We start from the raw sequence: 56,348 nt of genomic DNA, 5'->3' as shown, positions 1-56,348 counted from the left end.
CGCCGGTGCGGTAGTGGGCGAGGGTGTCGCGGACCCAGCCGGTCAGCATCCGGATGGACGCTGCGTCGTGTCGGGACAGCGCGACCACCGGGGAGCCTTGGCGGGCTTCGTGGCCCTCGCGGGCCATGCGCTCGACGTCCACGCCCACGTATTGGCCCAGGTCGGTCTTGTTGATCACGAGCAGGTCGGCGCGGGCGATGCCGGGGCCGCCCTTGCGTACGACGTCACCGCCGCCGGCGACGTCCAGGACGAACAGTTGGGCGTCCACCAGGGCCGGGGAGAAGGTCGCGGTGAGGTTGTCGCCGCCGGACTCGATGATGACCAGGTCCAGCGGGCCGAAGTCGGCCTCCATGTCCTCGGCCGCCAGCAGGTTGGCGGTCACGTCGTCGCGGATCGCGGTGTGCGGGCACGCGCCCGTCTCCACCGGGCGGATCCGTTCGGGGTCCAGCACCCCGGCGCTCTTGAGGAAGCGTGCGTCCTCGTCGGTGTAGATGTCGTTCGTGATGACACCCAGGCGCAGTTCGCCGGAGAGTGCCTGGCACAGTGTCGCGATGAGCGAGCTCTTGCCGGTGCCGACGGGACCGGCTACGCCCAGACGCATGGCGCGGGTGGGGGCGGTGGTGTTCTCAGGCACTGAAGAGTCTTTCTGTGGTGGTGTCGTGGGTCTCGGCCCAGCGCTCGATGAGAGGGGCGCCGTGGGCCGGGATCTGTTCGGGGGTGTGCAGGTGGGCGACCTGGGCGGCCATCTCGTCGATGTCGGGCAACAGGTCCTTCACCCACGCGGCGATGAGCAGCGGGTCCTGCGGCTCGAGTTTGAGCAGGGCCGCCGTTACGGTCTGGACGTCGTCGTACCCGACCAGGCGGGCCACGTCGGCGGGGGCCATCGCGGCGCGGTGGGCGAGCAGGCCCAGCACGACCGGGCGCGACCAGGTGCGTGCGCGGGCGTCGAAGGGGCCGGGCCAGAGCGTCTGCAGGACGCGCAGATACCCGCGCCCCAGGCGCCGCCCGTTGGCTCTCAGCGCCTGGCTGGGGGTCCGGGCGGCCCAGGCGGCCTCGACCTCGGCGAGGTCGCCGCCGGCCGCTGCCACGGCACGGGCAACGACGGCGGTCCCCGCCTCGACACGGATGACCGTACGGAGGCGGGCACGCAGGTAGGCGGGAACCTGGGCTGCTGTCGTGCCGGCCCGCAGGGCGGGCTCCAGACCGGCGGACTGCGTGTGTCCCCCGGACGGGAGCCGGGCGTCGCCCAGGAGGGCGAGCAGGAGCGAGGAGGTGCTCACCGGGTGCCTCAGAACATCAGGTAACGCTGGGTGAGCGGCAGGTTCTTCGGCGGATTCGGCTGGTCGAGATACCAGAAACCAGCACGGTTCCTGTGCTTGGCGAGGCTGTGATTCTGCGTCGTGGCGAGACCCGGGATCTCCACCGCGATCTTGAATGTGCTCGGGTCGATGTCGATGCCGAATCGCCCGCTGTTGAAGACCATGTCCGCCTTGTTGACGTCCTTGACGGGCTTGGCGCCCTTCAATTCACGCCGCAGACCAAGAGTGGCCTTCAATGAGTCCTTGAACACGCCCTGGTCCCTCACCGTTCCGTACGGGTCGATGCCGGAGGGCGGGTTGAGGACCTTGTCCGAGACGAACGAGTAGGATAGCCGGGAGGCGAGCGCGTCGGCCATCGCCGGGCGCAGGAACGTCGGTTGCGGCGTCGACACCGAACCGTTGGGGTCGCCCAGGTTGCCGAGCACCATGGCGCCGCCCTTGATGACCATTTCGGGCCGGACGGCGAAGAACCGCGGGTCCCACAGCACCAGGTCGGCCAGCTTGCCCACCTTCACCGAACCGACGTACTCGTCGATGCCGTGGGCGATGGCGGGGTTGATCGTGTACTTGGCCACGTAGCGCAGTGCACGAGCGTTGTCGCCGGCTCCCCGCTCGGTCCGGTAGAAGAAGTTCGCGTCCCCGTTGAAGGTCTTGTGGCTCCACTCCTTCATGACGTGGGCGACCTGCCAGGTGCGGGTCACGACCTCACCGATGCGGCCCATGGCCTGGGCGTCGGAGGAGGTGATGGACATCGCGCCCATGTCGTGCAGCACGTCCTCGGCGAACATGGTCGTGGAGCGGACGCGGGAGTCGGCGAACGCCTGGTCGTTCTTGTTGCTGAGGTCGAGGTGGTGGGCGGAGGCCAGCATGTCGATGTGCTCGGCCACGGTGTTCCCGGTGTACGGCAGCGTCGGGTTCGTAGAGGCGGGCAGAACGTTCTCCTCGGCGGCCACCTTCAGGATGTCGGGGGCGTGCCCGCCGCCGGCGCCCTCGGCGTGGAAGACGTGAACGCCGCGGCCGCCGATGGCATCGAGGGTGGTCTCGACGAAGCCGGCCTCATTGAGGGAGTCGGCGTGCAGGGTGACCTGTAGGCCCCACTCCTCTCCGGCTTTCAGTGCAGCGTCCAGAGCCGCCGGAGTGGCTCCCCAGTCCTCGTGGATCTTGTAACCGCCGGCGCCCGCCAGCGCCTGCTCGTCCAAGCCGTCCTTGCTGACAGTGTTGCCCTTGCCCAGCAGCATCACGTTGACCGGCAGGTCGTCGAAGCTGCGGTGCAGGTTCACCAGGTGCTGCGGACCGGGGGTCACGGTGGTCGCCTTGGACCCCTCGGAGGGGCCCACACCGCCGCCGATCAGGGTGGTGGTCCCGGTGGCCACGGCCTCCATGACGGCCGAGGGGGAGATGTAGTGCACATGAGTGTCGACAGCGCCGGCAGTGAGGATCTTGCCCTCGCCGGAGATCACGTCCGTGGAGGGACCGATCTCCAGCCCGCGTGTGACCCCGTCCATGACATCGCTGTTGCCGGCCTTGCCGATCGCGACGACCCTGCCGCCCTTGATTCCGACGTCGGCACGCACCACGGCGTTGCTGTTTCCCCGCTCCTGGGCGGGAGCGACATCGAGGATGATGACGTTGGTGATCACGGTGTCGGGGGCGCCCTGCGCACTGGTGGTGGTGCCCTGCAGCATCGACTCGCGGATGGTCTTGCCGCCGCCGAAGATCGCCTCGTCACCACCGAAGGTCAGGTCTTCGGTGATCTCGATCCAGAGGTTGGTGTCGCCCAGACGGACCTGGTCGCCCACGGTCGGGCCATAGGACTTCGCGTACTGCTCGCGGGTGATGTTCGCCATTGCTTTCCTCCAACTGGGTTTACGAGGGCCCTGTCAGCCAAGATCGGCGTCGCCGGCCTGCTTGTCCCTGCGCAGGCCCGGAACATGTCGCCTCCCGCCGATCGGAACGACCTCGATCGCGTCGCTGGGCGCGTTCTCGGGGCTGAACCGCATGGAGTCCCCCGGAGCGATATCGAGGCGGTAGCCCCAGGGGGCCACTCCTGGCGTCTTCGACCGCTTGTGCGCCAACTTGCGGGCCTCGGCGATCTGTTCAGACCGCACGCGCTCGGGGTCGGTCAGGGCGACCTCGGCAGCGGTGGCGGCGTCCAGGTCTGTGAAGAACAGCAGGTCCTCGTTGACGTCGGCCAGGTGGATGTGCGAACCGATCTGGATGTCGCGGTCACCGACGTTGACCACGTAGACAGTGGCCTTGCCCTCTTCGGAGTTGAGGACGTGCTCCGCGGTCGGGTCTTTGACCCACACTCCGCCCACCTTGTACCGCGAGAAGCCGTGGACCTGGCCCGGATCCAGATCGGAGGGCGGCAGGAGTTCGGGAGGAGCAGCGCAGTCAGGCCGCACGTCCGGACACACGATCGGCGTGGGCTTCGCTGCCAGCGGCTGGAAGTAGGGCATGGGTTCGTCCTCAGCGGATCGGGGCGGCCATCGGGGTGATCTTCGGGGCACGGATCGGGTCGTAGAGGGTGACGAGCTTGCGGCCGTCGGGGAAGGTCGCCTCGATCTGGAGGATGTCGAGCATCTCGGCGACGCCCTCCATAACGTCGTCCGTCGTGAGGACGCTCTCGCCCTCGCCCCGGGTGTCGCCCTTCCGCTGCTCCAGGGGAACGCCGGCGTCGCTCATCATCTGGTCGACGGTGTAGTTGCCCGCCCGGGCCTCCTCGATGACCCAACAGCTGAGGTAAGCCACGGCCTCGGGGTAGTTCAGCTTGATGCCGCGCTCTTTGCGGTAGCTGGCGAGCATCCCCGCCACGCTCAACAGCAGCTTTTCCTGCTCTGACGGAATCAGGTGCATCCGTGCTCCTCGGTAGTGGTGATGGTCTCCGGCTTCTGGTGACCCCAGCTCAAGGAAGGCAGCCAGGACACCTCCGGGCCGACGCCCGTAAGGCGAGCAGGCACACTTGTATTCGGGGAGTGAAATGCCTACCGCCTTTCCCGGATCCAGCGATGAATGTGAGCCCGCAGCGAGAGGCGGGACAATCGGATCCACCAACTGAGCCATGCTGCGCCGTAGGTGATCATCCTGCGGCTGGCCGGGATGCTGCCGCACAATCGCCCCGGGACCCCCGAACGGATGCCGACGCGAGCGTTTGAACGAAGCTGGCGGCCACGAGAAGGGGTGCTGGTTCGATGACCTTGCACTCGGCGGTGCCGCCCCTGACCAGGATCGCGCAGGTGATCGCTCTGGTCGTGGCGGCGGTCGGCAGCCTCGGGGCGCCACTGGTCACCAGCGTGGCGACCTCGTTCCACGTCTCGCTCAGCAGCGCGCAGTGGACGCTGACCGTCGCGCTGCTCAGCGGCGCCGTCGCCACGCCGGTCCTGGGCCGGCTCGGAGCCGGCCCGCACCGGCGGGCCACGATCCTCGCCACGCTGGTGGTCGTCGTCGCCGGCAGCGCGCTCACCGTGCTGCCGCTGCCGTTCGCGTGGCTGCTGGCCGGCAGGGTGGCCCAGGGCGTCGGGCTCGGGCTGACGGCGCTGATGATGGGCGTGGCCCGGGACCACCTCCCCGAGGAGCGCAGCGCCGCCGTGATCGCCCTGATCTCGGTGGTCTCGATCATCGGGGCCGGCGTCGGCTACCCGCTGGCCGCACTGCTCGCCGAGCTCGGCGGCCTGCGGGCCGCCTACGGCCTCGGCCTGGTCGTCACCGCCGCCGCCCTCCTGACCGCGTGGCGCTCCGTGCCCGAAGGGCCAAAAGGCCGCTCCGCCCACGTGGACGTGGCAGGCGCGGTCGTCCTGGCCGCCGCGCTGCTCCTGGTGCTGTTCCTCGCCGGCGAACGGAATCTGTGGAGCCGGCACCTCGCCGTGGCGGTGGGCCTCGCCGTGGCAGCGGTGGTGCTGCTCTGCGTCTGGGCCGTCATCGAGCTGCGCAGCACGACGCCCCTGGTCGATGTGCGGGCGGTACGGCACCCGGCGGTCGCGGGGGCGAACCTCGCCATGTTCGTCGGCGGGATCGGCATGTACCTCCTGCTCACGCTCATCACCCGGTACGCGCAGACGCCGCACGGCGCCGGCTACGGCTTCGGGCTGACGACCTTCGTCGCCGGGCTGGTCCTCATCCCGTTCTCGGTGCTGGGGTTCGTCGCCGGCAAGCTCACGCCGCGGGTCCGGACGCGGATCGCCGACCCCCTGCTCCTGGCCGGCAGCGCCGTCGTGGTCGGCGGCGGGTTCGCCCTGTTCGCGGCGGCCCGGTCGGACCTGGCCGAACTGTTCGCGGCGATGGGCGTGCTCGGCTTCGGCGTCGGCGGCTTCTCGGCCGCGATGCCCGGCGTCATCCTGGCCGTCACCCCCAAGAGCGAGACGTCGAGTGCCATGAGCTTCAACTACGTCGTCCGCAGCGTCGGGTACTCCCTGGGCAGTGCCATCGGCGGACTGAGCCTCGCCGCGGGCACCGGCCCCGGCCACCTCTTCCCCGACGACAGCGCCTACACCACCGCGGCGCTGGTCGGTGTCGGCGCCATGGCGATCACGACGCTGACAGGCCTCGCTCTCGCCCGCCGACGCTCGTCCGAGACCAACCCGTAAGAGCTCGCGCCAATAGGCGGTGTGGGGATCCTGGGGGCAGCAAGGCGGGCACCGGTCCCGACGAACATGGAGTCGCGACACTCTGTGACCACTGGAGAGACCGTGCCCGTCCTGCCGTCACGGCCGTCAGTCCGCCGCCTTGGGCCGCCAACCGGAGGCCCAATCATCGAGCGGGGCGAGAGATTCCTGAAGGGTCCTGCCCTGTTCAGTGAGCAGGTACCCCTCGCCGGTGTTTTCGACGAGGTCGGCCTGTCCAAGCTCACGAAGCCTGTCTGCCAGGACGCTTGACGAGACGCCGCCGCATCGTTGCTGGAGCTGGCGGAAGGTCGGAGATGAGCCGTCCCGTAGCTCCCATAGGACCCGCAGCGCCCAGCGTCGACCCAAGAGGTCCAGGAGCGCCATGATCGGGCGCCCAGTATGCGAGCCGCGAACCCGACGGCCTGGGAGTGGTGTTGGTCGTGTCATCTGCTTCCCTTTCCAAAGCGCCAATGTTAACGTCTCCGCTATGCCTCTGAAATCGAAGCAGCCGCGCATCGAACCGCTCTCGCCGCCCTATGGCGAGGGAGCCAGCGAGGCTCTTGAGCTCCTGGGGCATTCACCCATCCAGCTGTTCCGGGTGTGGGCCCGGCGGCCCGAGCTCGCCCGCTCCATCGCGGGCTGGGGAAGCTACTACCTCTCTCGGCGCTCCGCTCTCACTCTGCGCCAGCGCGAGCTGGTCATCGACCGGACCACCGCGCTGTGTGGCGCCGACTACGAGTGGGCCGTGCACATAGCGGGCTTCGCCGAGAAGGCGGGACTCGACGCGGCGCAGCTCAGGTCCCTCGCGGATGGGAGGCCGACGGACGACTGCTGGCACACCACCGATCGTGCCGTGCTCGAAGCGGTCGACGAACTCCATGCGACCTTTGACCTGTCCGACGACACCTGGGCGAACCTGGTCGCTGTCGCCGATGAAGATGCCGCACTCGATCTGGTCCTGGTCTGCGGTTGGTACCACGCCATTTCGTTCGCCGTCAGGGTGCTCCGCCTGCCCCTTGAGCCCGGCACCGAGCCGATCTCCGCACACTGATCTCAGTCAGATGCACTCATCCGAACACTGGAGGTTCCATGCCCAAGGGCTACTGGGTCAGCGTCTACCGCACCATTTCAGACCCTGAGAAGCTGGCTGCTTACAACAAGCTGGCCCGTCAGGCCGTCCAGCCCTGGGGCGGCCGGACCCTCGTCCGTGGCGGTCGGGTCGTGGCGTATGACGCCGGAATCGCCGAGCGCACCGTCCTGGTCGAGTTCGACAGCTTCGAGCAGGCTGTCGCGGCGCGCGAGAGTGCTGCCTACCAGGAGGCGCTGGTCGCCCTCTCCGATGGCGTCGAGCGCGACTTCCGCATCGTCGAAGGCATCGACTGACCGAGGTCCAGTCGGATCTTCACCGAAGTGCTCGTGCTCCCCGTGTTGGCCGGCTGGTACCGCACATGAGCTACCCGGCCGATGGACTCCTCCTGGAAGAGGAACTCCGGGGCGCCCGCTTCCCGGCCGGTGACCCCGCTCCGCACGCATCCGGCCGTTGGACAGCATTGCGGGACAGCCTTTCGGACGGGCTGGAAACAGGGATCTCGAGGAAGGGAATTCATGCGTGCCATGCGATTCGGGAGGTTCGGTGGCCCGGAGGTCCTGGAGGAGGCTGATGTGCCGGATCCGATGGCGGGGCCGGGCGAGAGTGTGGTCCAGGTGGAGGCCGCGGGTGTCAATTTCGGCGACATCAAGCAGATCGCGGGCGAGCACACCAACGGTCCGTACGCCCCCCAAGGCCCACTGCCCCGTATTCCCGGCATGGAAGTCGTCGGCAGGACCGCAGCCGGCCAGCGAGTCCTCGGCTACGTCCCGCAGGGCGGTTACGCCGCCAAGACGGTTGTCGCCGACCGCCACCTGGTCGCGTTGCCGCCGGGGGTGGGTGCGGGCGAAGCGCTGGCAGTTCTCCTACAGGGGCTGACGGCGTGGCATCTGCTTCGGTCGGTCGCGCGTATCAGGCCCGGTGAGAGCGCGGTGGTCCATGCCGCCGCGGGCGGGACCGGCAGTCTCCTGGTCCAGCTGGCCCGGGAGTTCGGGGCAGGACGGATCATCGCCACAGCGTCGACCGACGAGAAGCGCGCCCTTGCTCTGGAACTCGGCGCGGACGCAGCGATCGACGGCGAAGCGGCCGGCTATCAAGAGAGGGTCCTTGACGCCAACCACGGACACCCTGTCGACATCGTCCTGGACGCCATCGGCGGCCCCGTCCTCGACGCCGCCCTGGACACACTCGGACACCTCGGCCGACTGGTGACCTACGGCGCCTCGTCCCGGCAGCCAGCCTCCGCGATTGCGCCGAGCCGACTGGCGGTGGACAGCATCACTGTCGCCGGCTTCTGGGTCATCCCGCTCATCGTCAGGAGCGGTGCCGGCGGTGCGGAGCTGGGGGAGCTGCTGGACCTCACGGCGCAGCGTCGCCTGCGGCCCCTGGTCGGCGCGGAGTACGACCTGGCGCGGGCTCGCGACGCGCACGAGGACCTGCTCGGCCGCCGCACGAAGGGGAAACTGATCCTGCACCCTTGCGGGTGACGCGCGGGCCGCCCGTGGGGCCCGTACGGTGGCAGGACGGGCGTTCGTCCGCAGTGCAGCACCGCGAGCAGTACCTTGCGGTCCTGCGTCGGCCCAGTCCAGAAGATCGCGGCGCACCGGCTTCTCACCAGGAGCGCTGCGCCGCACGTACGCCTGCGGCAGCAGCACTTCGCGGGGCAGCGCGGGCAGTGCCTCGCGTACGAGGCCAGGGCCGAGGGCGCCGTCTGCCTCCAGCCGGGCGACCATGCCCTTTCGGGCAGCCCTCGCCTCGCACGCCGGGTCGGCCTGGTTCCCTTGGCCTGGTCGGTGAGGTGTGTGGTCCGGGATGTTTGTCCAGGCCGCGCCGCTGGCAGCCCGGTTGTCATGCCCAGCCCATTTCTGTGTACAGGCGCCCGGCACGGATTCCGTCGATGGCGGCCCGGGTGTACGGAACAACCTGCTGCGGGAGCTCGTCGGGATCCCAGAAGCGCCAGCCGGTGCACTTGTCGGGCTCCCGCACTTCCGGTGTTCCGGACCAGGAACGAGCTCGGAAGACGATCTGCATGCGCGGCGTGCCGCCCGGGGCGTCCATCAGGTGCACGAGATGGGCGAATTCGGCAGCGTCGGGGTCGATCACGAGCCCGGCTTCCTCGTACGCCTCCCGCACGAGGCAGGACTTGGCGCTCTCGCGCTCGCAGTGGCCCGCCAGGAAGTGATGCATGGACGCGGCGTATGCCGAATCGGGGTGGCGCAGTCCGAGCAGCACCCGCCCCTGGGCGTCCTCCAGGTAGAGATGCACCCCGACGACGTTCAGCACGGTCCCCTGCGGCGCTCTGGCCGGCGCCTGGCTGATGGAGACGTGGCTGGAGTCGTCGGTGGCGGAGATCAGAGAATGCCTGGGCTGCACGTCAGTACCTCGTCAGTTACGAAGGGGACAGCTCGCGGAAGCTGCTGCGCGGCGCGTGCCCACGCGCGGGCGAGGCTCATGGACGTGCTCCGGGCTGCTCGCGGTCGCTGTGGGCTGTCTCCGCGGTGACCTGGTAGGACAGCAGCTCCTGGAAGAGGCCCGGCTGCTCGGCGAGCTCCTGGTAGGTGCCGTCCTGGACAACTCGTCCTTCATCGAGGACGACGATCCGGTCGGCAACGGCCAGGTTGGTGATGCGGTGGGTCACCAGCAGCACCACACGGTCCTGTGCGAGACCGCGCAGCCGTTGGAAGATCCGGTACTCGGCTCGGGGATCGAGGTTGGCAGTCGGCTCGTCGAGGACCAACAGGCCCGCATCTCGCATGAAAGCGCGGGCCAGAGCGATACGTTGCCACTGTCCGCCGCTGAGCTCCTCCCCGTTGAGCCACTCCCGGGCGAGAAGGGTGTCCAGCCCGGACCCGAGTCGGGTGACGACTTCGTCGGCACCGGCGGCCTCGCAGGCTTCATGCACAGCTGCGTCCCCACGCGGCGAGGGCTGCCCGAGGGTGACGTTCTCCCGCACCGTCAACGGCCAGCGCGCATAATCCTGCGGCACCAGGGCCACCTGCTTCCACAGCGCTTGCGGATCGGCCTCCTCCGTGGCGACGCCGTCCCACAGCACCTGTCCGTTGCTGGGCAGGTAGAGGCCGCTGGCGAGCCGCGAGAGCGTCGTCTTGCCGGAACCGTTGAAGCCCACCAGCGCGGTCACTTCACCCCGCTTCAGCGTGAGGGAGACCTCGGACAGCGCGTCCTTCCCCTTGCCCGCGTAGCGGTGGGAGAGGGATGCGATCTCGATCGTCTCCGGCGGCCCGGGGCGGAGGGTGCCGCGGCGCATACGGAACCCACCCGCCCTCTCCAGGAAGTGGGTCCAGTCGTCCATGTACAGGCCTGTGCGCACGGCCCGGGAGCCGACCGACACCAGGCCGCGTACGGACTGTCCGGCCGTCTGGAGTGCGAAGACCGCCGCGCCCGCGCGGCCGACGCTGATCTGGCCGGTCGCCAGCAGCCAGACCACCGCCGCCCACACGATCGTCGAGCCCACCCCTGCGCACATCGCACCGATCAGGGAGAAGCGGGCTCCCTGATCGGCGGCGGCCCGGTCCTCGCGGTTGATCCGGGCGACGGTGCGCCGGTACCTCTCGGAGAGGAAGGACGCCATGGTGCCGGCGCGGATCTGGTCGGCCGCGTCGCGCGTATAGATGTGCCAGCGCAGCACCGCGAGCATGCGGTTGTCACCGTTGCTGCGCAGGTTGGCCAGGTAGCGCACACGCGCGGCGCTGACCTGGGAGACGGCCTGCGGGAGGCTCGCGGCCACCAGCAGCGGCAGCAGGACCGGGTGAACACCGGCAAGCACCACGGCACCGGCGAGGAAGCTGGCGGAAGAGGCGATCAGGTCCTGGCCTTCGTTGATCAGGTCGCCGGTGACCTGCGCGCCGCGGTCGGCCGCCTCCCGGTCGCGGTTGAAGTCCGGCTCATCGTAGGCGGCCAGCTCCACCTCGGTGCATCCGTCGAGGAGCATCTGCTCGGCCTCGCGCGTCATCAGCGGCCCCAGGCGTGAGGAGAGCCAGTTGACCGTGATGCCCATCACCGCACGCGCCGCGGCGGCGCCCGCCAGCAACGCGACCGACGGCCACGCCTGCAGCAGCCGGTGGAAGACGTCCCCGCTGGCCAGCAGAGCGGTCAGTGTGCCGCTGATGGCGATCAGGCCCATCGCCTGCATGATGCCCGAGACGATCTGGCAGGCCAGAAGCCCCGTGGTCGCGGGCCGGTCCACCCGCCAGGCCAGCATCAGCGACCGGCGCACCAGCCGGGGCAGGCGTCGGGCCATGTCGATCAGCCGGATCGAGCGACCGGCCGCCTCCCGGCTCCCGGTCAGATCCACGTACCGCATCTCCGGCTCGGCGGCCTCCTGGCCCTCTGCCGCGCCGCATTCGGCCTGCCGAGGCACTGTCGGTGTGTCTGCCGACGCCTCCGTGAGACCAGTCTTCCCGTGTGCGGCGCGGTCGTGCCCAGATGCCTTCGCGGGCGGACTCGTACCGCGACGAGATTCACCGCTGCTGCTCACGCGCTTCCCCTGCGGCTGCTTCCTCATGCTGACCACACCCCTGCGCCCACGGGGCTTCCGGGAAGGTCAACGCGACACCGCCCCAACGGGCCCCGGGCACCAGGGAGCCGTTCGATTCCGGAACGCTCGGACGTATGAGAAGAGGCAGACGGCAAGGCATCCTCCATATGGATGGACGAGGGGTACACGTGCTCTAGAAACAGCCCGAGTAAGGAGCCTGTAACGGGTATTTGGTGAACAGGTGTTCTGATATGAGGCTTCGGCCTGCCGGGAAGCCGAAACCTGGCGCAGGGATCATTCGAACGGGGTCAGGTCACCCCGGCAGGGGATTGCCAGAGCACCCGGCGGCGGGTTTCAGGCTGGGCCGGCTGCCATCGGCTGTGCCCGGGACATCGACGACTGGTCATGATGCGCGGCCTCATGACCCGAGACGGACTGAGCCCCTGAGCGCGGGGCCGGGCCGTCGCCGCCGCGCCCCGGCAGATGCTTGCGCCACACTCCCGACTGCCGCTGCTTGACAGGGGCGGAGGCCAAGAGCGGCTGGTAGGCCATTGCGGCCGTTCGGAGGCACCCGCGCGCCGACTATCCCCGCCGGCGGCACAGCGCGAACAATCAGCAGGCCGGAGTCTCAAAGGGGGCAAGTTTTACGACGAGGCAGCCACGGCACCCCGACCACCTTCCGCGTCCCGCGGTGCAAGCCCGACCCCCGTCGGCAGGGAACGCGCCCGAAGTGCTACGCGATGCAGGGTGAACGCTGCCGCGCCCGTCCCAGGCAGCCCGAGCCTGCCAACGCCGTGCCCCGCACCACAGACCACAGCGGCGGCTTGCCCATCCTGGGCGGCCCCAGCCGGGCAGCGGGCCGCGATACCGAGGGACTTCGAGATCCCGAACAGTGGCGCCACCTGCCGCACCATGACAAGACCACCCACCAGCGACCTCGCTCAGCGGGCAACAAGGCGCACGGTGGCGTGCACCGGCCCGTTCACCGTGATCGAACGCAGCGGCTCCACATCCCCGGCCGGTTCGACGACGGCGACCAACTCCGCGAGCGTCTCCAGGAGCATCCGCATCTGGTGACGGGCCATTGTGCTCCCGATGCAGACGTGTTCGCCCGTACCCAGGGCCAGATGGCGGTTGGGCTGCCTGCCGAGGTCAAACCGTTCAGGTTCCGTGAACACCGACTCGTCCCGGTTGGCCGAGGGGAGCCACAGCACGACCCGGTCCCCGGCGGCGATGCGCCGGCCTTGGACAACAGCGTCCGCCGTGGCCGTCCGCATGCTGTGGGTGGCGCTGCTCGTCCACCGCAGCACCTCCTCTGCGGCGGTCCTGACGAGTTCACCGTCCCGTTCCCGTACCAGCCGCTGCCACTGCTGCGGATGCGCGACGAGGGCGAGGATTCCCGAGGCCATCGACAGACCCGCGTTCTCCGACGCTCCGACGAGGTTCTCGCAGCCCAGCAGGATCTCGGTCTCGGTCAGCAGGTCGCCCTGCACCTCGTTGTTGACGAACATGCTCATCGCGTCGTCCGCGGGCTCCTCCATCCGCGCGTACATCATGTCGATGAAATAGCGCATCAGCGTGGGGTGGCTGGTGAGGGGTTTACCGGACTCGAACGCCTCCGCGGTCCACGTCAGAAGCTGCTCACGGTCCTCCGGCGGCACACCGAGCAGCCTGCCGATGTTGTGGCTGGAGAGCCGGGCTCCGATCTCGTGGACCACGTCGCAGGTGCCCGACTCGACAGCACGCGTCACCACCGAGTGAATCTCGGCGCGCATCTCCCCGGCCAGGGAACGGGCGCACCGTTCGCTGAACCGGTCGGCCACCTGCCCTCGCAGGGCACGGTGCTTGGGCGGGTCGGTCAGGGCCATGGTCAGACCGCTGCCGGGATCTTCCCCCAGTTCCCTCGGCCGCAGCAGGACGCCCTGCGCCGAACTGAAGACGACCGGGTTCTGGTACACCCGCTGTATGTCCTCGTACCGGGTGAGCGACCAGAAGCCCGGCAGGTCGCCCGGTTCGTGCCAGTGGACCGGGTCGTGCTGTCTCATCCAGCGCCACAGCCGGTGCACCTCGCCGGAGGCGTGCAGCTCCGGGTCGACGATGTCGGCCGGGGTGAAAGCGATGACGTTCACGACGCAGCTCCGGCGGTGATCAGGGCAAGACGGTCATGGAATCCCTTCAGCAGTTCCAGTGCGGTGGCCGCGGCGACGGCATCGCGCCGGAACGAGAGCACCACGTCGAGCGCGCCGTCCTCGTCCGGCCACACCTCGAGGTGCAGTTCCAGGGGAAGGGCAGCGTACGGCTGGCGCAGAAACGCGGAGACGACACCCGGCAGGTCGAGTCGGGGTGGAGGGTTGTCCTGGAGGGCGAAAAGGGACTGGAACACCGGCGGCCGTCCGGGCGTCGTAACGGCGCCCTGACTGACGGCCGTGAAGGGGATATCACTGCGGCTGAAGGCCCGGTGGACCAGTCTTCCGGTCTCCCGGATGCCGTCCTCGCCACCGCCCACCGCGTCGCCGCGCAGGCGGACCGGCACCATGTTGATCAGGCAGCCGACGGTCTGCTCCAACTCCGGGACGGTGCGCTCGGCGACGGGCACGCCCACCGCGAAGTCCCGTTGTCCGCAGACCTCGGCCATAACGTTCGCCCAGACCGACAGGAGTACCACGAACCGGCTCGTTCCGAGCGCCGCGCCCCGTGCGTCGAGGCGCGCCGTGACGGCCGCGGGAACGGACACGTCGAAGTGGCCCGTACCCGTCTCCCCGCGGTCGGGCCGTGCGGGCCAGCGGATCTGGGGCACGTCCTGGAACTCCTCCCGTGCCCGCTCCGTCCGTCCCGTCGAGTCCGTCACGGCCGTGGCCGCCGTCGTCAGCCGGGTGCGCTCGGCCAGGGTGGGCGGGGCGATTCGCGGCTCACGTCCGGAGTAGGCGTCGGACAGGTCACGCGCCAGGACGGATTCCGACCGGCCGTCGAAGCCGATGTGGTGGACCAGCAGCCCGAACAGCCAACTCCGCTTCTCGGTCACCGGCACCAGCGCGGTGCGCCACAGATCGGCGTCCTGGGGTTCGAGGGGCTCCTCGAAGAGCTGCCGTACCGCGACGACGGCCTCGTCGATGGTCGGCCGGGCGCCCAGGAGCTCCAGGGGCGGGGCGGAGATGTCGGTGACTTCGGCGTGGGGGAGAGGATCCACGCGGAAGGCCGTACGCAGTACCTGGTGCCGCTCGTGGACGGCGGCGATGGCCGCTTGCAGGGAATCCTGGTCGAGCCGGCCTTCCAGGTGCCAGGTCATGAGGCAATATCCGGACCGGTCATGCGGTGCCGTCAGATGGCGGGTGAGGAAGACCAACTCCATGGCGGTCAGTGGGATCTCACCGGTCGGCGGCGGTACGTCGTGCGTGCCCTGGGCCGCCCGCAGCCAGGCTCCGAGGCGCTCGGCCGACGAGTGCTCGTACAGGATCGACAGCGGAACCGGCCGCCCCGCCCGCTTGCCGATGCGCGTGCAGGCACGGGCGGCCTGAAGCGAGGAGCCTCCCAACGCGAAGAAGGACGTGTGCGGTGGCACGGCCCCTCTGCCCAGCACGGCGGCGAAGGCCTCGGCCACCAGGCGGACGAGCGGGTCGCCGATGGGGCCGTGGTGGTCCTCGACAGGCGCCTCGGGCACACTCGCCAACAGGGCCCGGTCGTCCAGCTTGCCTCTGTCGGTCAGCGGGAAGGAGTCGACGAAGACGACGTCGACAGGACGTTGATAGGCGGCCAGGTGACGGGTGAGGATCGTCAGTACGTCCGGAGGTGAGGCGCGCCGCCGACCCGGCTCCGGCACGCAGAAGGCCACCAGCTCGAAGACGCCGCCGAGTTCGTTCCAGCGAGGGACCACCCGGCAGTCGGCGATGTACGGGACCAGACGCTCGATCTGCCGTTCCAGCTCGGCGGGTTCGACGCGGTTGCCCCGGATCTTCACCTGCCGGTCGATCCGCCCGCGGAACTCGACGATCCCGTTCTCGTCCCGGGTACCCAGGTCCCCCGTGCGGTAAAGCCGGACCTGTTCACCGTCGATGTCGACATCCGTGAACTTCGCGGCCGTAAGCTCCGGGTCACCGAGGTAGCCGTGTGCCAGACCGTCGCCCGCGACACAGATCTCCCCCGGTTCCCCGGCCGCGCAGGGGCGGCTGCCCTGAAGGACGAAGACGGAGGTGCCGGGCACCGCCCGTCCCAGCGGGATGCCGCCGGGTCGGGCGCAGTCCGCGGCGGTGATGCGGTGCGTGGTGGTGAACACGGTGCTCTCGACCGGACCGTAGCCGTTGATCAGGGCCGTGTCGGGGAACCGGTCGAGGAAGCGGCCGACGTGCCGCGAGGACAGGCGTTCCCCGCCGATCATGACCTGGGACAGGCCACTCATCGCCGTCAGGTCCTCATCGACAGTCAAGTTGAACAGGCTGCTGGTCAGCCACACCGTGTTCGCTCCGTGGTCGGCGACCATCGCGCGCAGGGCCTCGGTCGTCAGGAACGGCTCGCCGGTCAGGACGCCGGTGCCGCCGTTGTACAGCGCGGCCCAGAGTTCCAGGGAGAACGCGTCCCACGGCAGTGCCGCCGCGAGAGGGATGACCGTATCCCGGTCGAAGTGCGCGAAAGTGCCTGCCTGGAAGAGCCGTGCCGTCGCCCGGTGCGGCGTGATCACTCCTTTGGGTTGTCCCGTGGTGCCCGAGGTGAAGAACACACAGCACGGGTCGGAGCCCTGTACCGCCACCGTGGCGCGGGCGGGGCTTTTCTCCGTACCGTCCTCGGCCGGTGTCCACAGCGGCGCCGGCAGCTCCGCCACCACGCCCGGTCGGGTGGTGACGACGAGGGGCGGCCGAAGCTGTTCGACCACCGCGTCGAGACGGGCGAGCGGCCAGTCCGGATCGAGCAGCGCGTATGCCGCGCCGAGTTTGAGTACGGCCAGCACGGTGGCGACCAGGTCGACGGATCGCGGCATCAGGATCGGCACGAAGTGGCCCTGTTCGACACCGGCGGCGGCGAGTCGGCCGGCCAATTTCTCGGCGCGGGCGTCGAGTTCCCCGTAGGGCACCTGAGCGTCCTGAGCGATGAGGGCTATGTGCCGCGGCTGAGCGTGTGCCTGTGCGGCGAAGGCATCATGCAGTCCTCCCGCCGGTGATTCCCAAGTGACTCCTGCAACCCAGTCGGCATGCGACTGCAACACGTCGACTCCCTTCGCAGCCCTCAGGCATGGGGGGCCTGAGAGCACATTCTCAGGAGCGTACGACGTTGCCATGTCCGTTCGTGTCCTGCCAACTACCTTACGCAAAAAGGGAATTGAGTCAGCATCTCGTCACTGAATGTCACTGCGGCAGATGCCTCATTCACGAACGGCGAACTGTGCCATGATCACGGAGCGGTCCGAGGAAACCGATCCTGCCTGTCACCAACGGCCGCTCATTCCACTGCGACATCAGCGCAACATCAGATGGAATATCCGTATTCCAACGGCATGATGGAGGACGTTGTGACGAGTCGGGATCGTTCCTTGGACATCGCGGTCACTGGGATGGCAGCGCGGTTCCCGGGTCCTCGTGGAATCGACGACTGGTGGGATTCCCAGCTGAACGGAAGTGTCCACAGCAGGAGATATACGCGGGAGGAGTTGCTCGCGGCCGGACTGCCCGCCGCGTTGGCCGCCGACCCGGACTATGTGCCCGTACGCGGTCACCTCGACGACTGGGACCGCTTCGACCACGAGTTCTTCCAGGTCCGCAAGCGCGAGGCCGAGCTGATGGACCCTCAGCACCGCTGGATGTTGGAGGTGGCCTGGAACGCCCTCGAGGACGCGGGGTTTCCACCCCGGGACGGCACGGTGGTGACCAGCGTCTACGCGTCCATGACGGGCAGCGGCTACATGCGCGCGATGGCCCGCGGCGGAATCGTCGACGATCCGGGCCTGCTGGACGAAGTGATCCACGGTACCGAGCCGGACTTCATGGCGAGCCGCGTGGCCTACAAACTGGGGCTGAACGGACCAGCCTTCGCCGTTCAGACGGCCTGTTCCTCTTCGCTGGTCGGCGTACACCTGGCGGTGCAGGCGCTACTGAGCGGCGACTGTGACCAGGCCCTCGTGGTGGCGACCGGGTTCGGCTACCCCCAGGCGGGTCATCTGCACCAGCCTGGCGGCGTGCTGTCCCCTACGGGCGTGTGCCGGCCGTTCGACCAGCACGCGGACGGGGTGGTCGGCGGGTCCGGCGCGGGTGCCGTGGTGCTGCGCCGTCTGTCGGACATCACCGAGGACGACCCCTTGCCGTACGGCGTCATCCTGGGCACCGCGATCAACAACGACGGGAACACGAAGGCCGGTTACTACGCGCCGTCCTCCGCAGGGCAGGGGCGGGTCATCGGCGCGGCGCTGAGCGCGGCCGACGTCGACGGCGGGTCCATCGGCTATCTGGAGGCCCACGGCACCGGTACCCGGATCGGAGACCCCATCGAGTGGTCGGCGGCCAGCGCCGCACTGCGCAGCGCGGGAGCCCGGCAGGGCACTGTGGCGGTGGGCGCCTTGAAGGCCAGTGTCGGCCACCTGGACGCCGCCGCGGGAGTCGCCGCGCTGATCAGGGCCCTGCTCGTGGTGCGCAGCGGTCTGATCCCGCCCGTCGCGGGGTTCACCGCGCGCAATGCTCTGCTGGAGACCGAGGACTGCCCCCTGTTCATACCCACCGAGGCCGTCCCCTGGACCGGGGAGCGTCCGCGACGTGCCGGGGTGAGCGCGTTCGGCATCGGTGGCACCAACGCGCACGTCGTGATCGAGCAGGCGCCGCCGCGCGAGCCGGCCGTGCCCGCCCCCGGGGCACGGGCGCCGCGCGAGCGCCTGGTGCTCCTGTCGGCTGCGGATCCCGAGGCACTCGGCCGCGTGGCCGACGGTCTGGCCGCCCACCTCAGGACCCACGACCCGGATCTCGGCGAAGTCTGCGGCACCCTGGTCAACGGCCGCCCGGCCCTGGGCGAACGCCTCGCCGTCACTGGCCGGACGAGTGCCGAGGTCGCCGAGCGCCTCGCCGGCCGGTCAGGGGTGTCCTGTGGCACAGCACCGGTGACGGGCCCCGCCCCGGTGGTCTTCCTCTTCCCCGGCGGGGGCACTCAACGCCCGGCCATGGCCGAGCCCTTCACCGCTCTCCCCGGATTCCGTCGGGCACTCGACCGGTGCCTCGCGGCTTTCGCCTCCCCGCCGGCGGAGCGGGTCCGGCAGGCGCTGTTCGACCCGGACTTCCCCGCCGACGAGCTGAACCGGCCCGAACTGGCGCAGCCGGCCCTTTTCGCCGTCAGTCACGCGGCGGCGACCGCACTCCTGGACCTGGGGGTCCGGCCGGCCGCGGTGTGCGGACACAGCTCCGGCGAGATCGCCGCAGCCGCCGTCGCCGGAGTCTTCAGCCTGGAGGAGGCCTGCGCGTTCGTGTCCGCACGCGGTCGTGCCATGCAAGGCTGCCCGGAGGGCGCGATGCTGGCCATCGGGGCGGACGTCAAGCAGGCCCTCGCACTCGCCGAGGAATGGGGTCTCGACCTCGACGTGTCCGCGGTCAACGGCCCGGACTCCTGCGTGCTGGGAGGGCTGGTCCAAGACGTGGAGGAATATCTGCGGCGCGTCGGCGACACCTACTTCGTACGGCGCCTGCGCTACACCCACGCGGGCCACTCCCGCCTGATCGAACCCGCGCTGCCCGCACTCACCCGGGCGATGGCGCGGATCGAACTCCGGCCGCCGACCCTTCCGATCGCGCTCAACGTGTCCGGTCGGGTCGTCGCGGCCGGTACCGCCCTTCCGCGCGACGTGTTCGTCACCCAGGTCCGGCAGTCCGTGCTGTTCGGCGCCGCCCTCGACTCGCTGGCCGAACACGTACCGGACGCCCTGGTCGTGGAGATCGGACCGGGGCGTGCCCTCTCACCGATGGCGGAGGCGGCCGGTTTCCCCGTGGTCGCCTTGGACCAGGCCGACGACGCGTCGGGGGCGGCCGTGCTCGGTGGCGTCGGCGCCCTGTGGGCCCTGGGACAGCCGATCGCGGCGGACGGGCTGACTGGCGGTGGCCGCAGGACCAGGCTGCCCGGTTACCCCTTCTCAGGACCGCGTTCGGTGGCGCCGGAAGCGCTCGCCTCGCCCGCGACGGACCCGAGCCGCTCTCCGGTCCCCGCTCCGCCGCCGGAGCAGCGGAGCGAGGAGCCGGAACCCGAAAGCCCGGCCCCGGTCGACGCGACGGAGGGAGTGACACGGATCTGGGCGGAACTGCTCGGCCGTGACGACTTCGGGGCGGACACCGACTTCTTCGCCGAGGGCGGCGACTCCCTGCTGGTCACCCGGCTCATCCGCAGGGTGAACAGCGAGTTCGGCATCCGTGTCCCCGTGCGCGAGATGCTGGCCAGGCGGACACTGAACGGCCATATCGCGATGGTCCGCGGAATTCTGGACGAAGCAGATGAAGCAGATGAAGCATACGAAGTGGACCAACAGGGCGGATAGAGCGGACGCGGGTCGTCCAGCACATGCATGGAGGCGGACCAGGCGGACACACCCGCCGATCGCCCTGAGCGCGCTCCGGGACGATGACGGGCTTGCCGTGCAGGCGGCAGGGGAGCTGGATCAGCGCCTCGGGCACGGGCCCGGCCCCCGGGCCCGTGAGCCTGACAGCGGACTTGGAGGCCGCTGCTCGCTGTCGTGCGCCTTGGCCGCGGATGTGCGCCTGAACGCCTTCGATCGGCCGAGACGGACGACGACCGCCTCTGCGTACTGACTCCCCATCAGGGGCTTTTGCCGCAAGCGAATAGGACTCGCCGGCCGGGGCCTCACGCGAATGTCTCCTTTCGGCTCAGGCGAAGCCGCACGAGACGAACCACGCGCGCCTCGATTGCTGTCGGGGAAAGCCAACTATCCGCTCCTACCTGTTTGTTGCGCGGAGCAATCCGCCCTCCTATGATCACACCACCACGTCGCGGTCACCCGTGACAGCAGAGACCACACTTTCCTTCTCGAATCCGGACCGAGCAATGGGCGAACCCACGCGACGGAGTTCGTCAGCAAAGTGCTGGTGAGGGTGGCTGGAGCGCATACGTCGCGAGCAAGCCCCCAGCGATCCCGCTGATAGCGTTGGGGAGTTTTCTCATGTCGGGCTTGGAACACGTGAAATCCTCTCCGTCCAGACCGAAGGACGGTGGCGCAGGGATACAGGAGTGGATGGCCTCGGCAATCGGCGAACCGCTGCCCACGGGCGCGTTCGTTCCCGCGCACGAAGTGGTGGCCCGCCTGGCTACCGACCATCCCGCGGCGGTCGCCGTGCGCTGCGGTGACATCGCCGTCACCTACGGCGAGTTGATCTCCTGGTCCCGACAAGTGTCCCACCGCCTCGCCGCAGCCGGAGTGGGTGCCGGTGACCGGGTCGCCCTCCTCGCCGAGCCCTCTGCCGCGATGATCGCGTCCGTGCTCGGCGTCCTCGGCGCGGGCGCCGCCTATGTGCCCATCGATCTGGCACAGCCGGATGCCCGTGTCGCCGCAATCCTCCACGACGCGCAGGTGGAGGCCGTCGTGTCGACGGCAGACGCGCAGCATCGTGCGGCCGGTTCCCAGACGCCCGTCGTGACGGTCCCGAGCGTTCCCGGCGAGGAGCCCGACGCCGCGGCCCCCGACTCCTTCGCTGCGGCGGTCGGCCCGGCTGATCCGGCCTACCTCATCTACACCTCGGGCAGTACGGGCGAGCCCAAGGGTGTCATCGTCGAGCATCGCAATCTCGCCGCCTCCACCCGGGCCCGCCTCATGGTCTACCCGGGTAACCCGACCTTCCTCCTGATGTCACCGCTGGCCTTCGACTCGTCGGTCGCCGGAATATGGGGGACGCTCCAGGCGGGCGGCTGCCTCGTCGTGGCATCCCAGGACGAACTGCGCGACGCCGATCAACTGGTCTCCCTCGTCCGCCGCCACCGCGTGAACCGCACCCTGTGCGTGCCCACTCTGTACGAGCTGCTGCTCGACGCTGCCGAACGCGCCGGGACACAGCAACTCGCCTCCCTGCGGCAGGTGATCGTGGCGGGCGAGGCCCTGCCACAGTCACTGGTCGACCGGCACTTCGCGGTCCACTCCTCCGTGGTGGACCTGGTCAACGAGTACGGCCCGACCGAGACGACCGTGTGGGCCACCTTCCACCGCTTCACGGGCGTCGAACCGGTCAGCATCGGCGGCCCGATCCCCGGTGCGCGGCTGTACGTCCTCGATGACGAGCTCCAGCCCGTGCCACCGGGGACGGAGGGCGAGTTGCTCATCGGCGGGGCCGGCGTGACACGTGGCTACTTCGGACGCGCCGAGGCTACGGCAGCGGTCTTCCTCGACGATCCCTTCGCCGCTGAGCCCGGCGCGCGCATGTACCGGACCGGTGACATCGTGCGCCGGAACGCGGACGGCAGGCTGGACTTCATCGGCCGCCAGGACGACCAGATCAAGATCCGCGGCCACCGCGTGGAACTCGGGGCGATCGAGTCGACGCTGCGCCTGCTGGAGGGCGTCCAGGAGGCGGTCGTCCTGCCTGACGCGCGGGGATCGGGCTTGATCGGCTTCGCCGCCTCCTCGCGGGAGGGTGCGGGCCCGGTTGCGCTGCGCCGCGCCCTCGCGGAGAAGCTGCCCCCTGTGATGGTGCCCGGCGAGCTGCGGGTCCTGCCGGAACTGCCGCGCAACCTCAACGGCAAGCTGGACCGCGCGCGGTTGCGGACGCTCGCCGCGGAACCGCCCGCCGCCCGTCCCGCGACCGCGCCCCTTTCCGGCGATCCGCTCACCACCCAGGTGATCGCCGCCTGGTCGGAGGTGCTCGACGTGGCCACGGTGCCCCTGGACGTCAACTTCTTCGATCTCGGCGGCCATTCGCTGGCCATGTTCAAGCTCCAGGACGCGCTGGAGCGGCACTGCGGGCTGCGGCCGACGATTGTCTCCCTGTTCCAGGAAACCACCGTGGCGGCACAGGCCACGCTCATCCGTACCAGTCGCGATCAGGGAGAGGACACGGTGACGTCGAACTCCGCCGAGGCCGCCCGCAGAGCCCGTACGGCCAGACTTCGCCAGCAGCGCGCACGTAGGGGGGCCCACCAGTGACCGCGTACGCCTCGCGCTGGCTGGCGTGCGACACCGCCCGGCCCGGCGCACGCATACGCCTGGTGTGCTTCCCGCACGCCGGGGCGTCGGCCTCCTTCTTCCGTTCCTGGAGCCAGTCACTGACCGAGGTGGAGGTCCACGGCGTCCAGTACCCCGGGCGCGCCAACCGGTTGGACGAGGAACCTCCGCACGACCTCGTCCAGCTCAGCGCCGACATCGCCGACGCACTCGAACCGCTGGCGGATCTCCCACTCGCCTTCTTCGGACACAGCTTGGGCGCTCCCGTGGCGCTGGAGACGGCACGCGCGCTGCAGCACCGGGGCATCTACATCGAGCACCTGTTCGCTTCGGGCTCTTGTGACGCCCCACTGCCCACCGGCTCGGTTCTCGACGAGAACCCCGACCACATACTCAAGGACCTGGTCAGGATGGGCGGCACCGACGCGGAGATGGCGGCGGACCCGATCTTCCAGGAGGTGGTCATGCCGTATCTGATCGCCGACAATCGCATGTTCCACAGCTACAACATGGCGCCCGAGCCGTTGCTCAGGTGTCCGGTCACCACCATCGTCGGTGACCAGGACGATGACGCGGACCGCCGTCCGTGGAGCACGTTGAGCACGGTGCCCATCCAGGAGGTCGGCGTTCCCGGGAACCACATGTACCTCATCGCCGACCCGCCGTTCTCCCTCCTGCGTGAGACCCTCTCCGCCCCGCGACCCGGTTCCGGCTGAACTCCGCGGACCGGGGCCGCCTCTCAATCTCGACCTGCAACCTGTCTTGACGCACGCGCACGTATCGAAATGCGGTCCGGCATCCACCGCCTCGCCGGTGCGGGGCGGCGAGCTCGTGGCAGTCGAAGGGATACTCTCCAGCCCCGAGCAACGGCAGCTTTGAGAGGAACACCAAGCTGAAGCGGCCCCGGCGGGTCGCGGGTCGCAACCGGGTCATCTAGGTCAGGCACCAATCGAGTACGGCCATCGCACTGGCCAGCTTCATCTGCGCCTGCTCCCAGGCCAGCGACCGGGGCCCTTCGAGTACGCCACTCGTGACCTCCTCGCCCCGGCGGGCCGGCAGGTCGTGCATGAAGAAGGCGTCCGGCCACCGCGCCATCAGACGCTCGTCGACGGCGAACGGGGTGAATGCCGTCCGCCAGTCCGGATCGCTCTTGCTGGTCCCGGTGGTCTGCCATTGAGTCGTGTAGACGACGTCCACGTCGCCGTCGATATCGTCGACCCGGTGCACCTCGACGACCTTGCTGCCCCACGTCTTCGCCGTCTGCTGGGCTCGAACGAGGACCGCGGGGTCGAGCCCGTACCCGGCAGGCGTCGCCAGGGTCAGGGCCGCTCCGGGGACCAGTGCAAGGCCTTGTGCAAGGGCTGCGGCCGTGTTGTTCCCCTCGCCGAGATAGGCGAGATGGAGCCCCCGCAGCGAACCGAAGCGATGGGACAGGAGGGCGATGTCCGTGAGCCCCTGGGTGGGGTGCTCCTCGCGCACCATCGCATTGATGACGGGTATCGAGGCTGTGCCGGCGAGCTCGCGCAGATCATTCTCACCAACAGAGCTCCTCACCACCAGGGCGTCGAGCATTCCGCCCAGGATGCGGCCGGTGTCCGAGAGCGTCTCACCCGTGGCGAGTTGCAGATCGTTCGGCCCGAAGGCGATCACGGTACCGCCGAGCCGTACCGCACCGCTGGTGAAAGCCGTCCGGGTACGCGTCGAGGTGTGGCTGAACAGCGTGCCCACCACAAGATCTCGCAGGGGGCGCTCCTCGGGGCGTCTGTCCTCGTACCAGGCGCAGGAGCGACGGATGAGCGTCTGCAACTGTTCAGGCGTCAGGTCGTGCAGGGAGATGAGACTGCGCGGAGGGCGCATCCCGCCGGCCTGAGCGCTCGTCTGGTCTGTCATCGCTTCGCCTCGCGTTTCTTCGATGTCTGGCTCCGGCTGGACAGGTTCACGCGTCTGCCTGTTCTCGATCACCCATGAGATCGACGACGGTTCCCAGACCAGTTGCCTCCGCCCGTGCGGCCACCTCCTGGCAGACGGCCACGTCGAGGATCGCCATGCCGAAGGGGTTGCTCACGACAAGGCCGTTCTGCGGGCGTATCGCTTCCTCGCGACCGAGTAGTACCTCTCCGTACCGCCTTGCCAGGGCATGCCCGTGCGCGGCCGAGGGCTCCGTGTCGGCCACCACGTCGCCGGCCTGCATCACCGATCCGAGGACGCGGCGGGGGTTGTCCCGCACAAGGTCGATGTCGTCGACATAGATCGCCTCAGCGTCCTGGAACACGGCCGGCGTCACGTCATCGAGCGACACGTGTGCGATGAAGGTCCCCGGGGCGAACCAGCCGGGCGGAATGTACGGTTCGGATGACACCGTCAGGGTGACGACCACGTGGCTCGCCTTCACACACGACTCGGCGTCCGGGTGCTCGGTGACTTGCAGATCCGGGCAGTGTGTTGTGACATTCCGGCCAAGCGCGGCCGCCCGGGAGGAGTCGATGTCGTACAGGTGAAGTTCTCGGACTGCCGGGAAATACTGGGCCAGCAGCTTCACGTGCATGGCCGCAATGGTGCCGCATCCTATGATGCTCACCGCGTCGAAGTCCGTGGGGCCGAGCATGCGCAGGCTGGACATCGTGTAAGCGGCAGTGCGCAGAGCGCTGACGTGTCCGGCCTCCACCAGGGTGACCGGGCGGGCGGTCTCCGGATCGAAGAGCACCGTGAAGCCGCCGGCGCGCTCGATGCCCAGTGCGGGATTGGTCACCGAGGCGTTGATCAGCTTGATGCCGTACGCCATGCTCTGACCTTGCTGTACGCATCCGAGCATCGCTACCGAACGAGTGTATGCGCTCGCGGAGTTCTCCCAGGCCATGTAACCCTCGGCGGGCAGGTCGGAGCGACCCAGGGTGTGCTCGCGTACTGCGGACTCGACCACGCCGACGGGATCGACCTCGGCCAGGCAGCGCATCACTGTGGTGCGGTCGAGAATTCTGATTCGGTCTGGCTTCACTTGAGCCCTTCCCCTTTAGTAGTACGTTGCCGCGGTGCGCCAGCGGTGCCTGGCTGTTCGATATCCGCGTTCAGGAAGGTGAGCAGGCCGGCGATTTCGTTGTCGCATTGGCTTTTGGTCGACCCCACGCCCTGTCCGGGCGGAAGCCAGCCGGTTTCGGTGCCCTCCGCCGCGTTGGCGGCCACTCGCGGCAGCCGCAGTTGCCTCGTCCGTGAGGAGATGAGGCTTCTCCTGGCTGCGTTCCGTGCCCAGCTCCATGAATGAGACGGCAGCACGGACGCCGGCCAGCCTGGGTATCGCCTGTGCGGGGTGGGCGGTAGTCATGAACCCGTCCTTGTGCCGACGAGGGACTCGCTGTCCTCGGCCGACGTCCCGGTGAGCAGGCCCTCGGAGGTTGCCATGCCATAGACCAGGTCGATGTACCGGTCTCCCCGGTCGGGGAAGAGGGTGACGACGGAGGATGCGGGGCATATGGAAGGGGCGATTTTCCGGATGGCTGCGATGACCGATCCGGAGGACCCGCCGGCGAAAATCGCCTCTTTGGACAACAGGTCATGACAGGCCTCGATCGATTCCTCGTCCGTCACTTCGACGACACGATCGACGAGGCTCTCGTCGAGCAGCTCCGGAACCCGGCTCGAGCCGATCCCGGGAAGTCGGCGCGGTCCGGGAGGATTGCCGAACACCACCGATCCGACGGCGTCCACGGCGATCACCTGGAGCCCGTCGGAATACTCCTTCAGCCGGTGCGCCAGGCCGTTCAACGTGCCAGTCGTGCTCACCGCAACGACCAGATAGTCAGGGTGGCTCGGCAGGTCCTTGGCAATTTCCTCTGCGGTACTCCGATAATGTGCTTCAGGTCCAAGGGAGTTGGCGTACTGGTTGATCCAGACTGCAGTGGGATCGGCAGCCAGTATGGCATTCACCCGCGCGATACGCGCGGGAAGGTAGCTGCCTCCGGTTGCCGCACCGTCAACCATCTCGACCCGCGCACCGTAGCTTTTCAGGATCGCATGGTTGCTGGATGTGATGTGTGGATCGACCACCAGTGTGAGATGCAGGCCATGGATCCGGGACATCATGGCCAGCGCGACACCGAAATTTCCGGAAGTGCTCTCGACGATGTGTGTCCCGGGACGAAACAGGCCCTCACGCATGCCGGTCTCGATGATGTGCCGTGCGGTACGGTCCTTGACACTTCCTGCAGGATTGAGCATTTCGAGTTTGGCGAATACCTGCGGTCCCGTCGGGAAGAGGCGTCTTAAGTGGACCATCGGGGTGCTGCCGATGCAGTCCACGATAGAGTCATGCAGCAAGAATCCCCCTTGGATAACTGCGTGCCCGTCCGATTCTTCGGCAGTTTCCCATTCGCCCCGAGTCAGGCGTACTTGACCTCCACCTGGGAAAGGTATTCCTCTGCGACGGCCAATGAGGTATCGAATTCGTCGGCCCAGGAGATGGCATGGCCGAGGCGGTCGCCGTTGTCGACCACACCATTGATCTGCATGGGTCCTGAGGTGAAGGTGCTGCGGACGATTCCCGCAGGCAGCTCGGACGGGGGCGTCACGGACGTGATCAGTCCGGTGCGCCGGGGCGTCAGATAGAGACTTGCCGCGTAGCCGCCGCGGGTGTCGCCTGTCGATTCGCCAGGGGGAAGGCCCAGATGCAGACGCGTATACAAGTCGACGGAATCATGCCCGAGGGTGAGCCGCATCAGCTCACGGATTTGGTCGCCGCCCAGCCGCGGATTGATCTCGATCAACGCCGGCACACCATCGACGATCTTGAACTCGACATGGGCGGCTCCCCGGCGGTGACCCACCGCAGCGAGCCAGTCGACGACCACCCGGACTATGCGAGCGTCCTCCTCGGCATCCCCGAAATGATACGGAAACATGGCCCCGAGCTCGACCCGGAAGGGAAGCTCGGCCATCAACTTCTTGGTGAATCCAAGGAACCGCCAGCTGTCGGTGCGGTCGTCCCACATCAGCTCGGCTGTGAACTCTGGTCCGTCGATGAACTCTTCCACCAGGGCGAATGGTGCGCGGCGGTAGCCGCGGGGGTTGACCGGGTGGGCGGCGATGGTATGCACAGCCGCGCGGTACTCGTCGTCGGACGAACAGACCCGGACTCCGGTACTGCTGCTGTCGTCCAAGGGTTTCACCACACACGGGTATCCGAGTGGAGATGTGTCGCCCGGTTCGTTCAGCGGCACGCGTGCGGCCGCCACGGAGCGTCCGATGCCGTTCGTCAAGTTCCGGGAACGGTCCTTGAAGTGGCAGTTGAGCAAGCCGTCCACCGGGGCGTGCGGCAGGCCGAGCCGCTCCGCGATCACGGCTGCCTGCACCAACCGGTAGTCGTCGAACGCGATCACGGCGTCCGGCGCGTGGTCGGTGAAGAAATGCATCAGTTTCACCAGGTCATAGGTGTCGACCACGCTGTGGGAATCGGCAATGCTGACCGGGTTCGGAGAGAAATTCTGGTACTCCGATGGATCGCGGGCGACGAAATGAGCTTGATAACCTTTTTCCTTGGCGAGCCGCATACCTTCGAGGCCGTAGTCCAACATGTTGCTCTCGATAAAAAAGGCGGTCTTCACTCAGGGTCTCCAATTTTGGATATTGCGCTCGAAAATCAGATGAATTGCTTACTGGTAGCCCAAGCGTGGGGCGGCACCCACGGAGTATTCACCAAGAAAACGATCTTGAAGGCAATTGCTGACGCTGAGGAGATCTGAAGGCCCTTGCCAAGGCGAAGAGAGTCCCCTGTTCTTCACGCCTGTCGCGGCCTGGTGAAATGTAATCTAACACCGTGATCACGCCTACGACATATGCCCTCATGTGATGAACATCACACGCATGGCGAATAGCTTTCAAGGCTGTTCGCAATGCATGCCCAACACTTTCCACTGCTGGGCATGGGGGTGATTGTGGCGAATGTGCGGTTTCGTGTCTGCTTCCCTCTTTCGTCACCACCGTGGAGATGCAGTATATAGGGTGATCTGCCGCCCATATTCATATTGATCCTGGCTTCCATTTTATGTTCGGCAAAAGCGTTCAGTAATGCAGGCAGGGTGATTGCAGAGTTCGCTGATCGTGCGTTGGCTAAACGCTTGATCAGCAGGTCTCGAAGTACCGGACAGGGGCAGGTCCCTGCATTCAGGCGGGTTGGTCCGGTTCACTGAGCCCTTTCCAACCTGCGGACGAGCAGTGTCGGTTGATGAGTGCCCCGGTCGCGCGACGTGGTGAAGCTCCTGGTAAACGAGTTCGCGACCAAGATCACTCGCTGTACCAGGAGCTTCGTCGTGCTTGTCTACCCATCCGGGATCGATCTGTCCAGCTCAGCCCTGCGACACCTGGCCGGTCTGCTGGCCGTCCGCCGCGTGGAGGTAGGGACCCGGTGGCGCAGGCTCCCGGTCGGCCGGCAGGCGCTGCTGGTCCTGGCCCGCCTGCGGTGCGGTCACACCTACACGCAGCTCCCGGCGGGCTTCGGGGTTGGCACCACCACCGTCTACCGTTACATCGTCGAACCCGTTGAGATCCTGGCCGCCCTCGCCCCGGATCTCACGGCGGTATCCCACGCGGCGAAGCGCAAGGCGTTCGTCATCCTGGACGGGACGCTCCTACTCATCGACCGAATCGCCGCCGACCGGCTGTACTACTCCGGCAAGCACCACCGTCACGGCATGAACGTGCAGGTCATCGCTGATCCCCTGGGCCGACTGCTGTGGGCCTCACCCGCACTGCCCGGCGCGGTCCACGACATCAAAGCCGCCCGCACCCACGGCATCATCGATGCCCTGACCGCCGAGGACATCCCCTGCTGGGCGGACAAGGCATATCAGGGCGCCGGCGGGACGATCCGCGTCCCCTGCCGAGGCCGGTGGGAGACGCTTTCCACCGGCCAGCAAGCCCACAACCGCTCCCACGCACGGATACGAGCACTCGGCGAACAGGCCGTCGCCACCCTGAAGTCCTGGCGGCTGCTGCGGAAGCTGCGGTGCAGCACCACCCGAATCACCGACCTGGTCAAAGCCATCCTCACCCTCCACCTGGCAGCTTCAAGCTGAGGTTGGCAAGGGGCTCAGTGACGTGCTGTCGGTGGCTGCTTCTACTGTTGCCTCATGGGGAACTATTTTCAGACCGTCGTCGACCTCGACGCCACGCATGCGGACGCCCGCACCCTGGCAGACAGCGGACTCGACTGGCTGGTCAGGGAGGGGATCGTTCGGGCCGAGCTCACCGACTGTGTTCTCGGGGCGCCGTCGGGGCATCCGCCCGGTCCCTCCTGGGCCAAGGCGGTCGGTCAGGAGGACTGGGAGCCCAGCGACGGACTCAGGATCGAGACCAGCCGCACCGTATTCAACTGCGGTCAGGGCGAACCCATGTTCGCGGTGTGCCCCCATTGTGCCGGGCGGGCGGATTTCTACACCGACCGGCTGGAGGAGATCGAGGGTGCGTGGGAACCCTTTGGTGAGGCCATCAGCGACTGGAGCGACACAGGCAGCGCGGCAGTCGCCTGCCCGCATTGTCGGCGCCCTGGTGACCTGACTGCGTGGACCTGGTCGGATGACTACTTCGCCTTCGGGTATCTCGGTTTCGAGTTCTGGGACTGGCCCGACTTCGGCCCCGGGTTCATCGAAGGTCTCTCCCGCGCACTCGGGGGGCATCGCACGGTTCTCATGGAAGGCAAACTCTGAGGGAGCCGGAGTTCGTACGTCCTCCCTCCCCCCCGGCTCAGCCCGGGGGGTGCTCGGAGCATGGCGAAAAGGCCGCTGATGCGTTGGCGGGCGAGGCGGAGGAGGGCCTGGGTGTGGGTTTTAGGCGGGCGCGTTGCTTGTCGCAGTAGGCGCGGGAGGCCGGATTGGTGTTCGTACAGGCGAAGATGGAAAGGAACATCGCCTGTTTGAGCTGCCGGTTGCAGCCTCGGGGTGCGTGTTCGCCGTGGATGGAGGTCCCGGCGACCTCTTGGTCGGGGTGAGGCCAGCGTAGGAGGCGAGTTGGGCGGCGGTGGGGAGGCTGGTCACCGTCGCCGACGGTGACCAGCGGAACGCGGCATCGCCGCGACCCCGATGTTCCCCGCTGGAGCTCTGCGTCGGCGCCCCGGGTCGGCATGAACGCCCGTGAGGTGGTCATGCGCTTCCACGGCAGGCACACCACCCCAAGTCGCACACCCAGGATCCGCAACTTCTGTCCGTCATGCGGGAGATGGAGAACCGAGGGATCGAGAAGCTCGAGCGGATCTCCTGCTCGCGGTTCCGCTCCATTTCCGACGTTGCTCCGGCGGCCACGCTCCACCGCCACTGGGCAATCGCGACCGGCCGTGGGGTCCCGGCCGGCTACCGCTCCCGCTACGGGCAACTGGGCACACCGGAAATGCGGCGGCGCCTCGTCCCGCCTCGCGGCCGGTGGTGACATCGCCTTCTTATGCCTCAACGATGTGGACACCGACCCGGCGCCCAGGACGGCGGCCCAAGACGTCGTTCGCGCCTTCCTGGAGCGGAAGTACCCGTTCCCGAGCCGATTCGAAGGGATGGGCCTGACCGCCCCGCGCCTGGCCGCGCCGCGTTCGCCGCGGATGCGGAGGCATTCGCGAGACTCTGGGCGGGCGGGCGTCGGGGCCCGGCTCTCAGGCCGTGCGGACCTCCGGCCCGTCCTCGTCCGGAACCGCCGCGGTCGGCGTGCGCTCCTCCGGCAGTCGCCGCATGACGACGCCGAACCCGATTCCCACCAGGGTCCCCACGACCGCGCACAAACCCCACAGCCACTCCGGGCCGAAGCGGTCGATGACGGTGCCGGACATGAGCGGGGCGATCAGGATGGCGGCCGACCATGCCAGCGTGCTCATGCCTTGGTAGCGTCCGCGCCCCTGAGCGGGTGAGAGCCGGACGACGAGCCCGGCCTGCGTCGGCGTATAGCAGATCTCGGCGAGCGTCCACACGCACACGGTGAGCGCGTAGACGCCGACCGACCCGGCGAAGGCGGTAAGTCCGAGGCCGTACCCCGCGAGGAGCGAGGAGACGATCATCAACGCGCGCGGATCGCGGTGTTCGATGAAGCGCGTGAGCGGGATCTGCAGGATGACGATCAGGAAGCCGTTGACGGCGATGGCCAGGCCGTAGTCGGCGGGCGTGAACCCGGCGCGGCCCATGGCGACCGGGAGTCCGACGTTGCCTTGCTGGAAGAGGACGGCGACGAGGCAGGACAGTCCGACGACGGCCATGAACCGCCCGTCCCGCAGCACGGTCCCCAGGCTGACACCGTCCTCTGTCTGTTCGGCCTTGGACATGGGCCGGGACTCGGGCACCTTGACGAAGACGATGACCGCGCACGCCAGCGTCATCCCCGCCTCGAGGAGGAACCCGGCGAGAAAGCTGGACTCGGCGATGAACCCGGCGGCCATGGAGGCGATGGCGAAGCCGAGGTTGACGGCCCAGTAGTGCAGCGAGAAGGCCCGTACCCGGTCCTGAGGCCTGACAATGTCGGCCGTCATCGCCTGCATGGCGGGCCGGGAGGCGTTGGAAGCCATGCCGACGAGGAAGGCGACGACGGCGATGGCCACGGGACCGCGCATGAAGCCGAGCAGCGCGATGGAGCCGGCGGTGGCGGACTGGGCGATGAGAAGGGTCGGCCGTCTCCCGAGCCGGTCGGCCATCACCCCGCTCCCCAGCGCGGATACGACCCCGCCGAGCCCGTGCAGGGAGATGACGAGACCGGCGTACGAGGCCGAGTACCCGCGGTCGAGCGTGAGGTAGAGGGCCATGAACGTGGGGACGAAGGCGCCGAGCCGGTTCACGAGGGTGCTGATCCACAGCCACCAGAACTCCCGGGGCAGATCGGAGATGGTCTCCTGGACGGCGCGTTTCAGGGCGGCGAGTGGCATGAGCACTCCACGATAAGGCGGGTGCGTAAGTGGCTCAAGCGGTGAGTGCAACTGCGGGCATCCTGTCCGTGGAGGCCACTCAGCAACGGATGCCGTCAACCCGCTCACCCCCTGTGGTGGCCACGGGGAAAGCGGTCGGCAGCCTCACCGTGCCGGGCCGCCCGGGCGAGGGGAGCGTGCTGGCCACCGAAAGGGCGGGCAGGACATTCACGGGTACGACGACACTGTCCCCGTCGCGGGATGTCAGGCGACCTGGAGGCACCCGCCCTGTACGCGGGCCGGCCCGCGGGGCTCGTCGCCAACGCCGCACCGGCCGCCGACGTCATCACGGCGATCCTTGCCCGGGCCCGGCGGGCATTTCCCGACCCGGCCCAAGTCCCCGCTGCCCGCCTCCTCCGGCGACGTCGCGCGGGCCGGTCCGTACGCGAACCACGAGGATGACCAGGCCTGGGAGAGAAGCATTTTCCCCAACTGCATGCCGGGAAGTACCAACGGAACGCTGTGAAGCCCACGGTCGTCGTGGATTCCGCCGGGGGCAGCAGTTGTTCCGCGGCTCAGCCGAGCCGGCCATTCGGGCACAAGCCAGCGGTCCTCAGCAGCCGACTCCGTGTCCCGGATGGTGGCTTTCTCTCGTACAGGCCATAGCGGGGGGATGAGGGCCGGGAGTCAGGACTGCGCAGACGCTGTGGATGGTGCGGCGGCGAGCGGCGTGGCGGCCTCCCAGGCGAAGCCGTCCGGGTCGGTGAAGGGGCCGGCTGTGCCGCCGAGGGCGACGCGGTGTGATCCGGTGCCGTCGGCGGGGACGCCGAGGTCCTTGGCCAGGCCGCGCCGCTTGTACAGCGCCAGTTTGAGGGAACTGGACTCGTGGGAGGTGAACTCGGCGTACTTGCCACCGAAACTCCTGGCCACGGTCAGGCCCCGGTCGACGTAGAACTGCTTGCTGGCCTTCACGTCTTCGACTCCGAGCAGGAGGACGAACTCGTCGATCTCACGGGTGGCCGGACCGGTGTCCTTCTTCGCCGAGGTCGCGACTTTCCAGATCGCCCCGTCCGGCGCCTGGACGACGCCGCCGTAGCCCCACAGCGACTTCGCGGCGGGCTTCAGAACGGTGGCACCAGCGCCCACGGCGGCGGCGAGGAAGTTGTCGACGGTGGCCGGCTGGGAGACCGTGAGTGCCAGGGTGAAGCCCCGGAACCCGGTGGAGGGCGCCTCGGACTCCCGCAGGCGTATGTATGTGTCCACTCCGAAGGCGGCGTAGAAGCGGTGGGCGGCCTCCATATCGGCCACCTCAAGGGTGACGGAGGTGATGGAGGTGCTGGATGCGGCGGATGCGGTGTTTGCCATGGCCATTACGCTAGAGACTGCCCGGTGGCCGGGGCTTCTCGATTCCTGACCGGTCTTGTCACCTGTTTCGCCACGCACGCCGGCATCCCCTCCACCGCGACCACAGGCCCGGCACCACCGGCTTCACGTGTGGCACCGGCACCGTCGACCGCCGCGTCCGCCGCGCGGCGCCGGAAGACCCCGGGCGAGACGCCGACCAGCTCGGTGAAGCGGGTGGTGAACGTGCCCAGCGACGCGCAGCCGACTGCGAAGCAGACCTCGGTGACGCTGAGATCACCACGCCGCAGCAGCGCCGCGGCGCGTTCGATGCGACGCGTCATGAGGTACGCGTACGGTGACTCGCCATAGGCGGCCCGGAACTGCCGGCTGAGGTGCCCGGCGGACATGTTCACACCGCGGGCGAGCGCCTCCACGTTCAACGGCTGCGCGTACTCCTTGTCGATCCGGTCGCGGACGCGGCGCAGCCGCGCGAGATCGGTCAGGCGCTGCGCCTCGACGCGTGCGCGCCGCCATTCGGGCTGGCACATGGCTATCTCCACCCTCGACGATGTTGTCTTCTCTTCCATGGACGCCCATGAGCGACCGGCCGGTCGGGCCGACCAGCCGCGTGAGCAATTGCCGGGCAGCAGCGCATTCCACTGCACGCCCTCTCCAGTTGCGCGAAGCCACGGATGCAGGCGCGAGGGCGAGCCCGCAGGGGGGCCGCCTGTGGGGCAGTGCGCCGCGTGGTGTGCAGGTGGCCGCGTGCTGCCGTGCGAGCCCACACCGCGTCCACCTGCACGGTTCAGCGAAGCTCTTGGATGCGGACCAGGTTGCCCGCGGGGTCGCGGAACGCGCAGTCACGGATGCCGTACGGCTGCTCGGTCGGCTCCTGGACGACCTCGGTGTCACCGGCCTGCACCTTCTCGAAGGTGGCGTCGAGGTCCGGGGTGGCCAGCAGGATCCAGCCGTAGGTGCCCTTGGCCATCATCTCGGTGATGGTACGGCGCTCGTCCTCGGTGATGCCGGGGTCGGCAGCCGGCGGGGCCAGGAGAATGGAGGTGTCGGGCTGACCGGCCGGGCCGACCGTGATCCAGCGTGTTCTGCCCTGCCCGACGTCGCTGCGGACCTCGAAACCGAGGATGTCGCGGTAGAAGGCGAGCGACGCGTCAGGGTCGTCGTGCGGCAGGGAACTCGTATGAATGGTGATATCCATGGCGAGCAGGCTAGAACGGACTCTGCGTCCGGTGCTTCTCGGTTCCTGCTCGATCCGGCAACGCTCGGATCTTCGCGTGCGCTGGCGCAGGAAGATGGGGCCTGGAACCAGGGGCCAGGCCGCCGACCACCAGCACCGCGGCTCCAAGGCAGCGGGCCGGCCGCGCTCGACCGCCTCAGCTTGTCATTCAACGAAGCGGGGCCCTGGGCTGCCGCCCCGACGGTGCAGGAGCCGTGGAAGCGGCCGCCGCGTACCGCTTCCGTCCGTGCCCTGCCGTGCCTTCATGATGGGCGATTGCGCTGGTCGTCGAGCCGGGCACCTGCGCCTCGTACACCCGGGCCAGCATCGTGCCGAAAAGCGCCGTGCCCAGGGCGCTGCTCAGTGTCTGGAAGAACCGGGTGGAGGTGGTGGCCACGCCCAGGTGGTGCGTGGGGGCGGTCTCCTGGCCGAGGAGTTGCGCCGACCGGGGGAGTCCGCCGTGGCGGCCGTACACCGGCAGTTCCTCGAGCAGCTGGCAGCCCGGGACGCGTCGATCGGAATGAGCCCCGACCCGCTGAACGTGCGTGTACGCGAACTGATTCTGGCGACACCGGCGCTGCTGACTCGAACGTACGCCTGGAGCACCCGGGGCACGCAACTGCTCGCGCACGAGCTCATAGCCGAGGCGGACGGGGAGCGAAGCAGTCCGGACGAGGCGGTCGCGCGCTGCGCGGCCATGCAGATCGCCGCGGCCCGCACCTCCCTCCACGACGAGATCCACAGGCGCCGGATCAAGGGCGAGGGCGTCGACGAGATCTACCCGACCATGGTCACCCTCGCTCAGAAGGTCTTCGGGCTGGTGGAGAACGGGCTGGGCGAGTACGCGGTCCGTCGATAGCGGCCGAAGAGCCGGGCCGCGACGCGCCGGCGATCGGAGCGCCACGACCCTCGTTAGCCGACAACGTCGTAAGCGGTCGCTGTCGGTCGAAGGCGCCGGTCTCCCGACCGGGTGCGCGCCCGCCGGTGGGTGTCGAGCGAACCCCTGGCACACGCGGGGCTTGAAGTCGCCGGCGATCGTCACGGACCGGCGCGCGGTGGTGCAGACCGCGTGGAGGCCATCCAGCGCGCTCAGGTCCGCGCGAGAAAAGAAGCGCGATCGCCGAAGCTCTGTCGTGTCATGAGGTTCGAGAATCGGTGCCCGGACATGCGATGGCTGAACGCGTCGCGGAACCGGGCCTCGTCCCCGCCACGATCCCGACAGCTTCGGCATGGGCTGGGGGCGGGCATCGACTCCGTGCCCTCGACGTGGGTTCGCAACTCGACCGCTGCCTGTGTGGCGGTCGAGGTGGTCACGACGCGGACGACTCGGCAGGAGGCCGTCTGTGGACGACGTCAGTGTGGCCGCGGTCACGTGCCCAGGGAAATCGGCACGCTACGTGGACGGAGAGATCAGCGGTTTCGCGATCACGTGAAGCTCACGAGTCTTTTCCTGGGCTTCGACAATCCAAGGTGCCAACACGTCCTCTCGTAGGACTCGCCCGAAGTGGTCACAGGCCATGCCAGGGTCCCCCCTGAGGGCCGCTGCGGTCCCGGGCGTTCGATGCTGTCCCGGAGGAATCCCCGCCGCACCGGCCTGGACGTCACCTATCGGGCCACGTTCGGCAGAGCCTGGAACCTCGCCCTCAGCGCGGTCACGTTCGCAGCGGCCTGTCGGCCGAGGACGAGCGCCAGCGGCTGAACTGGTCCTCGGTGCGGAGCCGGCGAGGTCCGGGCGCCGCGCCGTGGCTACTCGGCAGACACCCCTTGTCGTGGAGCTCCACATGGCCGTGGCAGAGGGCCGGCCCTCCCTCTGACGGGGGGCGGTCATCCCTCGACAGAGGGATGACGCAGACCGCTCCCGCTGGCGATTACTTCCGGGCCGGGGAAAGCCAGGATCGGTGATGCACCCACCGAGTTCCCCACCGGTCAAGGAGACTTCGCAATGCATACGCGCATCGCCTTCCTCGGCGCACCGCTGCTCACTCTCGCCTACGGTGTCATCCGTATCCTCGACGGGCTCGACGGCCAGCGCGGTCCCGGGTTGGCCTGGACCGCTGGTCATCTGGTCTTCATCGGCGCCATGGCCCTGTTCATCGTCGCCTTCGCGCAGATGCGACAGGGTGCGGGCCGAAATATGCTGTCGACCGTGCTTGCCGTGCTGGGCAGCATCGGCGCTGTCGCCCTTTCCATCCAGTTCGGCATCGACATCATCGCCGGCGCCCTGACTCACGACGCTCTCTCCATGAGCATCAAGACCGCTGAGCTCAGAGAGGCTTCCCATACCGCTCTGCTGGCGTACGACGTCGGTCCGTACCTCTTCTACGTGAGCCAGGTGGCGATCGTGGCCCAACTTGCCGTCATGCGCCGCATCAAGGCGTGGACGCCGTTCCTTGTCCTGATCGATATGATCATGCCGTTCGTCGACAAGGACTTGATCCCGGTCGGCGCCGTGGTTCTGCTCATCTCCTTCGCCTCCATCTCCCAACGCCTTTCCGAAGGCTCGTGCTCCCCTGAGCCCGTCATGTCCCCCAGGGCCTCCTGAGCCGCCAGGGTCTCCGCACCCCCTGCTCGCCTCGCACAGGAAGAGGCGTCCCCAAGGCCGAGTACCGTCTGAGAGCTCCAGGCCGGAGAAGAGAGTTGGAGTCCGTGTCCCCGCTGCTGATACTGGAGCCCGCCCGTAGGCGGCTGCTCACCCTGCCTGCCGCCTGGCGCGATGCGGCGCTCGTTCTCCTTGTGGTGGTAGTGCAGTTGTGGCCCTTCTACTCCCGCAGTGGGCCTGCGGGGAATCCCTGGCACTGGTGGGGATACCTAGTCGTGGTCGCCTCCGCACTTCCTCTGCTGTGGTCTCGGCGCGCTCCGATGGTCGCGCTGATGACGAGTCTCGCCGCGACGTCCTGCTACGACCTGGCCGAGCATGTGCCCGCACAACCGATCTGGTACGGCGGACTCGTCGCGCTCTACTGGGTCGCCGACCGTTCCGGCAGGCGGCAGCGGTGGGCCATGCTCGTCGTGACGGTCGGGGGCAGCCTGCTGATCGGGTCATCGGAGACCGCGCTGCGCAGTGGGGTGCTCTTCGTTGCCGCCTACGCGATCGGCCGGGCTTCCGCCACCTCCCGTGCCCACACCGCGACACTGCGGGAACGCACCGCCCGGTTGGAGTACGAGCGACACGTCGAGGCGGAGCGGGCCGCGGAGCGAGAACGGGCCCGGATCGCCCGCGACATGCACGACATCCTTTCGCATGCGGTCGCGGTGATGGTGATCCAGGCAGAGGCCGGACCGGTGGTGGTCAGGAGCAGTCCGGAGCGCGCCGAGGCAGCGTTCGATGCCATCTCCGCGGCGGGACGTGAGGCGATGGCCCAACTCCGGCGCATCCTCGACGTCTTGAGGGCCGACGAGGACCCGCTCGCCCCGCAGCCGGCGCTCGAGGACCTTCCCACTCTCGCGGACCAGGCATGCGGTGCCGGGCTGACCGTGACATACGCTGCTGTGGGCGAGCCGCAGCCGGTGCTGCCCGATATCGGGATCGCCGCATACCGGATTGTCCAGGAAGCGGTCACCAACGTCGTCAAGCATGCGGGCGCCAGCCGTGCGGCCATCCGGCTGGACTGGCAGAAGCGGGGGATACTGATGATCGACATCGTCGATGACGGCCGAAGTGGGACGGCTGCAGAGGGGACAGAGGGCGGCGTCGCCGGACCGGCGCTGCCCTCGGGCGGTAACGGCCTGATCGGGATCCGCGAGCGCGCCGCCGCCTGCGGCGGGAGCGCGCAGGCGGGCCCACGTGCGGACGGTCCCGGCTTTCGGGTCCGCGTCCAGCTGCCGCTCACGCCACAGCGGGTGTCGGCATGACGCTTCGGCTCGTCGTCGCCGACGACCAGGAATTGGTCCGCGCCGGATTCAGCATGATCCTCGACGCGCAACCAGACTTCGAGGTGGTCGCCGAGGCGAACAACGGCCTCGAGGCGGTCGAGGCAGTCCGGACCCACCGGCCCGACCTGCTGCTGCTGGACATACGGATGCCCAAGATGGACGGCATCGAGGCGGCCCGTATCGTCTGTGCCGAGACCGACTGCCGGGTCCTCATCCTGACCACCTTCGGCCTGGACGACTACGTCTACGAGGCGCTGCGCGCAGGCGCGAGCGGCTTCCTCCTCAAGGATGTCCGTCGTGACGACCTCGTCCAGGCGGTGCGGGTGGTGGCCGCTGGCGAGTCCCTGCTGGCTCCCTCGATCACCAGCATGTTGATCGCGCGATTCGCGGCGGAGACGACTGGCCCCAGGGCGACGCTGTCGGCCGATCGGCTGGCCGCCCTGACCGCCCGCGAGCAGGAGACCCTGAAACTGATCTCCCGCGGTTTGGCCAACGCGGAGATCGCCGCCGCCATGGTGATCAGCGAACACACCGTCAAGACACATGTCAGCAGCGTGCTTGCCAAGCTCGGGTTGCGTGACCGGATCCAGGCGGTCATCGCCGCCTACGAAACCGGCTTGGCGGTCCCCGGCCGATCCGAATGATGCAACGCGAGACCCCGCAGATCGACACATCGGCGTCGAGACCGGCAGGGAAGGCCGTCGGGCGGAGGCCTGCCGCACGGCCCAGGAGCAGGCCGGCGGACGTAGCAGCCGGGACGGAGTGCTGCTCTTGAAGACTTTCCCGGTCGCGCACCCCGAAGGCGCGGTGGAGCCGACCGGCCACGGGCGACCAACCTGCCCGCCACCACGCCGATCGCCGGCCTGGTGCGGTGGGCGAAGATGCGCCGGCGAGTCGGACACGACTACCGCGAGCTCAAGTACGGCCTGGCCTGAACCACTTCGAGGACCGTACGTGGCGCGGCTGGCACCACGCAGAAGTCTTCGGGATCCCCGTCAGCCGCGGCACTGTACTGCGGCTGGTCGACGGCCTTCCAGAGTCACAGCCACGGACTCCGCGGGTAGTTGGTGTCGACGAATACGCGATGCGCAAGGACCGGGTCCATGGGACTGTACTGGTCGACGTGGAGACCGGTCGGCCAGTGGACCTGCTTCCTGATCGTGAAGCGACAACGCTCGCAGCCTGGCTCAGCAAACGTCCGGGGATCGAGGTGATCTGCCGCGACCGGGCCCCGTTCTTCGCCGAAGGCGCCCGCTTCGGGGCACCGACAGCTGTGCAGGTCGCCGACCGTTCCCACCTCTGGCACAACCTCGGCGAGGCCGCCGAGCGATGTGTATCGCGGCATCGGTCCTGCCTGAGGGCACCGTTCACCCTGCCGAGGCAGAAGCCCGCCAAGGCGCCTCAGGAGGCCGATGGATCGATCACAACACCGTGGCCAACAGGGCACCGGTTCGCCGACCGCACCCGCGAGGAAGCACGCAACCGTCCACGCGCTGCTGTCCAAGGGCTACAGCAGACGAGCCATCGGCCGCCACCTCCACATGACCCACCGGGCAGTCAAGCGCCTCGCCGACGCTGCAGGCCCGGAAGACCTGTTTCAAGGCCAATGGCAAAACCGACCCACGAAGCTCGACGACTGCAAGCCCTACCTGCACGAACGATGGGCCGAGGGCTGGACGAATGCGTGGGTCCTCTGGGAGGAGATCAAATCTCACGGGTACGCCGGCGGATACGGAACCGTACGTGCTTACCTCCGCCCCTTCCGCGGATCCACACCGACGGACGCTCGCCCACCAACTCCTCGGACCGTCACGAAGTGGATCCTGACCCGCCCCAGGCTCTCCAGGAGAATGACCGCCTCAAACTCAAGTCCGTCTTGGTGCACTGTCCTGAACTGGAGGCTCTGGCCAGGCATATTCGTGCCTTCGCGCAGATTCTCACCCAGCTCCAGGGCGACCGGCTCCTCGAATGGCTCACGGCAGTCCGAGCCGATGGCTTGCCCAGCATGCACACCTTCGTGAACGGCCTCGAACGTGACCTCAACGCTGTCATCGCGGGCCTCACCCTGCCCTGGAACTCGAGAATCGTCGAAGGCCATGTCAACCGCATCAAAATGATCAAGCACCAGATGTACGGCCGCGCTGGCTTCCGCCTTCTTCGGAAGGGAGTCCTGTTGTCGTGACGGAAGAACCGCGACTCGTGAAACAGTCACTGGTGCCTGACCCTGGGATGGGCCGGGCAGCTTCGGAAGTCAAAGCTGCTGATCCAGACGCACGTTCATTGGGCTGAGGCCCGCAGCTTGGTAGAACGCACGAGCGCCCTCGTTGAAGTACCAGACGTCTGTGACGAGCCGCTGGCAGCCTGCCGCGCGTCACTTCACGTACGGCTTCGAGCAGTGCTGTGCCGACACCACTGCGGGCAGCATCGGGGACTACGGCGATTTGATCCAGAGACACGATGACTTCTGAGTGCTCCAGAGCACTGCCGGGGCGGTCTTTGACGCGGGCGAGGGCGTATCCGAGGGCTTCACCTTCAGCCCCATCAGCCAGGAGCACGGTAACTGATGAATCAGCTATTCGAGCGCGGAAGAAGCCTTCGACGGCACCTAGTGTTCTGACCGGGAAGGTTCACCGGTTCGGATGCCTTACAGGTTGTTCGCATAGAAGCTGGTGAGTCGTTCGACCGCAGCGTCGACGTATGCGGGTTCGTCGTACATCTCGTAGTGGCCGGCGCCGTCGATCACCATGAGGTCGACGGGGTTGGGGGCCAGCTTCCACAGCTGCATGCCGGTGTCGTAGGAGCCGGTGTTGCCGATGCGTCCGGCGAGGATGACCTGGAGTGGCTGGGTCATGAGCTGATCGGCCAGGTGGAACGCGTCGTAGCCCAGCAGGAGGGAGTCGCTGCGCAAGAGGCGCCGGTTCGTGGAGTGTTCGTTACCGCCGCGCTCGGTGCGGTAGTAGGTGACGGCCTGAGTGGTGTCGATGTCGGTCAGGCCCGCTGCCGTGGCGTCCTCGAGGGTGTCGGGCAGCCAGTTCACGCGGGTCGTCTCGCCCGAGCGGGCCTCTTCGGTACGTGCGTCCGCGAGGGCGTCGAGTGCTGCGGCCGGGCCGTCGGGCTGGAAGCTGCGGAATGAGGCGCCGATGTTGCCGGGGACGACCGTGCCGACCACTTTGATGCGGCGGTCCGTGCGGGCGGTGTGCACGGCGTAGCCGCCACCGGCGCAGATGCCGAGGACGCCGATGCGCTGCGGGTCGATGCCGGGAGTCGTGGTGAGCACGTCGATGGCGTAGGAGATGTCCTCACCTCGGCGGTAGGGGTCTTCGAGGTCGCGGGGCTCGCCTCCGCTCTGGCCCTGATGGGCGGGGTCGAAGACGAGCGCCGCGATGCCGCGGGCGGCGAGACGGGAGGCGTAGTTGGCGCCGATCTGCTCCTTCACGCTGCTGCCTGGGGTGGAGAGCACCACGGCGCGCAGCGGTGCGCTGCTGTCGGCGTTGTCGGGCAGGTGGAGGTCCGCGGCGAGGTTGATGGGACCGCGCGGGATTGTGAGGTGCTGAAGCATGCCTGGCTTCCTTCGTGAGATTGTTGTTCCATAGAAATCCAGTACAAAACAATATTTTGTACGACCTGAAACTAATACGAAACTGTACCACCTGGATGGAGGGTCGATGTCAGTCGACGGGGCGCAGCTGTGGACGCTGAACCAGCGGCTGCTGGGTGTTGTGATGGATGCATGCACGGGGGAGCTGGCCGAGCTCGGGTTGGAGACGAAGGAGTTCTTCGTCCTGGCCGAGGTGGAGGCATCGCCGTACCCGGCTGAGATCGCGACTGCGCTGCTGCTGCCCAAGGCGAGCGTGACGGTCTACGTTCGCAACCTCGTCGGCAAGGGCTTTGTCCGCCGCGAGATCGACGAGGCGGACTTGCGGCGTCATCGGCTCGTACTGACCGCTGAGGGCACGCAAGCACGCGATCGAGCACTTGCAGCTCTCGCGGCGGAGTACGACCGCAGGTTGGCGAGGGTCACCCCCCAGGACCGCGTTGAGCTGCAACGCATCCTCAAAGCGATGCTCGCCTCGCCCGCGTCAGGCCGTATGCGCGAGTGATTCGTCTGTCCGGTGCTCTGCTGCACGTTCGGGCCGCGACCGCATGGATTCGTCAGATCGTTCAGGTTGCGACGGCAAGGGGATGCCCGCCCCAGCGGATGCCTTTCTCGCTTCGGACGCGGGCACGTTCGCGACGCTGCGCCGCGAGGATGTCGGGGTGGCGGATGTTGGTGTTTCGCCAGCGCAGGTAGGCGTGCAGGGCCCGGGTCTGCACGCTGTGGTTGCGGTGGTTGGCGTTGGCGATCGTGAACTGCCGCAGTGGCCCGAAATGGGCTTCGATCGGGTTGGCCCAGGAGGCGTAGGTCGGGGTGAAGCACAGCTCGACGCGGTTCTTCTTCGCCCAGCGGCGGATCTTGTCGCCCTTGTGGGCGGACAGGTTGTCCAGGATGACGTAGATCGGGGCGCCGTCCGCGCGCGGCCCGGATCGACCTCAGTGCGGCCAGGGTGTTCACCGCACCCTTCTTGCGGCGGTTGACGCCCCACAGCCGGTCGTCGCCGGCGGAATAGCAGCCGTGGAAGTACCGCACCCCGTGGGTGCGGTGGTAGGTCGCGGGATGGCGCTCGGGGTGACCGGCGGGAGCCCAGCCGGCCCCGGCGGTGGGGCGGATGCCGAGCGGCCCGAACTCGTCGAACGCGAACACGCGGTCCGCGAAGCGTTCCAGCACCTCCTCGATGCGGTCCAGCTTGGCGTCACGCTCGGGGTCGGGCGACTCCTTCCAGGTTTTGGTGCGCTGGAAGGTGATGCCGCGGCGGGCGAGCAGGCACCGTAACGCCTCGCGGTCGATCCGGATCACACGGCCGTGCACCTTCCGCAGGTAGGCGGCGAGTTTACGGATCGACCAGCGGGTGAAGGGTTGGCCGACCTTGGTCGGGCGGGTGGTGGCCGTCTGGACGACGAAGCCCTCGTCGTCAGGACTGAGCAAGCGGGGACGGCCTCCCGCCCAGCGAGGGTCCAGGCAGGCCAGGCCGATCTCGTTGAACCGGTGGATCACGTCGCGAACGGTGTCCTCGTCAGCCTGAACCAGCTTCGCGATCACCGGGACCCGGTTTCCGCCGGCCGAGGCCAACAGCATCATCGCGCGCCGGTATCGCACCGAGCTGGTGCTGCCCCGGCGCACGATCTGCTGCAGCTTCTGCCCCTCCTGGTCGGTCAATCTGCGCACACGGACAGGCTCAGCCACCACACCCCCAACGGTTGAGTCGGACGTCTCCGGACATCCAACCGCTGGAACCACCGACCCGGCGAACCTTCTCGGTCAGAGCACTAGCTCCGGGGAAACAAGGAACAGGTCGGGACGGTGCCGGTTATGCAGGTCATGAACGATTTGGTTGAGGGATGCCAGCAAGGCAGCATCATCTGAAGAAGCGGTACGAATCTGGATCATGTCGCCATGCTGGCCGGTTGCCTCTGCCCCTGCCACACGTTTTGGAGTAGCCCAGCGCGGGTCGGCCGAGACGAGCACACGGAGAGTGATCGACCACAGAAATTGATCCAGAACCTGAGTTTGGGAGGCGTCGGCGGTGCGTCGTGTTCGATGTTCGTGAGAAGCGGCGGCGTCTGTGCACCCCGCCGTCGCGGAGCCGCCACTTGGGAAGTCGCGCCGACACCCCGAGCAGCTCTGGGCGGTGCCCCGGGACGTCCGGCCCGGCCACGGAGGCTCCGCAATAACCCGGTGGCCGGGCGAGGCGGCCACTGCTACATTTCCGGAAGGCCGTGCAACAGATCGAGGAGGTGGTTCCCGTGGACGCAGTATCGACATGGGTGCTCCTCTCCGGGGTCACGGTCGGGCGATAGGCAGGTCGTCCGGGAGCGCCGTTCCAGTGCACTCCCGAAAGGCACGACCATGCATGTCACTTCCGAGCAGCTCCTCGACGGCGGCGTCCTCGAACGCGAATTCACCCTCGACGAAATCCCCGGTCTTTTGTGGACCCCCGCATCGGCATCCGCACCGGTGCCGCTGATCCTGCTCGGCCACCCTCCCCTCGGGCTGCGCAAGATGTATCCCCGATTGGTGGCCCGGGCCCAGCGCTCCGCGGCGGAGGGTCTCGCCACGGCCACCATCGAGCTCCCCGGAACCGGTGACCGGCCTCGTTGGCCCGCCGCCGAGCAGGCCCGCGCCGACCTGCGGCGGGCGAGGGAAGCCGGTGAGCCGGTCAGTGACGAGCTCGTCGACGCCCTCATCCTCCCGCTGGTCGAAAGAGCAGTCCCGGAGTGGCAGGCCGCCCTGGATGCCCTCCTTCCGCTGCCCGGGATCGGCGGCCCGGTGGGGTATTCGGGGGGAGTGATCTCCATCGGCATCCGGCTGGCGGTGGTAGAGCCGCGCATCGTGGCCGCCGGTCTCTTCGCCGGGAGTTTCGTACCTCGCGCCATGTTCGAGGAGGCCCGGCAGGTCACCATCCCACTGCACGTCCTGCTGCAGTGGGACGACGAAGGGAACGACCGGCAGGCGGCCCTGGACCTGTTCGACGCCTTCAGCTCCAAGGAGAAGTCCCTGCACGCGAACATGGGCGGGCACACCGGCGTCCCGCAGTCCGCGTCGGACGCCGCGGCCCAGTTCTTCGCCCGACATCTGAAGTGAGGCCGACCGTCACACCGGCGGCAGGCGGTAGCTGAGGTCGGCCGGCATGCCGCTCATCGATGGGCAGGCCCCGGCTTCCGCAGCTCCACACCGTGGGCCCTGCCGAACTTTCGGAGGGGCCCTTGCTGCCTGAGGTCATGAACTGTTCGATTTCTGTAGAACTTCACGTGCTGCCTTGCGTTTGGCGCCAAGTGGTCCGAAACGTGAACGCGCCGACTTGCTTGTCTCACAGCCGCTTCATAAGTGCAGCCGATATGAAGCGGAGCGTGAGGCTGTGCAGCGAAATCTGCGGGCCTCCAGGTATCCAGCGCACCGCCCGCTGTGCGGGAATCCCCGGAAGTTCACGTCACGGTCAGCCGGGCCTGGGTGGAGCTGGTGGCCCCATCATGCGGCCGAGCACAGGCAGCGGGACTTCGCTGCTTTCGCGGACGGCATCCCGCGCCGGTCGACAAGCCCACGCAGGGCCTCGTCCCGCCCCGTCTCGTCCTGCCGTGTCCGGCATCTTCCGCGCCCATCCCGGCGCCTTGCCCGGCTTCCTTGTGAGGCGATGTCGTTTGCATGGTGGTGACGCCATGTCGGCTGCGGACGGTTGGGGGGAGCGCCGGATGTCGGGGCTCTTTATGGGCTGCTAGTACTCCAGTACGACTTCGCGATCTTCCGGCAGAGTGACGGCTCCCGGACCGCGAGTTCAGCCTGACAACGAGGCCGGGCGGCTCAAATGTGCGCCTACTGACAAGATGATGCGGTGAAAATGGCGCAGTACGAAAACGTCCCCGTCGTACGTCCCATCACCGACGCCGACATCCCTACCTCGGTCGACACACTTGCCCGAGCCTTCGCCGAGTACCCCTTCACCGGCACGTGATCGCCGCGGAAGGCCATGAGGAACGGGCCCGGCGCTTCCAGGAAATCTGTCTTACCCGCATCGGCATGGTATACGGCCGCGTGTGGGTCGCGGGCGAGGGGCGCGCTGTCGCCGTGTGGGCCACTCCAGACGAGATCCCTTTCCCGCTTTCGCCGAGGTCGGCCCGGTGCTCGACGAGTTGTCCGGCGACCGGCAAGTCGCCTACGAATCTGCAGAGCAGGCCGTTGCTCCGTACCGGCCGCAGGAGCCGACGCGGTTCCGCCGTCTCTCCCGAGGCGCAGGGGGAGGGCCTTGGCAGCGCGGTGCTGGTTCCCGGCATCGAGGAGGCAGGACACGCCGGGTATCCGGCGTTCCTGGAGACCTCCAGTGAGAGGAACGTGCGGTTCTACGAGCGGCCCGGCTTCCGGGGCACGGCTGCTGTCACCCTCCCCGACGGCGGCCCCCACACATGTGCATGCGTAAGGACCCGCGCTGGCAGCTGGCCGAACAGGCGGCCCATACCCGGCCCGGGCCGATGCAGCGTCTGCTGCGCTACGCCCGCTGGGACGCCGATGCCGTCCGCGACGGCCTGCCTACGCCGCTGAACAGCTCGGCACTGACGGCGGCGTTCTCGTTGTCGACGAGACCGGCTTCCTGAAGAAGGACCGACGTCCTTACGGTGACGCGCTCGACGTAGGCATCGGTGATCTTCCGTGGGACACCGGGCCGTGGCTCGTCGCACAACCGTCCGGTCACTCCGAAGGGGCTGTCGAGGTGACGATGACCGCCGGGCAGCTGGGTGGTGACGCTGCTGTGCCAGCCCCTTCTCGTACGGGTCGTCGACGGAAGCGGCGGTAGCGAACGGCGCCGGATCGGAGCCCTTGCGCCGGCGCGTGATCAGCCGTGTCCGTCTCTTCCCGAACCGACTTGCCTGGCGCGCCGCCCGTGCCACCCAGGTGTGTCGCACCCGTGTGTCGAGCCTGGTGGGAGGCCCCTCGGCGGTCCCTCGGCGACCTGCTGCTGTTCACCGGCTCGGTCAGGTGCTTGCGGTCTCATCCGGGTGGAGGGCGTCGAGGATGAGGGTGAGACCGAAGGCGAACTCGTCGGCGTGGTCATAGCCGGGCTTGAGTACGTGCTCGGTGGCCAGCTCGGCGAGGTGGGGGTAGGTATCGGCGGGCATGTCGCGCAGGATGGCGCCTGCGACCTCGTCCTGCTCTGCCGCGCCTGTGAAAGGCAGGCTCAACTCCTGGAGCACGAAGCCGTACAGGTAGCTGTCGATCAGCGAGACGGCGTGTGCGGCCATCGGGACGGAGAAGCCTCCCGAGCGCAAGGCTCCGATGACGGCGTCGTGGTGGCGCAGGGTCCCGGGGCCGGGCTGGGAACGGGAGTCCATGAGGCCGATGGCCCACGGATGGCGCCGGAGGACGGCGCGGGCGGATGCCGTGCGGTGGCGCATGGCACTTTTCCAGTCCATGTCGCGCGGTGGCAGGTCGATCTCGCCGAACACGGCGTCCACCATGCCGTCGAGGATGTCCTCCCGGCCCGCCACGTGGTGGTAGAGCGACATCGCCTCGACTCCCAGGGGCTCGGCGATGGCCCGCATGGTGAGCGCGGCCGACCCCTTCTCGTCCGCGACCGCCACAGCCGTACGGATCACGCGTTCGCGACTGAGCGGGGCGCGTGCCAATGCTCCGCGCCGGCCCTTGCCTGACTTGCCCATCCGCCCTCCTTCTCGGCTTCCCTTGACTGCCTTACGGTATAAGGCTAGCTTGCCTTACAACATAAGGTGGTCACGTCGGCGAAGGGGCTGCGGCCATGGGCACGGACAGCGTGAAAAAGGTCTGCATCGTCGGGGCGTCCGGGAAGCTCGGCCAGTACATGGTCCGGCACGCACTGGAGCGCGGCTACGAGGTGGTCGGTGTGTGCCGGGAGCGCAGTGTGCCGAAACTGGCCGCGTTCGAAGCCCGGATGGCCATCGTCCCCGGACCCACGAACGATCCTGAGGTGATCCGGCGGGCGGTCGCAGGGTGCGACGGGGTGCTGACGGTTCTGGTGCCCTGGGGCGTACAGCAGTACGCATCGGGCACGGCGCAGGCGGTGCTCGACAACGCGCGGCCGGACGCACGCCTGGTCTTCTCCTGCGGCTGGCACATCACGCGCGACGGCATGGACAGGTACTCACGGATGTTCACCATGGGCGTTCGGGCCGCCGCCGTGCTCGGCAAGCTCGTCCGCGCCGTCGAGATCGACGACCAGGTGGAGGCGTGCCGCCGGGTCTTCGCCAGCGACGTACGGTGGACCGTGGTGCGCGGCAGCAGTCTGGAGGAGGGGGAAAGCCAGGGCCTGCCCATGTGGAGCAGCCATGTAGGCGACCCGGTACTGGCCAGCAACCTGACGCGCCGGGTGGACTTCGCACTGTTCATGGTGGAAGCGCTCACCAACGACGCGCTCGTCCAGCAGGCCCCCGCGATCGTCGGTTGCCGGACCCCCAGCGCCCTCGCCCACACCGACGCCCAACACGACCACGCCTAGCTGATTGAGTCCGATGTTTTCAGTGGTCGTAGGCGATCAGGGATCGTTTGGTCTTGGCGCCGGTGGTCCAGTTGTGCCAGATGCCGGCTGCGAGGGTGAGGAGTCGTTGGCCGGTGCGGGCGAAGACCCCGGCCGGGGTTCTGGCTCCGTGCTGTTCGAGGCTGAGCTGGCCTTTGAGGGTGTCGATGACGGCTCCGATCCATGGCGGACGCGGGTGGTCTTCCCGTGCCGGACCGGCTCGTCCTCGCGGGCATGCCTTCCGCGGTGGTGACCAGGTAGAGCCGCAGTCCTCAGAAGAAGCGCGAGTGGCTGCGGCAGTAGCCGTATCCGGCGTGCCTGGCAAGGTCGGAGCGTTTGACGGTCTCGGGGGAGGCCGCGCACGGCAGTGGGTCGGAGTCGATCAGCCGCAGGTCGTCGTGCCAGGTGGGCACCTGGCGGGCGAGCATCCGATGGTGTGGCTGATCAGCGGTCCGGCTGCGTTGAGGCGCTTGTTGTAGGCGGATTGCCGGGGCAGGTAGCGGAAGAGGTGGGCGAGCCTGGCGTGGGCGAAGCGGATCCAGTGCCGGGCCGAGGGGAACCCGAGCAGGACTTGTGCGACCGCCAGGCACAGCAGTTCGCTGTCGGTGAGTTTCGGGGGTCGCCCGATCCGGCGACGAGGGGCCACATGGTCGTCGATGAACACGTAGAGTGCCGCGAAGGGCGTCCAGGTTCGAGGTCACACTCAGACCAACGGGCGCCCTTCGCCATGGTCGCGGCCAGCACAAACATCGGACTCATTCATCTAGCACGAAACAACGGCAGCGCCTCCCGTGTTGCCGGGAGGCGCTGCCCCATCTCCGGCGGCTTCCGCGCTTCCTGGCGCCTCCACGTCACCGCCCCAATACGGTCTGCTGGCATGGCGGAACGGGCTGGCGGCCGAAGGGTGCTGCCCCTTCTTCGTACCCGTGGTGGTGACGAGCCGCTCGGCGATGTCGCGCAAGCTCCGCTCTTGGTCGCGCACGTGGAAAGCCACGGACAGCATGTCGTCGTCGGTGACGCCCGCGCCGCCGATGGTCTTGCCGCACTTCCGTGCACCCACGCGCCCTTCGAGGGTGCGGTCGCGGATGTACTCGCGCTCCATGCCCGACATCGCCGCGATCACGGTGCACACGATTCCGGACGGGTCGTGTGAGCCCTTCAGCTCCCCGGTGAGGAACTCCAGCCCGACGTCGCTCGCCTTCAGCTGTGCGGCGAGCTTGGCGAGTTCGATGCAGCGGCCGAGCCGTTTGCGTTCGTGGACGACGAGGGTGACGCGTACGCCGGAGGCGCGGATCTCCCCGGCGAGCTTCACAGCGGCCTCCAACTCGGGGCGCCGCGTGGCGCGGGTGGAGATCTTCTCCGAGAAGACCCGGGTGACTCCGGCCTCGCCGAGGGAGTCGAGCTGTGCGTGGAGGGACTGCCGGGTGGTCGAGGCACGGGCGTAGCCGAGGCGGACGTGTCCGACCGGTTCGGCGCCGGCGCTCACCGGCCGGGGCAGCTCGGTCCACACCGAGCCCGGCTTGCGTACAGCCGGGGTCGGAACGCTTGAGTGCCTTGGCGAGCTGGGGCACAAGCCGGAAGCGAGCGGTGTGGTGCTGGAGGGCCACCTTGCCCATGCCGGTCCGGCACGGCGATCCCGCCGGCGCGGCGCAGGCGGACATCGGGCAGTCGCGCGGTTCCACGCGCTTGAAGCCGTCGCTCACGCCCAGGAGCGTCACCTGAGGGTGTTTCAGCAGCCCAGTTGATTGCAACGACTCATGAAACATGATCGTCGCAGGCGGGACGCCGGGCGGGCGGCTGTACCACGAGCGACCATCCATGAAACGGGCTGGCGCTGTCTGCAACCAGGTCAATCCGTTCCGGGGCCAGGATCGCTTGCGGGTGGTTCGGGCAGCCAGTCGCGAGCCGGGTCGTACTCCAGCCACCGCCTGCGCCCGGCTGCTTCCGCGCAGGCGGCAGCAAGGCTGGTCAGTCCCGGGTGCACGTTGCCGGTCCGCCACAGCAGTGACCAGGCGTACAGCGGCGTGGGATCGACCAGGGGGACGGAACTCAGTCCGGGGACCTCCGGCAGTGGCACATCCGCAGGTACCAGCGAGAAGCGTCGCGGCTCTTCCGTCATCTCGGCAAGGAAGTGGGCAAGCCCCAGGTTGACTCTCGTCGCCGTGTTCTCGATGCCGAACCGGTCGGCGAACCGGTCGAGGAAGTCGAGCCGGTGCAGCGGGCCGGGCGACCACAGCACGCTGCCGCGCAACTGGTCCGGCCGCAGCGCCGGTTCGGCTGCGAGCGGATGGTCCTCGCTCAGGATGGCATCCACCGGCTCGAGGCGGACGAGGCGGTGGGCAAGGCCGACGGGCAGCGGGGGGTGGACGCGACCGAAGGCCGCGTCAATGTCGCCGCGCAGCAGTGCCGTCGTCACCGACGGCAGATCACGCCCGTGCCCCAACGTCAGCTCTCCGGCCCGTCCGGCGACCTGGGCCAGCGTCCGCATCGGCGCGTAGAGGTGACCCCAGACGTCTACACGCAAGGGATCATCTGTGCCGACCGCTGCCGCGACAGCGGCATCGGCGGCGGCCACGACCTGCCGGGCCGGTAGGAGGAAACGCTGCCCGGCCTCGGAGAGGTGCACGCCGTTGCCGCCGCGCCGGAACAGTTCGGTACCGAGCAGGGATTCCAGCCGCGCGATCCTCTTGGACAGTGCCTGCTGGGAGACGGCGAGGGTTGCGGCCGCCCGTCCGAAGTGCAGTTCTTCGGCGGTGCGCACGAAGGCACGTACCTGCGCCACGTCGAGATCCATGGCTCCCACCATAGGTGACAACCAAACGTTGTCGGCTGTGCTCGTTCGTTGTTGGATCGCGGGGCAGCCGCGGGGGTTGCATCCTGCCCATGCAAAGACTGATTCCCACAGGGAAAGCGGCGCGCCCGGTCGCCTTCGCCGAGGTCCCCCAGCCGGTGCCGGAGCCCGGTGAGGCCCTGATCAAGGTCGAGGCGATCGCACTGAACCGGGGCGAGACCTTCCTCCTCGAACGTCCCACGCCAGGGCTGCTGCCCGGCAAGGACATTGCAGGGCTCGTCGTACAGGCGGCGGCCGACGGCTCCGGCCCCGGCATCGGCACCCGCGTGGTCGGGCACCCGGCGCAGGGCGGTTGGGCCGAGTACGCCGCCGTGCCCACGCACTCCCTCGCGGCGCTCCCGGACAGCATCGACAGCGTACGGGCGGCGGCTCTGCCCCTGGCCGGGATCACCGCCCTGCGGCTGCTGCGTACGGCCGGTTCCCTGGCCGGCCGACGGGTGCTCCTGACCGGCGCCTCGGGCGGCGTCGGCCACTACGTCACCGAGCTGGCCGTCGGCGCGGGAGCCGAACTGACCGCGGTGACGGCCACGCCGGTACGCGGTGAACGGCTCGCGGAGCTGGGCGCGACGGTGGTGCACGAGGTCGCGGCGGCTCAGGGACCGTTCGATGTCGTGCTGGAGTCCACGGGCGGGCCGGATCTGCCCATCGCCCTGTCGAAGGTGCGCCCGAGCGGCACTCTCGTCTGGTTCGGCCAGGCGAGCCGCACCCCGGCGACCCTGGACTTCTTCCAGCTCCTCGGCGGGCCCGAGCGCGTCACGATCCAGCATTTCCACTACACGGGCGCCCCGTACGGCTCCGATCTCGCAGCCCTGGTGAGGCTCGTGGAAGAGCGCCGGTTGCACCCGCAGATCGGCCGCGTCACCGACTGGGCACAGACCGCAGACGCCCTGGTCGACCTGCGAGAGCGCCGGATACGGGGCAAGGCCGTCCTGCTGACCCGAGGAGCCCGATGAATGCCGCCGAGTTCGCCGCCGCCCAGTGGACACGCGCCACCGGCACCGGCGTGGATCCTCACGAGTACCGGCGTGTCACCGACGGCCTCGTCTGCGTCGCCGACTGGGGGCCGTCCTTCCTGCGCACCGGACACGACCACCTCCGGCGCGCGCAGGACGCGGCATCACCGCTCTCGGAGGGTGAGTACCTCCTGATGGCGGCCCGGTGGTTCCACCTGGCCACCCTGGCGCCGCACCCGGAGGTACATCGTGCTGCCGCCGAGGCGGACCGCGCCTTGAGCCGAGCCCTCACCATGCTGGAGCCCGATGCGCGGCGGGTGAGCGGCGAGGGATTCACCGGCTGGCTGCGCGGCCCCGCCGACGCGCCGGGGACCGTGGTCGTCGTCCCCGGCCTCGACTCGGCCAAGGAGGAGTTCCTCGACCTGGTGTCCGCGCTGCTGGCCAGGGGGCTTGCGGTGTTCGCGATGGACGGCCCTGGACAGGGCGTGCTCGCGGCCACCACGACCTTCGTCCCGGACTACGAGCGGGTCGTGGGCCGGGTCATCGACGCCCTCGGCGTCGCACGCATCGGGCTCGTCGGCCTGAGCCTGGGCGGCTACTTCGCGGCCCGGGCCGCGGCGCTGGAGCCGCGCGTGGCGGCCCTCGCCACCGTCAGCGGTCCCTTCCGCCTCGACTGGGAGCAACTGCCTCCGCCCGTACGGGACATCATGGCCACGCGCACCGGGGGCGCCGACGCGGCCCACGGCTTCGCACGCCAGGTGGACCTCGCCGCCCTGGCACCGCGCATCACGGCCCCGCTGCTGGTCGTGGACGGCGACCAGGACGTCATCCCCGGCGTGACGAACGGGGAGCCCCTGGCCCGTCTGGCACCGCACGGCAGCTACCTGTCCGTCCCGCACGGCGACCACCTCCTCGGCAACGCGCGGCCCGACTGGCTGCCCCACCTCAGCGACCACCTCGCTCACACCCTGACGGGAACACCGGCATGAACCGCTTCACCGACAAGACCATCCTCATCACCGGCGGCACCAGCGGCATGGGCCTGGCGACCGCACACCGCCTCGTCGACGAAGGCGCCCACGTCATTGTCACCGGCCGCACCCGCGCACGGCTTGACGCGGCCGTCGAACAACTCGGCCCCAGCGCCTCGGGCGTCGTGGCCGACGCCGCCGACCTCGGCGCGGTGGACGCGTTGATGGAGACCCTCCGGGACCGTCACGGCCGGCTCGACGGCCTCTTCGCGAACGCAGGCACCGGCACGTTCCTGCCGTTCGAGAACATCACCGAGCAGGACTTCGACCACGGCATCGACCTCAACTTCAAGGGCGTGTTCTTCACTGTCCAAAAGGCGCTGCCGCTACTGACGGACGGAGGCTCGATCGTCATCAACGCCTCATGGACCCTCCACCGGGGCAACAGCGTGCTGACCCTCTACTCGGCGACCAAGGCCGCCTCCCACAACCTGGCCCGAACCCTCGCCGCCGCACTCGCCCCCCGCGGGATCCGCGTGAACTCCGTCAGCCCCGGCTACATCGACACGCCGATGTACCCCGCCGACGCGCTGACCCGAGCGGAAGCAGAGGCGCTCACCGGCCAGATCGTCGCCGGCCGCTTCGGACGCCCGGAAGAGGTTGCCGCGGCTGTCGCGTTCCTCGCCTCGCCCGACGCGTCGTACATCAACGGTCAGGACCTCGTCGTCGACGGCGGCCTGGTCGGCGCCGCCCCCGCCTGACGATCGGTCGAACACACAGCCCGACCGCGCCTTCCCCACAAAGGTGCGGCCTCTCTCGCTTCGGCCACGCGACGACGAGAACCCGTCCGGCCGGCGCCACCCTGCCTCGTTCGATCGGGCGCCGGTGAGGCCCTGAAGTCGTCATAGCCCGTCATCGTGTCTCCGTAGTCGAGTAGCAGCTTCCGCCGAGGTTTGGGGGTGAGGCACGGCAGGGGCCAGCCTCAGGTCGCGGCGCTTGTCCATGTCCAGGCGGAAGGTGCCGTACGGGTTGTCACGGGACCAGAACAGCGCGGTCAGGCCTCGCCGGTCCTCGTCGCTGAGTTTCTTCGCCCAAACCGGTTCGTCCAGGATCAGTTGGACCAGCAGTGTGTTCGCGTGGACGAGCGCGGACTGGAGCAGGTGCAGGGCGAGCACCGAGGTCTCGGCGTGCTCCTTGCCCGAGTTGGAGCACGGCGTTCGCGCTGTTCCAGTTCTCCACGGCCTTGAGGCCGCCATGGATCTCCCGGCGCTGGTACTCCAGTCGCAAATCGTTGCCTGAGCTGGTCGGTTTCGTTGTCCCGTGCATGGTGGGGGTGGACGAGGCTTGCCTGTGGGCGGCTGAGCTGGAGTCGGTGTTCGCGCGGGTGGCGGGCCGGTTCTCGCGTGTGGATCTGCGGTGGCGGATGCGGGACTACGTGCGGGGCCTGCTGGCGCCGGTGGAACGGAAGAACGGCTGGCAGCTCGCCGAGTATGCAGGCCACCGCGGCCCCGCTGGCTTCCAGCACCTGTTCAACGGTTCGACCTGGGACGCCGACGCGTTCCGGGACGACATGCAGCACTACGTCGCCGAACAACTCGGCTGCTCAGGCGGCGTATTGATCGTGGACGACACCGGCTTCATCAAGAAGGGCACGGCCTCGGCTGGTGTCCAGCGGCAGTACTCCGGCACGGCCGGCCGCACCGAGAACTGCCAATCGGAGTCTTCGCCGCCTACGCCTCGACCAAGGGTCGGGCACTGGTGGACCGAGAGCTCTACCTTCCGAAGTCCTGGACAGGTGACACGGATCGGTGCCGGGCAGCGGGCATTCCGGAGAACCGCGGGTGCGCGACCAAGGGCGAGCTGGCACGGGCGATGATCCTGCGGGGCCTGGCCTCGCCCCTGCCGATCGCCTGGGTGACCGGTGACTGTGCCTATGGCCAGGAATCGGATGCGCCGCACCCTGGAGGAGGCCGGTGTTGGCTGTGTCCTGGCCGTGCCGAAGTCCCAGCAGCTCCACGCTCCTTTCGCACGTATCGACCACGCCATCGCCCAGGCGCCGGAGGAAGCCTGGGAGCGGATGTCCTGCGGCGACGGCGCGAAGGGCCCTCGGGTTTACGACTGGGTCGCCGCCTGCCTGCCGGCCATCGATGTCTTCGACGGCGACACACCGACCCATCAGCGGTGGATGCTGGCCCGCCGCAGTCTGACCAGGGCTGATGAGATCGCCTACTACGTCGCCTATGCGCCCAACGGCACCACGGTGGCCGACCTGGTCCGGGTCGCCGGGGCCCGCTGGGCGATCGAGGAAGCCTTCCGGGCGGCCAAGAACGAGTGCGGCCTGGACCAGCACGAGGTCCGCCGTTATCCGGGCTGGTACCGGCACATCACCCTGGCCATGCTCGCCCACGCCATCCTGGCCGTCCTCGCAGCCCAGGCCACCGAAAAGGGGGCTGCAGAAACGACGCCACCAGCACTGTCCCCGTCACCGTGGCAGAAGTCCGGCGACTCCTGGACGTACTGCTTCCCCACCCCGAGCCCCGAGGCGACCCCATCGCACACGCCCTGAGATGGTCCC

The 56,348-nt window shown here is 68.5% G+C and carries 49 protein-coding genes and 7 pseudogenes (1 of these 56 running past the window's edge); 26 read left to right on the top strand and 30 right to left on the bottom strand.

The genetic code is table 11. The features are described 5' to 3' along the window. The 5 genes in view from ureG to ureA are tightly spaced (at most 33 nt apart) and all read right to left on the bottom strand, a layout consistent with a single transcriptional unit that may run on beyond the window. Positions 1–601, bottom strand: partial view of an urease accessory protein UreG gene (ureG, locus tag KBY19_RS06760; protein ID WP_210965404.1) — the 5' portion only. The gene continues 143 nt to the left of window position 1, outside the view; 601 of the gene's 744 nt are visible here — the first part of the coding sequence; the start codon lies at positions 599–601; the stop codon falls past the left edge of the window. 25 nt (positions 602–626) lie between these two features. Further along, complete coding sequence (locus KBY19_RS06755; RefSeq protein WP_210965376.1) at positions 627–1,280, bottom strand: urease accessory protein UreF; 654 nt, start codon at positions 1,278–1,280, stop codon at positions 627–629. 8 nt (positions 1,281–1,288) lie between these two features. Then, the gene (gene ureC / locus KBY19_RS06750; RefSeq protein ID WP_210965375.1) at positions 1,289–3,166 is read right to left on the bottom strand and encodes an urease subunit alpha; all 1,878 of its coding nucleotides are present in this window, start codon (positions 3,164–3,166) and stop codon (positions 1,289–1,291) included. A 33-nt stretch (positions 3,167–3,199) separates the two neighbouring features. After that, positions 3,200–3,778, bottom strand: coding sequence for an urease subunit beta (locus KBY19_RS06745; protein ID WP_221506113.1), 579 nt, complete (start codon positions 3,776–3,778; stop codon positions 3,200–3,202). Between the two features lie 10 nt (positions 3,779–3,788). After that, positions 3,789–4,175, bottom strand: coding sequence for an urease subunit gamma (gene ureA, locus KBY19_RS06740; RefSeq protein WP_099886175.1), 387 nt, complete (start codon positions 4,173–4,175; stop codon positions 3,789–3,791). A 335-nt stretch (positions 4,176–4,510) separates the two neighbouring features. Between ureA and KBY19_RS06735 the strand changes: the two genes are divergently transcribed. Then, on the top strand, positions 4,511–5,902 hold the full coding sequence (locus tag KBY19_RS06735) for an MFS transporter (RefSeq protein WP_210965374.1): 1,392 nt from the start codon (positions 4,511–4,513) through the stop codon (positions 5,900–5,902). Positions 5,903–6,028: 126 nt separating this feature from the next. On the opposite strand, the gene KBY19_RS06730 is transcribed toward KBY19_RS06735, so the two are convergent. Beyond that, positions 6,029–6,304, bottom strand: coding sequence for a helix-turn-helix domain-containing protein (locus KBY19_RS06730; RefSeq protein ID WP_209212488.1), 276 nt, complete (start codon positions 6,302–6,304; stop codon positions 6,029–6,031). Between the two features lie 103 nt (positions 6,305–6,407). Here KBY19_RS06730 and KBY19_RS06725 point away from each other — a divergent pair, with 103 nt between their 5' ends. The 3 genes from KBY19_RS06725 (at position 6,408) to KBY19_RS06715 (ending at position 8,494) form a co-directional block, all read left to right on the top strand. Beyond that, the gene (locus tag KBY19_RS06725) at positions 6,408–6,971 is read left to right on the top strand and encodes a carboxymuconolactone decarboxylase family protein (protein ID WP_099886178.1); all 564 of its coding nucleotides are present in this window, start codon (positions 6,408–6,410) and stop codon (positions 6,969–6,971) included. Positions 6,972–7,009: 38 nt separating this feature from the next. Continuing rightward, positions 7,010–7,303: a DUF1330 domain-containing protein gene (locus KBY19_RS06720; RefSeq protein ID WP_099886179.1), complete on the top strand. Its 294-nt coding sequence runs from the start codon at positions 7,010–7,012 to the stop codon at positions 7,301–7,303. 222 nt (positions 7,304–7,525) lie between these two features. Then, a complete protein-coding gene (locus tag KBY19_RS06715; protein ID WP_210965373.1) occupies positions 7,526–8,494 on the top strand; it encodes a zinc-binding dehydrogenase in 969 nt (322 codons plus the stop codon). Positions 8,495–8,855: 361 nt separating this feature from the next. Here KBY19_RS06715 and KBY19_RS06710 read toward each other — a convergent pair whose 3' ends face one another. The 4 genes from KBY19_RS06710 to KBY19_RS06695 all read right to left on the bottom strand — a co-directional run bounded on the left by KBY19_RS06710 (position 8,856) and on the right by KBY19_RS06695 (position 16,768). Then, positions 8,856–9,380, bottom strand: coding sequence for an NUDIX domain-containing protein (locus KBY19_RS06710; RefSeq protein ID WP_210965372.1), 525 nt, complete (start codon positions 9,378–9,380; stop codon positions 8,856–8,858). 76 nt (positions 9,381–9,456) lie between these two features. After that, positions 9,457–11,328, bottom strand: coding sequence for an ABC transporter ATP-binding protein (locus KBY19_RS06705; protein WP_210965403.1), 1,872 nt, complete (start codon positions 11,326–11,328; stop codon positions 9,457–9,459). Between the two features lie 1,115 nt (positions 11,329–12,443). Continuing rightward, positions 12,444–13,631: a cytochrome P450 gene (locus KBY19_RS06700; RefSeq protein WP_210965371.1), complete on the bottom strand. Its 1,188-nt coding sequence runs from the start codon at positions 13,629–13,631 to the stop codon at positions 12,444–12,446. Beyond that, positions 13,628–16,768: an amino acid adenylation domain-containing protein gene (locus KBY19_RS06695; RefSeq protein ID WP_247690685.1), complete on the bottom strand. Its 3,141-nt coding sequence runs from the start codon at positions 16,766–16,768 to the stop codon at positions 13,628–13,630. Before KBY19_RS06695 ends, KBY19_RS06700 begins: the two co-directional genes overlap by 4 nt. Before the next feature lie 192 nt (positions 16,769–16,960). Between KBY19_RS06695 and KBY19_RS06690 the strand changes: the two genes are divergently transcribed. The 3 genes from KBY19_RS06690 (at position 16,961) to KBY19_RS06680 (ending at position 23,334) form a co-directional block, all read left to right on the top strand. Beyond that, positions 16,961–19,990, top strand: coding sequence for a beta-ketoacyl synthase N-terminal-like domain-containing protein (locus KBY19_RS06690; protein WP_307843451.1), 3,030 nt, complete (start codon positions 16,961–16,963; stop codon positions 19,988–19,990). Positions 19,991–20,701: 711 nt separating this feature from the next. Continuing rightward, positions 20,702–22,600: a non-ribosomal peptide synthetase gene (locus KBY19_RS06685; protein ID WP_247690683.1), complete on the top strand. Its 1,899-nt coding sequence runs from the start codon at positions 20,702–20,704 to the stop codon at positions 22,598–22,600. Next, a complete protein-coding gene (locus KBY19_RS06680) occupies positions 22,597–23,334 on the top strand; it encodes a thioesterase II family protein (RefSeq protein ID WP_099886183.1) in 738 nt (245 codons plus the stop codon). Before KBY19_RS06685 ends, KBY19_RS06680 begins: the two co-directional genes overlap by 4 nt. 217 nt (positions 23,335–23,551) lie before the next feature. Here the strand turns inward: KBY19_RS06680 and KBY19_RS06675 are convergent, their stop codons facing one another. From KBY19_RS06675 to KBY19_RS06655, 5 genes are all read right to left on the bottom strand, one after another. Continuing rightward, positions 23,552–24,508, bottom strand: coding sequence for an ornithine carbamoyltransferase (locus KBY19_RS06675; protein WP_247690682.1), 957 nt, complete (start codon positions 24,506–24,508; stop codon positions 23,552–23,554). A 46-nt stretch (positions 24,509–24,554) separates the two neighbouring features. Continuing rightward, a complete protein-coding gene (locus KBY19_RS06670) occupies positions 24,555–25,613 on the bottom strand; it encodes an ornithine cyclodeaminase family protein (protein ID WP_143674960.1) in 1,059 nt (352 codons plus the stop codon). Next, a complete protein-coding gene (locus tag KBY19_RS06665; RefSeq protein WP_143674961.1) occupies positions 25,610–25,798 on the bottom strand; it encodes a hypothetical protein in 189 nt (62 codons plus the stop codon). The genes KBY19_RS06670 and KBY19_RS06665 overlap by 4 nt, the downstream gene beginning before the upstream one ends. A 135-nt stretch (positions 25,799–25,933) precedes the next feature. Continuing rightward, a complete protein-coding gene (gene sbnA / locus KBY19_RS06660; protein WP_247690681.1) occupies positions 25,934–26,929 on the bottom strand; it encodes a 2,3-diaminopropionate biosynthesis protein SbnA in 996 nt (331 codons plus the stop codon). Between the two features lie 62 nt (positions 26,930–26,991). Next, positions 26,992–28,212 (bottom strand): ATP-grasp domain-containing protein, encoded by a 1,221-nt coding sequence (locus tag KBY19_RS06655; RefSeq protein ID WP_143674962.1) that lies wholly within the window; start codon positions 28,210–28,212, stop codon positions 26,992–26,994. 705 nt (positions 28,213–28,917) lie between these two features. Here KBY19_RS06655 and KBY19_RS06650 point away from each other — a divergent pair. Together KBY19_RS06650 and KBY19_RS06645 are read left to right on the top strand one after the other, a co-directional pair. After that, the gene (locus tag KBY19_RS06650; RefSeq protein ID WP_210956882.1) at positions 28,918–29,682 is read left to right on the top strand and encodes a transposase family protein; all 765 of its coding nucleotides are present in this window, start codon (positions 28,918–28,920) and stop codon (positions 29,680–29,682) included. A 54-nt stretch (positions 29,683–29,736) separates the two neighbouring features. After that, positions 29,737–30,312 (top strand): hypothetical protein, encoded by a 576-nt coding sequence (locus KBY19_RS06645; RefSeq protein WP_210956883.1) that lies wholly within the window; start codon positions 29,737–29,739, stop codon positions 30,310–30,312. Positions 30,313–30,365: 53 nt separating this feature from the next. Here the strand turns inward: KBY19_RS06645 and KBY19_RS06640 are convergent. Beyond that, positions 30,366–30,664: pseudogene (locus tag KBY19_RS06640) on the bottom strand (transposase); the annotation flags it as partial. A 61-nt stretch (positions 30,665–30,725) separates the two neighbouring features. Between KBY19_RS06640 and KBY19_RS06635 the strand changes: the two are divergent. Beyond that, a pseudogene (locus KBY19_RS06635) lies at positions 30,726–31,130 on the top strand (hypothetical protein); the annotation flags it as partial. Positions 31,131–31,241: 111 nt separating this feature from the next. Here KBY19_RS06635 and KBY19_RS06630 read toward each other — a convergent pair. The 5 genes from KBY19_RS06630 to KBY19_RS37470 all read right to left on the bottom strand — a co-directional run bounded on the left by KBY19_RS06630 (position 31,242) and on the right by KBY19_RS37470 (position 35,527). After that, positions 31,242–32,495, bottom strand: coding sequence for an MFS transporter (locus KBY19_RS06630; protein ID WP_210965369.1), 1,254 nt, complete (start codon positions 32,493–32,495; stop codon positions 31,242–31,244). A 666-nt stretch (positions 32,496–33,161) separates the two neighbouring features. Next, positions 33,162–33,839: a glyoxalase gene (locus KBY19_RS06625; RefSeq protein ID WP_185019251.1), complete on the bottom strand. Its 678-nt coding sequence runs from the start codon at positions 33,837–33,839 to the stop codon at positions 33,162–33,164. A gap of 5 nt (positions 33,840–33,844) precedes the next feature. Further along, positions 33,845–34,366, bottom strand: coding sequence for a helix-turn-helix transcriptional regulator (locus KBY19_RS06620; protein ID WP_210965368.1), 522 nt, complete (start codon positions 34,364–34,366; stop codon positions 33,845–33,847). A 257-nt stretch (positions 34,367–34,623) separates the two neighbouring features. Continuing rightward, entirely contained in the window at positions 34,624–35,034 is a 411-nt protein-coding gene (locus KBY19_RS06615; protein ID WP_185019252.1) for a VOC family protein, read from the bottom strand. A gap of 187 nt (positions 35,035–35,221) precedes the next feature. Further along, the gene (locus KBY19_RS37470) at positions 35,222–35,527 is read right to left on the bottom strand and encodes a hypothetical protein (RefSeq protein ID WP_210965409.1); all 306 of its coding nucleotides are present in this window, start codon (positions 35,525–35,527) and stop codon (positions 35,222–35,224) included. On the opposite strand from KBY19_RS37470, the gene KBY19_RS06605 reads away from it, so the two are divergent. The 6 genes and pseudogenes from KBY19_RS06605 (at position 35,513) to KBY19_RS06585 (ending at position 41,107) form a co-directional block, all read left to right on the top strand. Beyond that, a complete protein-coding gene (locus KBY19_RS06605; RefSeq protein ID WP_210965367.1) occupies positions 35,513–35,911 on the top strand; it encodes a hypothetical protein in 399 nt (132 codons plus the stop codon). The two genes, KBY19_RS37470 and KBY19_RS06605, sit on opposite strands and share 15 nt — an antisense overlap. Before the next feature lie 1,083 nt (positions 35,912–36,994). Next, on the top strand, positions 36,995–37,594 hold the full coding sequence (locus KBY19_RS06600; protein WP_210965366.1) for a hypothetical protein: 600 nt from the start codon (positions 36,995–36,997) through the stop codon (positions 37,592–37,594). A 104-nt stretch (positions 37,595–37,698) separates the two neighbouring features. Continuing rightward, a complete protein-coding gene (locus KBY19_RS06595) occupies positions 37,699–38,904 on the top strand; it encodes a histidine kinase (RefSeq protein ID WP_307843458.1) in 1,206 nt (401 codons plus the stop codon). Then, a complete protein-coding gene (locus KBY19_RS06590) occupies positions 38,901–39,569 on the top strand; it encodes a response regulator transcription factor (RefSeq protein WP_210965364.1) in 669 nt (222 codons plus the stop codon). Before KBY19_RS06595 ends, KBY19_RS06590 begins: the two co-directional genes overlap by 4 nt. 151 nt (positions 39,570–39,720) lie before the next feature. Continuing rightward, positions 39,721–39,898 (top strand): annotated as a pseudogene (locus KBY19_RS36275) (IS701 family transposase); the annotation flags it as partial. A 15-nt stretch (positions 39,899–39,913) separates the two neighbouring features. Further along, positions 39,914–41,107 (top strand): ISL3 family transposase, encoded by a 1,194-nt coding sequence (locus KBY19_RS06585; protein WP_307843457.1) that lies wholly within the window; start codon positions 39,914–39,916, stop codon positions 41,105–41,107. Here the strand turns inward: KBY19_RS06585 and KBY19_RS37730 are convergent. After that, positions 41,043–41,480, bottom strand: coding sequence for a GNAT family N-acetyltransferase (locus tag KBY19_RS37730; RefSeq protein ID WP_210965362.1), 438 nt, complete (start codon positions 41,478–41,480; stop codon positions 41,043–41,045). The genes KBY19_RS06585 and KBY19_RS37730 overlap by 65 nt on opposite strands. 89 nt (positions 41,481–41,569) lie before the next feature. After that, positions 41,570–42,484 (bottom strand): alpha/beta hydrolase, encoded by a 915-nt coding sequence (locus tag KBY19_RS06575; RefSeq protein ID WP_210965361.1) that lies wholly within the window; start codon positions 42,482–42,484, stop codon positions 41,570–41,572. Between the two features lie 106 nt (positions 42,485–42,590). On the opposite strand from KBY19_RS06575, the gene KBY19_RS06570 reads away from it, so the two are divergent. After that, positions 42,591–43,025 carry a MarR family winged helix-turn-helix transcriptional regulator gene (locus KBY19_RS06570; RefSeq protein WP_210965360.1) on the top strand — a complete coding sequence of 145 codons (435 nt, stop codon included), beginning with the start codon at positions 42,591–42,593 and terminating at the stop codon, positions 43,023–43,025. 61 nt (positions 43,026–43,086) lie between these two features. On the opposite strand, the pseudogene KBY19_RS06565 reads toward KBY19_RS06570, so the two are convergent. Continuing rightward, positions 43,087–44,206 (bottom strand): annotated as a pseudogene (locus tag KBY19_RS06565) (IS630 family transposase). Positions 44,207–44,281: 75 nt separating this feature from the next. After that, complete coding sequence (locus KBY19_RS37170; protein WP_282106956.1) at positions 44,282–44,410, bottom strand: hypothetical protein; 129 nt, start codon at positions 44,408–44,410, stop codon at positions 44,282–44,284. Between the two features lie 459 nt (positions 44,411–44,869). Between KBY19_RS37170 and KBY19_RS06560 the strand changes: the two genes are divergently transcribed. The 3 genes and pseudogenes from KBY19_RS06560 to KBY19_RS36270 all read left to right on the top strand — a co-directional run bounded on the left by KBY19_RS06560 (position 44,870) and on the right by KBY19_RS36270 (position 47,106). After that, complete coding sequence (locus KBY19_RS06560) at positions 44,870–45,604, top strand: alpha/beta hydrolase (protein ID WP_185015879.1); 735 nt, start codon at positions 44,870–44,872, stop codon at positions 45,602–45,604. A gap of 930 nt (positions 45,605–46,534) precedes the next feature. Continuing rightward, positions 46,535–46,813: pseudogene (locus tag KBY19_RS37465) on the top strand (N-acetyltransferase); the annotation flags it as partial. Between the two features lie 110 nt (positions 46,814–46,923). After that, a complete protein-coding gene (locus KBY19_RS36270; RefSeq protein ID WP_247690703.1) occupies positions 46,924–47,106 on the top strand; it encodes a hypothetical protein in 183 nt (60 codons plus the stop codon). Between the two features lie 378 nt (positions 47,107–47,484). On the opposite strand, the gene KBY19_RS06550 is transcribed toward KBY19_RS36270, so the two are convergent. Then, on the bottom strand, positions 47,485–48,168 hold the full coding sequence (locus tag KBY19_RS06550) for a TetR/AcrR family transcriptional regulator (RefSeq protein ID WP_185015878.1): 684 nt from the start codon (positions 48,166–48,168) through the stop codon (positions 47,485–47,487). Positions 48,169–48,263: 95 nt separating this feature from the next. Between KBY19_RS06550 and KBY19_RS06545 the strand changes: the two genes are divergently transcribed. Further along, positions 48,264–48,980, top strand: coding sequence for an NAD(P)-dependent oxidoreductase (locus KBY19_RS06545; RefSeq protein WP_210965359.1), 717 nt, complete (start codon positions 48,264–48,266; stop codon positions 48,978–48,980). Between the two features lie 19 nt (positions 48,981–48,999). Here KBY19_RS06545 and KBY19_RS06540 read toward each other — a convergent pair. From KBY19_RS06540 to KBY19_RS06530, 3 genes and pseudogenes are all read right to left on the bottom strand, one after another. Continuing rightward, positions 49,000–49,614, bottom strand: a pseudogene (locus KBY19_RS06540) (IS982 family transposase); the annotation flags it as partial. A gap of 147 nt (positions 49,615–49,761) precedes the next feature. Next, positions 49,762–50,508 (bottom strand): recombinase family protein, encoded by a 747-nt coding sequence (locus KBY19_RS06535; RefSeq protein WP_307843450.1) that lies wholly within the window; start codon positions 50,506–50,508, stop codon positions 49,762–49,764. A 339-nt stretch (positions 50,509–50,847) separates the two neighbouring features. Then, positions 50,848–51,792, bottom strand: coding sequence for a LysR family transcriptional regulator (locus KBY19_RS06530; RefSeq protein WP_210965358.1), 945 nt, complete (start codon positions 51,790–51,792; stop codon positions 50,848–50,850). Between the two features lie 89 nt (positions 51,793–51,881). Between KBY19_RS06530 and KBY19_RS06525 the strand changes: the two genes are divergently transcribed. The 3 genes from KBY19_RS06525 to KBY19_RS06515 are packed head-to-tail and all read left to right on the top strand — an operon-like array spanning position 51,882 to position 54,534. Beyond that, the gene (locus tag KBY19_RS06525; RefSeq protein ID WP_185015875.1) at positions 51,882–52,802 is read left to right on the top strand and encodes a zinc-binding dehydrogenase; all 921 of its coding nucleotides are present in this window, start codon (positions 51,882–51,884) and stop codon (positions 52,800–52,802) included. Continuing rightward, entirely contained in the window at positions 52,799–53,791 is a 993-nt protein-coding gene (locus tag KBY19_RS06520; protein WP_210965357.1) for a S9 family peptidase, read from the top strand. Before KBY19_RS06525 ends, KBY19_RS06520 begins: the two co-directional genes overlap by 4 nt. Continuing rightward, positions 53,788–54,534 (top strand): SDR family NAD(P)-dependent oxidoreductase, encoded by a 747-nt coding sequence (locus tag KBY19_RS06515; RefSeq protein ID WP_185015873.1) that lies wholly within the window; start codon positions 53,788–53,790, stop codon positions 54,532–54,534. The genes KBY19_RS06520 and KBY19_RS06515 overlap by 4 nt, the downstream gene beginning before the upstream one ends. Before the next feature lie 141 nt (positions 54,535–54,675). Here the strand turns inward: KBY19_RS06515 and KBY19_RS06510 are convergent, their stop codons facing one another. Further along, complete coding sequence (locus tag KBY19_RS06510; protein WP_210965356.1) at positions 54,676–55,029, bottom strand: Tn3 family transposase; 354 nt, start codon at positions 55,027–55,029, stop codon at positions 54,676–54,678. A 68-nt stretch (positions 55,030–55,097) separates the two neighbouring features. Between KBY19_RS06510 and KBY19_RS37725 the strand changes: the two are divergent. Together KBY19_RS37725 and KBY19_RS37720 are read left to right on the top strand one after the other, a co-directional pair. Continuing rightward, a pseudogene (locus KBY19_RS37725) lies at positions 55,098–55,660 on the top strand (IS701 family transposase); the annotation flags it as partial. 46 nt (positions 55,661–55,706) lie between these two features. After that, positions 55,707–56,339 carry a transposase gene (locus KBY19_RS37720; protein ID WP_368860983.1) on the top strand — a complete coding sequence of 211 codons (633 nt, stop codon included), beginning with the start codon at positions 55,707–55,709 and terminating at the stop codon, positions 56,337–56,339. Positions 56,340–56,348: the final 9 nt, after the last annotated feature.

The sequence above is a fragment of the Streptomyces sp. B15 genome (assembly GCF_018070605.1).
Taxonomy (GTDB): Bacteria; Actinomycetota; Actinomycetes; order Streptomycetales; family Streptomycetaceae; genus Streptomyces; species Streptomyces smyrnaeus.
This window is presented reverse-complemented; position numbering and strand designations above follow the sequence as displayed.

Excerpts from the sequence above, each read along its gene's own strand:
- KBY19_RS06560 (WP_185015879.1), top strand. The coding sequence starts at position 44,870 with ATGCATGTCACTTCCGAGCAGCTCCTCGACGGCGGCGTCCTCGAACGC.
- KBY19_RS06575 (WP_210965361.1), bottom strand. The coding sequence starts at position 42,484 with ATGCTTCAGCACCTCACAATCCCGCGCGGTCCCATCAACCTCGCCGCG.
- KBY19_RS06515 (WP_185015873.1), top strand. The coding sequence starts at position 53,788 with ATGAACCGCTTCACCGACAAGACCATCCTCATCACCGGCGGCACCAGC.
- KBY19_RS06690 (WP_307843451.1), top strand. The coding sequence starts at position 16,961 with ATGGAATATCCGTATTCCAACGGCATGATGGAGGACGTTGTGACGAGT.
- KBY19_RS06615 (WP_185019252.1), bottom strand. The coding sequence starts at position 35,034 with ATGGATATCACCATTCATACGAGTTCCCTGCCGCACGACGACCCTGAC.
- KBY19_RS06735 (WP_210965374.1), top strand. The coding sequence starts at position 4,511 with ATGACCTTGCACTCGGCGGTGCCGCCCCTGACCAGGATCGCGCAGGTG.
- KBY19_RS06645 (WP_210956883.1), top strand. The coding sequence starts at position 29,737 with ATGGGGAACTATTTTCAGACCGTCGTCGACCTCGACGCCACGCATGCG.
- KBY19_RS37170 (WP_282106956.1), bottom strand. The coding sequence starts at position 44,410 with ATGATCCAGATTCGTACCGCTTCTTCAGATGATGCTGCCTTGCTGGCA.
- KBY19_RS06570 (WP_210965360.1), top strand. The coding sequence starts at position 42,591 with ATGTCAGTCGACGGGGCGCAGCTGTGGACGCTGAACCAGCGGCTGCTG.
- KBY19_RS37720 (WP_368860983.1), top strand. The coding sequence starts at position 55,707 with ATGGCCAGGAATCGGATGCGCCGCACCCTGGAGGAGGCCGGTGTTGGC.
- KBY19_RS06520 (WP_210965357.1), top strand. The coding sequence starts at position 52,799 with ATGAATGCCGCCGAGTTCGCCGCCGCCCAGTGGACACGCGCCACCGGC.
- KBY19_RS06630 (WP_210965369.1), bottom strand. The coding sequence starts at position 32,495 with ATGCCACTCGCCGCCCTGAAACGCGCCGTCCAGGAGACCATCTCCGAT.
- KBY19_RS06720 (WP_099886179.1), top strand. The coding sequence starts at position 7,010 with ATGCCCAAGGGCTACTGGGTCAGCGTCTACCGCACCATTTCAGACCCT.
- KBY19_RS06525 (WP_185015875.1), top strand. The coding sequence starts at position 51,882 with ATGCAAAGACTGATTCCCACAGGGAAAGCGGCGCGCCCGGTCGCCTTC.
- KBY19_RS06590 (WP_210965364.1), top strand. The coding sequence starts at position 38,901 with ATGACGCTTCGGCTCGTCGTCGCCGACGACCAGGAATTGGTCCGCGCC.
- KBY19_RS06600 (WP_210965366.1), top strand. The coding sequence starts at position 36,995 with ATGCATACGCGCATCGCCTTCCTCGGCGCACCGCTGCTCACTCTCGCC.
- KBY19_RS06715 (WP_210965373.1), top strand. The coding sequence starts at position 7,526 with ATGCGTGCCATGCGATTCGGGAGGTTCGGTGGCCCGGAGGTCCTGGAG.
- KBY19_RS36270 (WP_247690703.1), top strand. The coding sequence starts at position 46,924 with ATGCGTAAGGACCCGCGCTGGCAGCTGGCCGAACAGGCGGCCCATACC.
- KBY19_RS06550 (WP_185015878.1), bottom strand. The coding sequence starts at position 48,168 with ATGGGCAAGTCAGGCAAGGGCCGGCGCGGAGCATTGGCACGCGCCCCG.
- ureC (WP_210965375.1), bottom strand. The coding sequence starts at position 3,166 with ATGGCGAACATCACCCGCGAGCAGTACGCGAAGTCCTATGGCCCGACC.
- KBY19_RS06725 (WP_099886178.1), top strand. The coding sequence starts at position 6,408 with ATGCCTCTGAAATCGAAGCAGCCGCGCATCGAACCGCTCTCGCCGCCC.
- KBY19_RS06705 (WP_210965403.1), bottom strand. The coding sequence starts at position 11,328 with ATGCGGTACGTGGATCTGACCGGGAGCCGGGAGGCGGCCGGTCGCTCG.
- KBY19_RS06530 (WP_210965358.1), bottom strand. The coding sequence starts at position 51,792 with ATGGATCTCGACGTGGCGCAGGTACGTGCCTTCGTGCGCACCGCCGAA.
- KBY19_RS06510 (WP_210965356.1), bottom strand. The coding sequence starts at position 55,029 with ATGGCGGCCTCAAGGCCGTGGAGAACTGGAACAGCGCGAACGCCGTGC.
- KBY19_RS06545 (WP_210965359.1), top strand. The coding sequence starts at position 48,264 with ATGGGCACGGACAGCGTGAAAAAGGTCTGCATCGTCGGGGCGTCCGGG.
- KBY19_RS06625 (WP_185019251.1), bottom strand. The coding sequence starts at position 33,839 with ATGGCAAACACCGCATCCGCCGCATCCAGCACCTCCATCACCTCCGTC.
- ureA (WP_099886175.1), bottom strand. The coding sequence starts at position 4,175 with ATGCACCTGATTCCGTCAGAGCAGGAAAAGCTGCTGTTGAGCGTGGCG.
- KBY19_RS06685 (WP_247690683.1), top strand. The coding sequence starts at position 20,702 with ATGGCCTCGGCAATCGGCGAACCGCTGCCCACGGGCGCGTTCGTTCCC.
- KBY19_RS06730 (WP_209212488.1), bottom strand. The coding sequence starts at position 6,304 with ATGGCGCTCCTGGACCTCTTGGGTCGACGCTGGGCGCTGCGGGTCCTA.
- KBY19_RS06675 (WP_247690682.1), bottom strand. The coding sequence starts at position 24,508 with ATGACAGACCAGACGAGCGCTCAGGCCGGCGGGATGCGCCCTCCGCGC.
- KBY19_RS06745 (WP_221506113.1), bottom strand. The coding sequence starts at position 3,778 with ATGCCCTACTTCCAGCCGCTGGCAGCGAAGCCCACGCCGATCGTGTGT.
- KBY19_RS06620 (WP_210965368.1), bottom strand. The coding sequence starts at position 34,366 with ATGTGCCAGCCCGAATGGCGGCGCGCACGCGTCGAGGCGCAGCGCCTG.
- KBY19_RS06695 (WP_247690685.1), bottom strand. The coding sequence starts at position 16,768 with ATGGCAACGTCGTACGCTCCTGAGAATGTGCTCTCAGGCCCCCCATGC.